The sequence below is a fragment of the Ancylobacter sp. Lp-2 genome (assembly GCF_020523795.1).
Lineage (GTDB): Bacteria > Pseudomonadota > Alphaproteobacteria > Rhizobiales > Xanthobacteraceae > Ancylobacter.
Window position 1 is genome coordinate 621,271 of record NZ_JAJALI010000001.1, and the last position, 56,447, is coordinate 677,717.

Consider the following 56,447-nt stretch of genomic DNA (forward strand, 5'->3'; position numbering starts at 1 on the left):
CGTCAACGCCTATTCGCCGGCCGGCGAGTTGGTCCGCAGCCTCGACGTGCCCGCCCGGCAGCCGAGCTGCCCGGTCTTCGTCGGCCGCGATTTCGACCGGCTGCTGGTCACCTCCGCCTTCGAGGGCATGGACGAGGCGGCGCGCGCCGGCGATCCCGGCCATGGCCGGACCTTCCTCTTCGATGTCGGCGCGCGCGGACGCGCCGAGCCGCGCGTGCGGCTGGGAGGCCTGTGATGCAGGCACCCGCTCAGACCCCCGCTCATGTCGTCGTCGACTGGGGCACGTCGAGCTTCCGCCTGTGGGCGCTGGATGCCGAGGGACAGGTGCTGGCCGAGCGCCGCAGCCCCCAGGGGCTCGCCGTCTCCGCCGCCGAAGGCTTCGAGGCGGTGCTGGAATCGCATCTCGCCGCGCTCGGCGTGCCGGCCGGCGTGCCGGTGATGATGTGCGGCATGGTCGGCTCGCGCTCGGGCTGGAAGGAGGCCGCCTATCTCGACGCGCCGGTGCGCCTCGACCGCCTCGCCGAGCTTGCGACCGAGGTGCCCGCCGCCCGCCGTCCCGTGCGCATCCTGCCCGGCATCGCCCAGCGCGATGTCGAGCACCCCGACGTGATGCGCGGTGAGGAAACCCAGCTGCTGGCGCTGGCCAGCGATGGGTATGACGGCCTTGCCTGCCTGCCCGGCACCCATTCCAAATGGGTGCGGATGGAGGCCGGTGCCGTCGCCGGTTTCGCCACCTTCATGACCGGCGAACTGTTCCAGCTGATCCGCACCGCCTCGGTGGTCGCACCGGCGGCAGAAGGGTCGGCGGTGGTCGATCCCGGTTCGCCGGCCTTTGCCGGCGGTGTTGCCGATGCGCTGGAGGCGCCGGCGGCGATCGGCAACCGGCTGTTCGAATTGCGCGCCGGCTGGCTGCTGGCCGATGCGCCGGCCGACGATACGCTGGCGCGGCTGTCGGGCCTGCTGATCGGGCTGGAGATCACCGGTGCCTATGCGCGCATGGGCGCGCTCGAGGGCACGGTTCTCGTCGCCTCGGGGGCTATTGCCGAGCTGTATGGCCGCGCCTTCGCCATTGCAGGCCTTGCCGGCATCGGCCTGTGCGATGCCGAGACCTGCGTGCGCGACGGACTGCACGAGGCAGCCCGCATCGCCTTCGCCTCGGCGTCCACCTCTGCCGGGGGAGGCGCGCGATGAGCGCCGCCCGCCCGCCGCGCTCACGGGGGAGCTTGCGCGCCTCGCGATGAGGCGCGGCTGACGTCACGCGCGGCGACGGACCCTGTGTCCGCTCGCCGCCAAGAACACGGCACGCGAAACGCGGCCATCCAATCCAAACGGGAGACCGAGATGAAACGCCTGACCACGACGCTTTCCGCCTTCGCCCTCGGGGCGCTGATGTTCGCCGGTGCCGCCTCCGCCCAGGAGAAGGCGACCGTCGGCATCGCCATGCCCACCAAGTCCTCCGCCCGCTGGATCGCCGATGGCGACAACATGGTGAAGGTGCTGAAGGAGCGCGGCTACAACACCGATCTGCAATATGCCGAGGACGACATCCCCAACCAGCTCTCGCAGATCGAGAACATGGTGACCAAGGGCGCCAAGGTGCTGGTGATCGCCTCCATCGACGGCACCACCCTGTCGGACGTGCTGAAGCAGGCCGCCGACAAGGGCATCAAGGTCATCGCCTATGACCGACTGATCCGCGAGACGCCGAATGTCGACTACTACGCGACCTTCGACAATTTCCAGGTCGGCGTGCTGCAGGCGCAGTCGCTGCTGAAGGGCCTCGGCTATCCCGAGAACAAGGGGCCGTTCAACATCGAATTGTTCGGCGGCTCGCCGGACGACAACAACGCCTATTTCTTCTACGACGGCGCCATGTCGGTGCTGAAGCCGCTGATCGACAACGGCACGCTGAAGGTGGCCTCCGGCCAGCTGGGCATGGACAAGGTGTCCACCCTGCGCTGGGACGGCGCCACCGCACAGGCGCGCATGGACAACCTCTTGAGCGCCTACTACTCGGACAAGAAGCTCGACGGCGTGCTCTCGCCCTATGACGGGCTGTCGATCGGCATCCTGTCCTCGGTCAAGGGCGTCGGCTACGGCTCGGGCGGCGTGAAGATGCCGGTCGTCACCGGGCAGGACGCCGAGGTGCCGTCGGTGAAGTCGATGCTGGCCGGCGAGCAGTATTCCTCGATCTTCAAGGACACCCGCGAGCTCGCCAAGGTGACCGCCGACATGGTCGACGCCTCGCTGTCGGGCAAGACGGTGACGGTGAACGACACCAAGACGTACAATAACGGCAAGAAGGTCGTGCCGTCCTACCTCTTGAAGCCGGTGGTGGTCGACAAGAGCAACTGGGAACCGGTGCTGGTCGGTTCGGGCTACTACAAGCAGAACCAGATCAACTGAGGCGATCCGGAAGCCTCCCGTCAACCCAGAGGCTCCCGCGCCGGCGGTTCGATCCCGTCCGGCGCGGGGCCTGTTCGAGAGGAAGCGGCTCATGAACGCCCTTCTGGAAATGCGCGGCATCAGCAAGAACTTCACCGGGGTGAAGGCGCTGAGCGGCGTGGATCTCACCGTCGAGCCCGGCGAGATCCATGCGCTGGTCGGCGAGAACGGCGCCGGCAAGTCGACCCTGATGAAGGTGCTGAGCGGGGTGCACCCGCACGGCTCCTATGAGGGCGCCATCCTGTTCGACGGCGAGGAGCGGCGTTTCCGCGACATCAACGATTCCGAGGCGCTCGGCATCATCATCATCCATCAGGAGCTCGCCCTGATCCCGCTGATGTCGATCGCCGAGAACATCTTCCTCACCGATCCGCCGTCGCGTTTCGGCGTCATCGACCGCGGCGCCGTGCATCGCCGGTCGAAGGAACTGCTCGCCAAGGTCGGTCTCGACGAGGCGCCGGACACGCTGATCACCAATATCGGCGTCGGCAAGCAGCAACTGGTGGAGATCGCCAAGGCGCTGTCGAAGAAGGTGCGCCTGCTCATCCTCGACGAGCCGACCGCCAGCCTGTCGGAGAAGGACAGCGCGGCGCTGCTCGACCTCCTCCTGGAGTTCAAGGCGCAGGGCATCGCCTCCATTCTGATCTCGCACAAGCTGAACGAGGTCTCCAAGGTCGCCGACCGCATCACCGTGCTGCGCGACGGGCGCACCGTCGACACCATGGACTGCTCCGAAGGCGCGGTGGAGGAGGACCGCATCATCCGCAAGATGGTCGATCGCGACCTTGAGCACCGCTACCCGAAGCGTGAGCCCAAAGCCTCCGATACGGCTATCGGCGACACCATCTTCCGCGTCAGCGACTGGTCGGTGTTCCATCCGCAGCATGCCGACCGGCAGATGATCCGCAATGTCGATTTCGAGGTGAAGCGCGGCGAGATCGTCGGCATTGCCGGGCTGATGGGTGCCGGGCGCACCGAATTCGCCATGAGCATCTTCGGGCGCAGCTATGGCCAGAAGATCACCGGCCGGGCCGAGATGGAGGGCCGCGCGGCGGACCTCTCCACCGTGCGCCGCGCCGTGGATGCGGGGCTCGCCTATGTCACCGAGGACCGCAAGCAGCTCGGCCTGGTGCTCGCCGACGACATCCGCAAGAACATCACCCTGGCGAACCTTGCCGCCGTCGCTTCGGCCAATGTGGTCGACGACGTGAAGGAGCTGAAGGTTGCCGCCGATTACCGCGCCCGCATGCGCATCCGCAGCCACAGCGTCTATCAGGAGACCGGCAAGCTCTCCGGCGGCAACCAGCAGAAGGTGGTGCTGTCGAAATGGCTGTTCACCGACCCGAAGGTGCTGATCCTCGACGAGCCGACGCGCGGCATCGATGTCGGCGCCAAGTATGAAATCTACTGCATCATCAACGAGCTGGCCGATGCCGGCAAAGGCGTGATCGTCATCTCCTCGGAGATGCCGGAACTGATCGGCATCTGCGACCGCATCTGCGTGATGAACGAGGGCGCCTTCGTCGGCGAGTTCCTGGGGTCCGAGGCCACGCAGGAGAAGATCATGCGTGCCATCATGCGCCAGACCGACAAGAGCCCAGTCTTCTCAAGCCCAGTCTTCTCGAGCCCCGCCCCCTCGAGCCCAGCCCTCTCGCGCGAAGGAGAACGTCCATGAGCGACGCCGCGCTGAAGGAAAAGCCGTCCCATGCCGGCTTCCTGAAGAACAATCTGCGCGAATACGGGATGATGCTCTCGCTGTTCGCCATCATGATCTTCTTCGAGGTGGTGACCAACGGCACGCTGCTGCGGCCGCTGAACCTCACCAACCTCGTGCTGCAGAACAGCTACATCGTCATCATGGCGCTGGGCATGCTCCTGGTCATCGTCACCGGGCATATCGACCTGTCGGTCGGTTCGGTGGCGGGCTTCGTCGGCGCGGTGGCGGCGGTGCTGATCGTCAAGCTGGGCGTGCCCTGGGTGCTGGCCACCCTCATCTGTCTTTTGCTCGGCGCGGCCATCGGCGCGGCGCAGGGCTATTGGGTGGCCTATTTCAAGATCCCGTCCTTCATCGTCACCCTGGCCGGCATGCTGGTGTTCAAGGGGCTGGCGCTCGCCATCCTCGCCGGCCAGTCGGTCGGTCCGTTCCCGGTCGAGTTCCAGAAGCTGTCCTCCGGCTTCATCCCCGAACTGGTCCCCGATGCCGGCACGCTCTACCCGACCTCGCTCGCCATCGGCGCGGTCCTGGCGCTGGCGCTGGTGTGGCAGAACTTCCGCGCCCGCGCCCGGCAGGAGAGCCACGGCATCGAGACCGAGCCCTATGGCTTCTTCCTGTTGAAGAACGCGGTGTTCTTCGCGGTGATCGTCTATTTCGCCTATCTCATCGCCTCGCATCGCGGCCTGCCCAATGTGCTGGTCATCATGACCGCCCTGGTGGCGCTCTACGGCTTCATGACTACCCGCACGGTGATCGGCCGGCAGATCTATGCGGTGGGCGGCAACGAGAAGGCGGCCAAGCTGTCCGGCATCAAGACCGAGCGGCTCACCTTCCTCACCTTCGTCAATATGGGCGTCTTGGCGGCGCTGGCCGGCCTGATCTTCGCCGCGCGGCTGAACACCGCGACGCCCAAGGCCGGCCTCGGTTTCGAGCTCGACGTCATCGCCGCCTGCTTCATCGGCGGCGCCTCGGCTTATGGCGGCGTCGGGCGGGTCGGCGGCGCGGTGATCGGCGCGCTGATCATGGGGGTGATGAACAACGGCATGTCGATCCTCGGCATCGGCATCGACTACCAGCAGGTCATCAAGGGCCTGGTGCTGCTCGGCGCCGTCTGCCTCGACGTCTACAACCAGAAGCGGGCGTGACAGGGGATCGGCACGGCACCGCCTGGCCGGTTTCTACAAAGTGCGCGGTGCCAGTGCCGCAGAAGCTTCCCGTCTAAACAGCGCGCGGCGCCAGTGCCGCGCGCCCGCGTGCCTTCAATTCGTCCACCGAGGTCAGCCCCATCAACGCGAGGGTGAGGCTCACCTCCTCGGCGAGATGGGCGAGGATGCGGGCGACGCCCGCTTCGCCGCCGGCGCCGAGCCCGTAGACATAGGCGCGGCCGAGCAGCACGCCGGAAACGCCGAGCGCCAGCGCCTTAACGATGTCCGCCCCTCGCCGCACGCCGCCGTCGAACAGCACCTCCATGGAGCCGTCGAGCGCGTCGGTGATCGCCGGCAGCGCCGCGATGGTGGAGGAGGTGCCGTCGAGCTGCCGCCCGCCATGGTTGGAGACGACGATGGCATCCGCCCCCGCCGCCCGCGCGGTCAGCGCGTCCTCCGGCGCGAGGATGCCCTTCAGCACCAGCCGACCCTTCCAGCGCCCGCGCAGCCAGTCGACATCCTTCCACGACAGGCCGGTGTCGATGCGCCGCGACAAGTTTCCGGCCTGCTCCAGCACCCCCCGGCCGAATTCCGCCCGGTGCTTCACCGCGCCGACCTCCGGCATGCCGGCGCTGAGCATGTCGAGGCACCAGCGCGGCCGGGTCGCCAGCCGCAGCCCGAGCGCCGGGGTGATCCGCGTCAGTGCCCGGAAGCCGTTGCGCACGTCGCGCTCGCGCACGCCGGTGATGGCGGTGTCGACGGTGAGATAAAGCGTGTCGACGCCGGCCGCCTCGGCCTGCGCCAGCAATTCGTCGCCGATGGCGCGGTCGCTCATCACATAGAGTTGGAAATGCAGCGGCCCGGAGGTGGCGGCGCGCAGCTCGCCCAGCGAGGCGATGGAGAAGGTGGAGAGGCACAGCGGCACGCCGGCCGCATGCGCCGCGCGCGCCGCCGCGATTTCGCCATGGCCGGCATAGAGGCCGAGGAAGCCCACCGGCCCCGGCATGAACGGCAGCTTATGCCGCGCGCCGAGGAAATCGGTCGAAAGGTCGCGCACCGAGATGTCGTTCAACACCCGCTGCACCAGCGTCCAGCGCTGGAAATCGGCGCGGTTGGCCCTGAGCGTGTCCTCGTTGAAGGAGCCGCCATCGACATAGTCGAAGAAGATTTTCGGCAACCGGCGCTTGGCCGCCGCGCGGGCATCCTCGACATTGACGATGGTCATTACTGTACTCCGGCGCTCGTTGCTGTGCGTTCCTATAGGCCGCCGGCGCCCGCTTTGTCGCGATGAACCAAGGGCGAAGCCGGCGGCTCAGCCCCGCACGGGATCGATGGCGTCGAGGAAGCGCGTCACCACATCCTCGCCGGCCACCGGCTCCGAGCCGACCATCACCGCCACCGACAGCCCGATCAGCGAGGAGACCGGTGTGTGCGAGCGGACCCCGGCGCGCAGATTCATCACCAGCGTCGGGCAGAGGAACAGGCCGAGCCGGATCACTTGGCGCCAGTCCGCCGGCAGCAGGCCGCGCGCCGCGAGGTCGGCGAGCAGCGGCCGCCAGACTTCTTGCGCCTTCACCTCCAGCAGCCCCTGCCGCACCGGCGACAGCGCCCAGTCGGTCTCGACGATGAGATGACCGGGCTCCAGCTGCACGGACGCCGAGAACCGCTCGCTGGCCAGCGCGGGGTCGTAGAGCCAGAACGGATGTGCGAACACATTGTGGAACGTCGCCTTCACCTCGGCGAGCAGCGTCGGCACATTGGCGCCGGCAAAGGCGGGGTCGAAGAAGGCGAGATGCGCCGTCTCTCCCGTGCGGGTGAACCAGACATTGGCGTTGTGCGCGTCGCCATGGGCGACCACCCCGCCGGCATCGGCGAGGCGTTCCGGCCGCAGCCGCGCCGCGGCGGCGTCGAACAGTTCGCCGAGCGAGCGGGCATAGGCGGTGCCGTTGATCACGAAGCGCCGCGCCGAGATGTCGGCCCAGTCCAGTTCGAGGCCGGGAAAGGCGAAGGACTCGCCGACATAATAGTCGGCGAAACGCCCGCCGGGATACCGCCGCCCACCCTCCCGCAGGCGGTCGATCAGTCGCTCGTGAAACAGCCGGTGGATCGGTTCGGCCGCCGCTTCGTCAGGGGTGATCGGGTGCAGGCTGGCGCGATAGGTGGCTATGAGCCGCCGCGACAGCCGGCGCTCCGCCTCGATCGCGAGCTTCCGCATTGCCGCGTCATCGGCGAGGTCGAGCGCGCGCACCACGTCGGAGAAGCGCGGCTCGTCGCGGCGGCGATAGACTAGGATCTGTTCGCCCGGCTCGGTCGAGACATGCACGGGCTGGTCGACCGGCAGGCCGGCGCGGGCGAGGATGTCGGCGCGGTAATACTCGCCGGCCATCGCCTCCTCTCCCTCTTCCTGATGGAACTTGAAGAAGAAGGCGCCGTCCTCGGTGTCGAAGAAGCCATTGAGCGAGTTGAGGCTGTACTGGTCGAGATTGATCCGCACATTCGTGGCCCGCAGCCCGAACAGGTCGGCCAGCAGGCGTGCCAGCGGCGCTTCCGCCGTCTTCGGGTCGCGCGCCGCCAGCGCCCGCAATTCCGCGGTACGGCTCATGTCGGCACCCCATCGGGGCGGATGATGGTCTTGAGCCCGGTCGCCTCCCCGCGGATCAGCCGCTGATAGGCGTCCGGCACCGCGTCGAGGTCGATCTGCCGGTCGACCAGCCGCACGAGGTCGGCTTCCAGCCCTGCCAGCTGCGCCACTGCCGCTGGCAGCTCGTCGGTGAAGGCGTGGCAGCCGATCATCGTCAGCTCGCGCTCGACCAGGAGGTTCGGGTCGATGTCGAGCGTGCCGTGGAAGATGCCGACCAGTGCTACCCGTCCGCCGCCCTCCAGCACGCCGACGAGATGCGACAGCGCGGCGGTGGAGCCGGTCGCCTCGATGGAAGCCACCGGCAGCATGCCGCCGAGCGCGGCGCGGATCTCGCCGGCATCGAGCACCACCGCCCGCGCGCCGGTCACCTCCGCCACCCGCGCGGCGCGGGCGGCGTTGCGGTCGGCGACCAGGATCGGCCCGTCATGGCGGCGCGCCAGCACCAGCGCGGCGAGGCCGCCGATCGGCCCGCAGCCGAGCACCAGCACCGGCTCGCCCGGCTGTGGCCTGAGCCGCTTCACCGCGTGGAGCGCCACCGCCAGTGGCTCGGCCATCGCCGCCACCGCCGGGTCGACCTCCGGCGCCACCGCCAGCAGGAGGCGCGCCGGCAGCACGATCTCCTGCGCGAAGCCGCCGTTGCAGGCCTCGCCGATAAATCCGAGCCTCTCGCACAGGTGATGCCGCCCGTCCCGGCAGGCGGCGCAGTCGCCGCACCAGAAGCGCGAATCCGCCACCACCGTGTCGCCGGTGGCAAAGCCGGTCACGCCGGCGCCGATCTCGGTCACTACCCCGGCCAGCTCATGCCCGGCGATGGAGGGCGCGCGGCTGATCCACTGCCCGGTGCGGAAATTATGGATGTCGGAGCCGCAAATGCCGGCCGCCGTCACCTTCAGCCGCACCCAGCCCGGCTCGGGCGCGCCGGGCGCCGGCACCTCCTCGACGCGCAGATCGCCGGCACCATGCAGCCGCACCGCTTTCATCGCCAAACCGCCTTCATCACTCGCCCTTCAGCAGCTGGTCGCGCAGCTCGGAGACGGCGTTCTCATGGCTGGAGAAGCCCTCATAGCGGGCGAGGCGGCGGGCATGGCCGGCGAATTCGGGATAGGCCGAGGCGGTGACGTAGCCGATGGAGGAGCGCTTGAGGAAATCCGTCACCGAGAGCGGCCCATAGGTGCGCGCCCAGCGGCTGGTCGGCAGCACGGCGTTCGGGCCGAGCACGAAATTGGCGATGGTCACCGGGGTGTGCGGCCCCATCAGCACCTCCGCCGCCTCGGTGATGCGGCCGAGATGCGCGAACGGATCGGTGGAGAGGATCTCCAGATGTTCCGGCGCATAGGCGTTGATGAAATCGATGCTCTCCTCGACCGAGGAGGTCAGCACGATGCCGCCGCTCTTGCCGGTCAGCACCGCCTTGGAGAAGGCTACCCGCTGCTCGGTCATCCCGGCCCAGTGCCCGGGCAGCGCCTTCAGCGCGGCTTCCGCCACCTCGCGCGAATGGGTGACGAGATAGGCCGAGGAGTCCGGCCCGTGCTCGGCCTCGATCAGGAGGTCGAGCGCCGCCACCGCGCCGTTCACCGTGCCGTCGGCGAAGATGATCGCCTCCGAGGGGCCGGCGGGAAGCCCGGTATCGATGATGCCGGACAACAGCCGCTTGGCTGCCACCAGCCAGGGCGAGCCCGGCCCGACGATCTTTAGCGCCTTGCCCACCGTCTGCGTGCCATAGGCGACCGCCGCCACCGCCTGGGCGCCGCCGCATTTGTACACCGTCTCCACCCCGGCGAGCTTTGCGGCCACCAGCGTCGCCGCATCGACTCCGCCATCGGCGGTCGGCGGCGTGATGATCGCGATGTTCGGCACCTTGGCGACGCTGGCCGGCACCGCCGTCATCATCGTCACCGAGGGAAAGGCGCCCTTGCCACGCGGCACATAGAGCGCGACGGACTGGATCGGCGTCCAGCGGTCGCCGGCGAAGGCGCCGGGGCGCACCTCCTTCAGCCACATCGGCTCGGGGGCCTGCTCCTCGTGGAAGGTGCGGATATTGGAGATGCCGAAACGGATGGATTCGATCACCTCCGGCTCCACCGCCTTGAAGGCGGCGTCGAACTCGGCCCCGGTCACCTTGATGCGGTCGGCGGTCAGCTCCGCCTTGTCGAGCTCGCGGCCGAAGCGGGCCAGCGCGTCGTCGCCCTCCAGCCGCACCGCCTCGATGATCGGGCGCACCTTGTCGATGAAGCCGGAGAGGTCGGTCTCCGAGCGCTTCAGCAGCGCCGCGCGGGCCTGTGCGTCGAGGGTGGCGAGTTCGTGGAGATTGCAGATGTCCGACATGGCCGTTCCTTCGGGATCACGCCTCATTTGGACGGAATATGTATAGCCATATTCGCGCGGCCGGGAGGCCAAACTTTTCGCGTCGCTGCCTGATTCCTGAGCGGTTCGGCGCCGGGGTCAGATCGAGGCGAGGTAGCCGCCATCCACCGGCAGGCACTGGCCGGTGACATAGGCGGAGGCCGGCGAGGCGAGGAAGATCGCGGCTCCGGCGAGGTCGCCGAGCTCGCCGAACCGCCCCTGTGGGATCTTGCCGAGCATCGCCGTCTGCCAGGCGTCATTGGCATAGAACACGTCGGTCATGTCGGTGCGGAAATAGCCGGGCGCGATGGCGTTGACGCGGATGCCGAGCCCCGCCCATTCCGCCGCCAGCGCCCGCGTCATGCCGAGCAGGCCGGATTTCGACGAGCCATAGGGCACGGCGGTGGGCACGCCCACCTCGGAGGTCAGCGAGCACAGATTGATGATGGCGCCGCCATGGTTGGCGGCCTTCATCGCCCGCGCCGCCGCCTGCGCGCAGAAGAACGCGCCCTTGAGGTTGGTGTCGAGGATGCGGTCCCAGAGTTCCTCCTCGACGTCCAGCGAGGGGCACACCTGTTCGATGCCGGCATTGTTGACGAGGATGTCGAGCCCGCCCAGCGCCTCGGCGGCTTCCGCCACGCCGGCGCGGCAGCACGCGGCATCGGTGACGTCGATCTCCACCGGCACGGCGCGCCGGCCTGTCGCCTCGATCTCGGCGGCGGTATCGGCGAGCCCGGCGTGCGAGCGGGCGGCGATGGCGACATCGGCGCCGGCGGAGGCGAGCGCCACGGCGAGCATCCGGCCGATGCCGCGGCTGGCGCCGGTCACCAGCGCCTTGCGGCCGGTCAGCTCGAACAGCGAAAGCCAGTTGGTCGCGGAGGCTGTCGTCGCGGGATTCGTCGGTGCGGGCGTCATCACAAAGGCTGCTCTTCGGCGACGGGCCTAATGCTCGTCGTCGTCCTTGATCTCGTTCTTCAGCAGTTCGAGGATGTGCCGCTTCACCGCGATGAATTCCGGGTCCATCACCATGTCGAGCGTGCGCGGGCGGGGTATGTCGACCACCACCTCTTCCTTGAGCCGGCCGGGGCGGGCGGTCATCACATAGATGCGGTCGCCGAGCAGGATCGCCTCGTCGATGTCGTGGGTGACGAACAGCACCGTCTTCTTGTGCTGTTCCCACACCCGTAGCAGCAGCTTCTGCATCGAGTGGCGCGTCTGGCTGTCCAGCGCGCCGAAGGGCTCGTCCATGAGCAGGATCTTCGGGTCGTTGGCGAGCGCGCGGGCGATGGCGACGCGCTGCATCATGCCGCCGGAAAGCTGCTTGGGATAGGCGTCGTGGAAGGCGGCGAGGCCGGTCTCGTTGAGGTAGCGGTTGACGATGTCGTCGCGCTCGGCGGCCGGCACCTTGCGGCGCTTCAGCCCGAATTCGACATTCTCGCGCACGGTGAGCCAGGGGAACAGCGTGTAGCTCTGGAACACCATGCCGCGGTCCGGCCCGGGCCCATCGACTTCCTCGTTGCCGAGCAGGATGCGTCCGGAGGTCGGCTCGTTCAGCCCGGCCACGAGATAGAGCAGGCTCGACTTGCCGCAGCCCGACGGGCCGACGATCACCGCGAACTGGTTGTCGGGCACGTCGATGGAGATGTTGTCGATGGCGACGACGGTCTTGCCCTGCCGCGTGGTGTATTCGAGCCGCACATCCTCGATGCGCAAACGCGGGGCAGTTGGCGTGGCCGGTATCGTGGCGGCGGAAACCTCGCGCAGGGCGGTGACGGCGGTCATGGTCGGTTCCTTCAGTTCGCCCACGCCACCAGCCGCATGCGCAGCAGCCGGAACACGAGGTCGGTGAGCAGGCCGAGAATGCCGATCACCGCGATGGCGAGGAAAATGACGTCGACCTGGAAGCCGCGCATCGCCTTCATGGAGATGTAGCCGAGGCCGGAGGAGGCGGCGACCAGTTCGGCGACGACGAGATAGGTCCAGGCCCAGCCCATGGTGACGCGCAGCGTGTCGAGCACGCCGGGCATGGCGGCGGGGGTCAAGACGTGCAGCAGCGCGTCGCGCCGGGTGGCGCCGAGCGTGTAGGAGGCGTTGATGAGGTCCTTCTGCACCCCGCGCGACACGTCGGCGATCATCACCAGCTGCTGGAAGAAGGTGCCGAAGAAGATCACCATGATCCGTTGCTCGATGCCGATGCCGATCCACAGGATGAACAGCGGCACGAAGGAGGTCACCGGCAGATAGCGGATGAAGTTCACCAGCGGCTCGAGGCCGGCCTGCACCACGCGGAAGGTGCCCATCAAGAGGCCGAGCGGCACGGCGATGACCGAGGAGATCACGAAGCCGATCACCACCACCTTCACGCTGGCCCAGATGTGCTGGCCGAGCGTGCCGTCCTCGAACAGCCGGAAGAAGGCGCCGATCACGGCGGAGGGCGAGGGCAGGAAGATGTCCTGCATGAAGCCGCCATAGGTGGCGATCGACCAGGCGCCGAGCACCAGCACCCACATCAGCGTCGAGACCGCGAAGCGCAGGCCGGTGGGAATCTCGGCTTTCGGCGTCAGGCAGAGATCGACGAGGGAGCGCTTGCGGGCCATGCGGTGTCACCGTCCGTAGAGGGACGGGACGCGGCGTCGGCCGCGTCCCGGAAGGTCAGGAAAGGCGCGTCACTGGGTAAAGGACGGGTCGATGATCTCGTCATAGGTGACCGGCTTCTTGATCTTGCCGAGGTCCGACCAGATCTCGTTGCCGAGCTTGACGACATCGGCGGCCGGGCCGGGCTTCGCCGCGGTGCCGAAATATTCGATGGTCATCGCCTTATCGTAGAACTTCACGCCGGAGGCGGCGTCGGCGAAGTCCTTCGGCTCCTTCAGGTAGCCGCCCACGCCCTTGGCCATGATCTCATAGGCCTTGTCGGGGTTGGTCTTGATGTAGTCGACGGCCTTCTGCAGCCCGGCGATGAAGCCCTTCACGTCGGCCGGACGGTCCTTCAGCACCGAGCAGGAGAACTCCAGCACGTCGATGATGACGCCCGGGGTGGCAGCGCTGTCGGTCAGCACCTTGCCGACATTCTTGGTCTTCACCAGGGTGAGGTTCGGCTCCCAGGTCACGGCGGCCGGCACCTGGCCGGCGATGAAGGCGGCGGCGGCGGCGTCGGCGCTCATGTTGAGCACCTCGACGTCCTTCAGCGGGATGCCAGCCTTCTTCATCAGGTAGGAGAACCAGAACTGCGAGGTCGAGCCCTCGTTCATCGCCACCGTCTTGCCCTTGAGGTCGGCGAGCGAGTTGATCTCCTTCAGCGAGACCATGCCGTCGCCGCCATGGCTCTCGTCGAACAGCGCCACCGCCTTGAAGCAGAAATCCGGCGAGCGGTACTTCAGGATCTCGTCCAGCGTGGTGGCGGTGCCGTCCAGCTTGCCGGCGGCCTGGGCGGCCATGGCGAGCGCCGAGTCGTCAACCACCTGGAAGTCGGCATCGACGCCGTTCTCCTTGAAGAAGCCGAGCTCCTTGGCGAGGTAGAGCGGGCCGTAGCCGACCCAGATCGTGTGGCCGATGGAGATCTTGCCGGCGGCGGCGGGCTGCGCCGCGGCGGCCGTCAGGACCGCCCCGGTGAGCGCGCCGGCAAGGCACCGGCGGAAGAGTTTGGTCATCATGCTGCGTCTCCCTGCGGTGCCGTCCGGGTCGGTCCGGCCCATCGTGCTGCGTGTCTTCGCCACGGCGCTTTTCGCGGGTCAAGCGCGGCGATCCGGGGCTGTGCCCCTCTGGAAAGTGTCTATTCTTAGTACCGCGAAACTGATTGTAAGACAGATAGTTAGAGTCGAGTGCCGACGATCTCGACGTCAGCCTCAGGCTTGAAAAACGCTATACAAATTCGAAATGTCAGGCACGCCTGTTTTTTGAGCAGGGCGCGCCTTTTTCTTGGAGCCCACCGGTGGCGGGCGAGAGCCCTGCCGGGCGCTGCCTTGCTTCACTTTTCCGCCCGCGTGCGCACCGCGCCGGTCGCGGGGGCGGACGTCGCATGCACGTATTCCGCGCAGCCCTTCGTGATGTACGCGCGGGGTGCCGTTCAGTAAGTCGCCGGGCCGCTCACGCCGCCGCCAGCGTCGCCAGCAAGACTGACAGGTCGCGGAACAGCACGCCGGCAGGCAGCAGGCGGCGGCGCTCGCCCTCGCCGATCAGCAGGGCCGGCACGCCGTCGGCGCCGAAAGCGCGCATCGACTGGCGCGCCGTGGCGATGCGGGTGCGCGTCGCCTCCAGCAGCGCGGCATCCGGCGCCGCCAGCCGATTGGCGGCCTCCGGGAAGCCGGCGGCGTCGAGAAGGGAGGCGAGCACCATGGGGTCGGTGATGTCGCGCCCTTCGACATAGCGGCCATGCTGAAGCGCCGCGAGCGCTACCCGCTCGCCCTCCGGCGCCGCGAGGTGCACGGCGGTGAGGGCCAGCGTCGCCGGTCCGGAATCGAAGGCGCGCCGGCGATCGGCGAGCACCTGATCGCGATAGGCCCTGCTGAAGCGCTGGCCGGTGAGTGCCTCGATGCGCTGGTCGTTCGCCCAGGCATGGGCGGCCAAGCCGTCATCCAGCGGGCGCGCGCCGGTGCCGGCGAACAATCCGGTCGGGGCCAGTTCGAGCGAGAAGACCGGATTGGCGGCCAGGGTGCCGAGTGCCGGCCCGGCGCCGTAACACCAGCCGCACAGCGGATCGAACAGATAGGTGATGCGCGTCCTGTCGGTCATGCCGGTCTCCTTGCCGCCTCTTGCCACGGAACCGTGCGATGTCGAAAGCCGGCTCGGCGGCCAATGGCGAGGTTCGGGCGACAAAGTTTTGTGAAGCCAGTAACTTAGAGGTAACTAACGGGCGCTCTCGTGCGTGGCGCCGCGTCCGGTGCGGGCCTTGCCGGCGACCGCCGCGGCCCTGTGCTTGCATGGGCGGGCCACATCGCCGGTCGGTCCGTCCGTCCCGGCGCCTTTCCGTCTGGAGTTCCCTCGCATGTCTGCCCTGTTCCACATGATCGCCGGTGGCCCGAAGCCGGTGGCACCGTTCAGCCACGCCGTCGAATGCGATGGCTTCGTCTTCGTCACCGGCCAGATGCCGGATACCCCGGCGGCCCCGGGCGTGCTGCCGGAAGGCATCGCGGCGCAGACCCGCAACGTCATGGAGAATCTGCGCCTCGTGCTCGCCGGGCTTGGCCTCGGCTTCGAGCATGTGGTCTGCGCCCGCGCCTTCCTCACCGAGTTCCACGAGGACTACGCCGTCTTCAACGAGACCTATCGCAGCTATTTCCCGGAAGGCCGGCTGCCGGCCCGCACCTGCGTCGGCGTCACCGGCCTTGCCTATGGCGCGCGGGTGGAGATCGATTTCGTCGCCCATCGCGGCGCCTGACCGTTCGATTTCAGCGAACGAAACGATCCAAACAATGTGTTGGATCGATTAATCCAGCTTTGCGATCAAAGGCCATCGCCGGATTGTCCGGCATCGGGGAGATCCGGTGATGGCCGCTCAGTCGCATGCCGCCCATCCTGCCGCCAACATGGCTGGGCTCGCCCGCGCCGCCGATCGTGCCGCGCCGGCGAGCCGGTCCGGTGCCGCCGTGCCGCTGCTCGCGCTGTGGCCGGGCCTTGCCCTCACCGCCGCCATCGCCGCCGCCGCCTTCGGGCTGCGCCAACTGCCCTATCTCAGCGGCCTCAGCCCGATGATCCTGGCCATCCTCATAGGCATGGTCCTGCACAATGCCCTCGGCACCCCGGCCCGCGCCCGGCCCGGCGTCACCTTCGCCATGCGACGCCTGCTGCGTGCGGCCATCGTGCTGCTCGGCCTCCAGCTCACCGCCGCCCAGGTGGCGGAGGTCGGCGGCACCGGCGTCGCGGTGATCGCCCTCACCTTGGTCGCCACCTTCGTCTTCACCACCTGGCTCGGCCGGCTGATCGGCGTCGAGCGCGGCCTCGCCGAGCTGATCGCCGCCGGCACCTCGATCTGCGGCGCCTCGGCGGTGATCGCCACCAACACCGTCACCCGTGCTCCGGACGAGGACGTCGCCTATGCGGTGGCCTGCGTCACCGTGTTCGGCTCGATCGCCATGCTCGGCTACCCGCTGCTGGTCGGCGTGCTCGATCTGTCGCCGCATGCCTATGGCCTGTGGGCCGGCGCCTCGATCCACGAGATCGCCCAGGTGGTCGCCGCCGCCTATCAGGACGGCGCCGCCGCCGGCGAGTTCGGCACCATCGCCAAGCTGTCGCGGGTGATGCTGCTGGCGCCGGTGGTGATCGCGCTCGGCCTCCTGGCCGCCCGTCGGGCACGTCATTTCGGCGGCGAGGCCGGCGGCGCCCGTCCGCCCGTGCCGTGGTTCGTGCTCGGCTTCCTCGGCATGGTGGTGCTGAACAGCCTGGTGACCCTCCCGGCGGAGCTGAAGTCACATCTCGTCGTCGCCACTTCCTTCCTGTTGTCGATGGCGCTGGCGGCGATGGGGCTGGAGACCAGCTTCGCCAAATTGAGGGCCAAGGGCATCCGGCCCTTCGCGCTCGGCTTTGCCGCCTTTGCCTTCATCGCCGGTTTCAGTCTTATGCTGGTGAAGATCACCGCATGAGCATCGGCGACGGACCGGAATGACCCTCGAACAGCTGCGCATCTTCGTCGCCGTCGCCGCGCGCCAGCATGTCACCAAGGGGGCGGCCGACCTCAACCTCACCCAGTCGGCCACCAGCGCCGCCATCGCGGCGCTGGAAGCGCGCTACGCCACCCGGCTGTTCGACCGTATCGGGCGGCGCATCGAGCTCACCGAGGCCGGCCGGCTGTTCCTCGTCGAGGCCAAGGCGGTGCTGGCGCAGGCGGCGGCGGCCGAGAAGGTGCTGGCCGATCTCTCCGGCCTCGTCCATGGCGCGCTCAGCCTTGCCGCCAGCCAGACCATCGCCGGCTACTGGCTGCCGCGGCAGGTCGAGCGGTTCCGCGTCCGCCATCCCGGCATCTCCGTGGCCATCGCGGTCGGCAACACCGATTTCGTCGCCGGGCAGGTGCGGCTCGGCGACGCCGATCTCGGCTTTGCCGAGGGCGAGCTCGACGATGCCGCGCTGGCGGTGCTGCCGGTGGCCGAGGACGAGATGGTGCTGGTGACGCCGGTCACCCATCCCTGGGCCTGGCGCCCGCCCAGCGCGCCGGAGCAGCTGCTCGCCGGCCCCTGGGTGCTGCGCGAGCCGGGCTCGGGCACCCGCGCGGTGCTGGAAGCCCATCTCGCCAGCCTGGGCCTGGCGGCGGAGCGGCTGAACGTCGCTCTGGAATATCCCTCCAACGAGGCGGTGCGGGCGGCGGTGGAGGCCGGCAGCGGCGTTACCGTACTGTCCCGCCGGGTAGCGGCCGCCGCCATCCGCGCCGGCACGCTCGCCGAGATCGCCTTCCCGCTGCCGCCGCGCCGCTTCCTCGCGCTGCGCCACAAGGAGCGCTACCGCACCCGGGCGGCGCAGGCCTTTCTCGACCTCGTCACGGAAGCCGACGGCGACTAGAGCGTTTTCGAGCGAAGTGGAATCCGGTTCGCGTGAAGAAAACGCGTCCGAACAAAACCCGCCGGCGTGGCCGGCTCACTCGCCGATCGGCAGCCCCTGCGCGTGCTTCACCTGGCCGAGCGCGAAGCTCGATTCGATCGAGGCGACGCCCTCCAGCCGGGTCAGCGTCCGCTTGAGGAAGGCCTCATAGGCCGGCAGATCCTTCACCACGATGCGCAGCAGGTAGTCGCGCTGCCCGGTCATCAGGTAGCACTCGACGATCTCCGGCCAGCGCATGATCGCCTTGGCGAAGCGGTCGAGCTCCTCCTCGCGCTGGCGCTCCAGCTTGATCGAGGCGAAGACGCTGATCGGCAGCCCGACCTTGTCCTGGTCGATCACCGCGACATAGCGCTTGATCACCCCGGCCGCCTCCAGCTGGCGCACCCGCCGGGCGCAGGGCGAGGGCGACAGCCCGACCAGCGCGCTCAGCTGCTCCATGGTGGCGTGCGCGTCCGCCTGCAGCGCGGCGAGGATTTTGCGATCGATGGCGTCGAGGGCGATCTCGGTCATATCCAGCCATATCAGGCAAAATAATTAGCGTATCCAGCCAATATGGCTCGCTTTCGCGCCCGAGAATAGCTGCAACCGTGCCGTGCGCGGGCGTACTGTCTTCCCTCGGCATGCCGGAGAGAGCACCGGAGAAGGAAGATGGCGGCGCAACGGGCGGAAGGCCGGGAGAACCCCCGGCAAGCGGCAGAAGCGGAACTCGCGGAGCTGGAGAAGAAGCTGCTCTGGCTGGCGACGTGGACCATCCACAACGCCAACCATGTCCGGCCGAACGTCGACGGGCTGAAAGTGGGCGGCCATCAGGCCTCCTCCGCCTCGCTCGCCACCATCATGGCGGCGCTCTATCTCAAGGCGCTGCGCCCGGAGGACCGGGTGGCGGTGAAGCCGCATGCCAGCCCGGTGTTCCACGCCATCCAGTATCTGTTCGGCCACCAGAGCTGCGAGAAGCTGGAGAATTTCCGTGGCTACAAGGGCGCGCAGTCCTATCCCTCGCGCACCAAGGACGTCGACGACGTCGATTTCTCCACCGGCTCGGTCGGCCTCGGCGTCGCCCAGACCTTGTTCGCCTCGCTGGTGCAGGACTTTTTGCGTGCCAAGGATCTCGGTCACGGCCCGGAGGGCAAGATGGTCGCCCTGGTCGGCGATGCCGAGATGGACGAAGGCAACATCTTCGAGGCCCTGCTCGAAGGCTGGAAGCACGGCCTGCGCAATTGCTGGTGGGTGGTCGACTATAACCGCCAGAGCCTCGACGCCGTGGTGCGCGAGGGGCTGTGGCAGCGGCTCGAGCAGATCTTCCGCAATTTCGGCTGGGACGTCGTCATCCTGAAATACGGGTCGCTGCAACAGGCCGCCTTCGCCGAGCCGGGCGGAGAGGCGCTGCGCCGCTTCATCGACACCTGCCCGAACCAGCTCTATTCCGCCCTCACCTTCCAGGGCGGCAAGGCCTGGCGCAAGCGCCTCCTCGATGAGATCGGCGACCAGGGGGCCGTCACCGCATTGATCGAGCGCCGCTCCGACGAGGAGCTGGCGCGGCTGATGACCAATCTCGGCGGCCACGACCTTGCTTCGCTCACCGCCGCCTTCGAGGCGGCGCGCCAGCATGACCGGCCAGTCTGCTTCATCGCCTACACCATCAAGGGCTACGGCCTGCCGCTCGCCGGCCACAAGGACAATCACGCGGGGCTGATGACCCCGGCGCAGATGGAGGATTTCCGCGCCCGCCATGCCATCCGGCCCGGCCATGAATGGGAGCCGTTCGAGGGCCTTGCCCTGCCCGCCGAACGGCTGAAGGCCTTCCTCGACGCCGCCCCGTTCAACGCCAAGGGCACGCGCCGCCACGAGGCGCCGACGCTGGCGCTGCCGGCGCGCCTCGACGTCGCCCTGCAGCCGACGATGTCGACGCAGCAGGGCTTCGGCCTGTTGATGCACGAGATCGCCAAGCGCGACGATGATTTCGCCGCCCGAATCGTCACCACCTCGCCGGATGTGACGGTGTCCACCAATCTCGGCGCCTTCGTGAACCGGCGCGGCCTGTTCGCCCGGGAATCCATGGCCGACACCTTCAAGCGGGAGCGCATTCCCTCGACCTTCAACTGGGAATTCTCGCCGAAGGGCCAGCACATGGAGCTCGGCATCGCCGAGATGAACCTGTTCCTCATGCTCTCGGCGCTCGGACTGTCGCATTCGCTGTTCGGCGAGCGGCTGCTGCCGGTGGGCACGCTCTATGATCCGTTCATCGAGCGCGGCCTCGATGCGCTCAACTATGCCTGCTACCAGGACGCCCGCTTCCTCATCGCCGCCACGCCGTCGGGTGTGACGCTGGCGCCGGAGGGCGGCGCGCACCAGTCGATCGCCACGCCGCTGATCGGCATGGCGCAGGACGGGCTCGCCAGCTTCGAGCCGGCCTTCGTCGACGAGCTCGCGGTGATCCTGCGCTTCGCCTTCGACTACATGCAGCGCTCCGGCTCCGCGACCACCGAGGCGAATGGCCTCGCCGACGCGCAGGGCGGCGCCGCCTATCTGCGCCTGTCCACCCGGACCATCGAGCAGCCGCGCCGCGCCATGGACGAGGTGCTGGCCGCCGACATCGTCGCCGGCGGCTACTGGCTGCGCCGGCCGGGGCCGAACGCCCAGGTCGTCGTCGCCTATGCCGGGGCGCTGGCGCCGGAGGCCATCGAGGCGGTCGGCCTGATCGCCGAGGACCGCCGCGACGTCGGGCTCTTGGCCGTCACCTCCGCCGACCGGCTGCATGCCGGCTGGACCGGCGCCCAGCGCCTGCGCGAGCGCGGCGAAGCGGGGGAGGCGCATGTCGAGCGGCTATTGGCCGACGTGCCCGGTCATTGCGCCCTCGTCACCGTCATCGACGGCCATCCGGCGACGCTCGGCTGGCTCGGCGCGGTGCATGGCCACCGGGTGCGGGCGCTCGGGGTGGAGCGCTTCGGCCAGACCGGCACGCTGGCCGATCTCTACCGCCATTACGGCATCGACGCCCAGGGCATCGTGCGCGCCACGCAGGCGATGACCCCCGGCCGGCCGATCCGGCATCTGCGCGCGGTGGGGTGAGGCTGTGGGGGCGGCTCAGCGCCGCCCGCTCAGCACGATGGCGATGCTGGCGAGCACGACGGCGAGGCCGGCGAGCGACACCGGCGCGATCTCCTCGCCCAGCATCAGCCAGCCGAGCAGCACGCCGACGATCGGGTTCACATAGGCGAAGGTGGTGGCGATCACCGGGCTGAAGGCACCGATCACCCTTATGTACGAGGTCAGCCCGATCACAGAGGCGAACACGATCAGGAAGCCGAAGGCCAGCCATTGGTGCAGGCTCGGCATGTCCGGCAGCGGCGCGTGCTCGCCGGCGGCGATCGTCGACAGCACCAGCGACGCGGCGAGGAATTGCGCCGTCGCTGCCCATTCCGGCCGCATCCGCTGCATCAGCGGCCGCTGCACGATGGTGCCGAGCGACCAGCTCAGCCCGGCGCCGACCAGCAGCAGCACGGTGAGGCCGGCATAGCCCGGCTCGATGATCGCCGCGCGCGTGCCGATCAGCGTCGGCGAGACCACCAGGAACAGCCCGCCGAGGCCGAGCGCCAGCCCCAGCAACGTCCGTCGCGCCGGCAGGGTGCGCGCGACGACCAGTTCCAGCAGGCAGCTCCACAGCGGGATGGCGCCCATCGACATGACGATGAAGCTGGAGGCGGCGTGCCGCGAGGCGAGGGTGGCGAGGCCGTTGCCGCCGACCCACATCAGGACGCCGCTGACCGTGCACAGCGCGATGTCGCGCCAGGTCAGACGCGGCACCCTCTTGGTCCGGGCGAGCGCCACCAGGCCGATCAGCAGCGTCGCGCCCCACATGCGCGTCGATTGCAGCTGCGGCACGGTGATCGCCGCCGGGCCGGAAATGCAGATCTTCACCGCCAGATAGGAGCCGCCCCAGACGAGGTAGATGGCGATGAGGTGGCCATAGGCGGAGAGCGGGATGCCGGGGCGGTCGGCGGGGGTGGAAGCCATGATGCGGAAGGAGCCTGTCGGTAGGTGACGCGTGCGGTCCGACGCCTGCGCGGCCTGCTTCTCCTTCGCTGCCTTTCCGCGCGGGTGGCGGAAGGGCCGGCACGGCAGGGCGCGGGAAGGCGCGGTGCGGTCGGCTGGTCGGCGACGGTGGCGCGGGCCGGACCGATGCCGGACGCGGCGGAGCCATCCCACAGCTTGGCGGGCGCGGCAAATGATAGCTGAGGATGACGCAAGGTCATTTTCGCGCCGGCTCCGGCCCGCCATGGCCGGATCGGCGGGGCGTGACGGGACACCTGGCCGGCCTTCGCGCCGGGCAGGGCGCCGTCCGCCGATCCATCTACTTTGCTGATGGCCGACCGGAAAATTATTCGTTTCTGTCGCCCACGACAGGGCTGTATTTCTGGCGTTCCCTCTGGTCGCCGGGATGATCGCATGTCCGCCTCCCCCATCTCCGCTTCAGGCATGGCGCGGCGCGCGCCGCTCATCATCGTGCTGTGTGGCTGCCTCATCGCCATGCTCACCTTCGGGCCGCGGGCGTCTTCCGGAATCTTCCTGCTGCCGATGACGCATGAATATGGCTGGGGGCGCGACACGTTCGGCCTCGCCATCGCCATCCAGAACCTGCTCTGGGGGCTGGGGACGCCCTTTGCCGGTGCCATCGCCGATCGCTACGGGGTCGCCCGCGTGCTGTGCGTCGGGGCACTGCTCTATGCCGCCGGTCTCGCGATGATGGCTTATGCCTCGACGCCGGGCCTGCTGCACCTTTCCGCCGGCGTCATCGTCGGCTTCGGCCTGTCGGGCTGCTCGTTCAACATCGTGCTGGCGGCCTTCGGCAAGATGCTGCCGGATCGCTGGCGGCCGATGGCGTTCGGCGCCGGCACCGCCGCCGGCTCGTTCGGCCAGTTCCTGTTCCCGCCGCTGGCCGCCGGCCTCATCGGCACCGTCGGCTGGCAGGAGACGCTGATCGTGTTCGGCGGCGCCATGCTGATGGTGATGCCGCTCGCCGTCGCGCTGATGAGCCCGCCGCGCGCCGCCGCCGTAACCACCGAGGAGCCGAAGCAGACCATCGGCGCCGCGCTTGGCCAGGCCTTCAGCCATCCGAGCTATGTGTTCCTGGTGCTCGGCTTCTTCACCTGCGGCTTCCAGCTGGCCTTCGTCACCACCCATCTGCCGGCCTATCTCACCGATCGCGGCCTCTCCATCACCATTGGCGGCTGGACGCTGGCGGTGATCGGCCTCGCCAACATGGTGGGCTCGCTCTCCTCGGGCTGGATGTCGGCGCGCTTCTCCCGCCGGCTGCTGCTCGCCTGGATCTATTTCGCCCGTGGCGTCGTCATCATCGCCTTCATCCTGCTGCCGGCCAGCCCGGTGACGTCCATCGGCTTCGGCATCGCCATCGGGCTGTTGTGGCTGTCCACCGTGCCGCCGACCTCCGGCCTGGTGATGCTGATGTTCGGTACCCGCTACCTCGCCATGCTCTACGGCTTCGCCTTCTTCAGCCACCAGGTCGGCGGCTTCCTCGGCGTGTGGCTGGGTGGCCTGCTCTACGAGAAGCTCGGCTCCTACGATCTGGTCTGGTGGCTGTCGGTGGCGCTGTCCTTCGCCTCGGCGGTGATCAACCTGCCGATCGTCGAGCGTCCGGTGGCCGAGCGCCGCCATCCCGCGGCCGCCTGAAACCCCGTCGTGACCGGCCCGGCAGGCCGCGTTGGCGGCCTGTTAACCATCCCGGGCGCATGCTGTGCGGCAAGGCGTCGGCACGGGGGCGGCCGTGGCGCGGCGTAGCATTCCTGCAACAGGTTTGTTGCCGCGTGCCCTGCTGCGGTGCCGGGTTCCGGCCCGGCCCTTGCGGGAGGCGGCCTTCGCGACGCATCGTGACCGGGCGGTTCTCCGGGGCTTGGGGGAGCGCTCCATCTGATGGAAGGGTTTCGGATGCGGATCACCACCGTTCTGCTGTCTGCAGCTGCGTTCACCGCTGGCGCGGCCGGGCTGTCGTCGGCCGCCTCGGCCGAGCAATTGACGCCGCAGGCGGCCGAGCGCTTCGTGATGGGGCGCACCTTCTCCTATAGCTGCTACGAGGGCACGGTCGGTTCCGGCCGCGTGCTGAAGGACGGTTCGGTGGCCGGCACCATCCAGGTGCGCGGCAAGGGCAATGCCCGCTATGTGGCCCTGCCCGCCGGTACGGTGCAGACCTCCTCGGAGAAGGTCTGCGCCAAGCTGAAGGGCGTCGCCTTCCAGCCCTGCTTCGAGCTGGAGAAGACCGCAGGGGATGCCTTCCGGGGCAATCTCGCCGGCTTCGACAAGATGTGGTGCGAGTTCAAGCGCGGCGGCAGCGGCCGCACCCGGCTGGTGGAACGGGGGAGGAAGACCTCCGACACCGGCACCAAGACCGCCCAGATCGACGGCGTTCACTGATCGAAGCCCTTCAACGATCGCAGCCCTGCAATGATCCAAGACGGGCCGATCCAGGACCGGTCTTGGCGCCGCCCCGCCGGAAGCATCCCGCCGCGGTATGCGTAGCCGCTCCGGACAGCCCGCCAGGCGCGGCCGGGCCGTCTTTCAGGCGGCAAGGGCTGTGCCGCTGGCCCCGGCGCGGGATGAGGCCTCCGCCCCGCCGGCGCCAACCCAATCCCTGCCGTCCGAAGGGCTCAAACGGTCATCAGACAGCTTTGAGGGGCAACGCCGCCGTTTCAGGTAGATGGCGCATCGGTCCGATATTGCAAATTAGCAATATCGGTTGAGATTTTCCGGCTATCGCGTGCTTTCATGCGATGGGTTACCTCTGGTGCACGGTTACTTCACCCCATCGCACCAGACACGGAACTCACCACCATGCTCGACACTCGCTCCGCCCCCTATGGCGTCTTCATCCTGCGCGTCGCCCTCGGCCTCATGTGGATCTCGCACGCGCTGATGAAGTATGTCGTCTTCACCGTCGCCGGTTTCGCTGGTTATCTCGACAGCCTCGGCATGCCCGGCGCGCTCGCCGGCCCGGTCATCCTCGCCGAGCTGATCGGCGGCGTGCTCATCGTCGCCGGTCTTTATGCCCGTCACGTCGCCCTGGTCATGATCCCGGTCATGGTCGGCGCCATGAGCGCGCATCTCGGCAATGGCTGGCTGTTCTCGGTCCCCGGCGGCGGCTGGGAATATCCCGCCTTCCTGATCGCCACTTCCTTCGCCCTGTGGCTGCTCGGCGACGGTGCCTTCGCGCTGCGCTCGCGCCCGCTGCTGTTCGCCCGCGCTGCCAACGCCTGAACACCCGACGCCTGAACACCGCTCAAACGCACATCGCCGGCCAGGTGACGCTACCTGGCCGGCGATGCTGTTTCACAGGAGGCCCGGAAGCCTCCGTTCCGTTCCGCCGCGTTCAGCCGCCCTGGCCGGCCGGCTTGTCGGCAGCCGGAGCAACGGCGGGCTTCTCGGCGGTGGCGTTGTTCTGCGCCGCTTCGGTCTTCTGCGCCTCGTCGAGGCCGACAGCGATCTTGCGCTCGATCTTGGCGAGGTCGGCCGGCTCGGGGTTGAGGTCGCGGGCATGGTTCCACTTGAACCGCGCCTCCAGGTGCCGCCCCACCTTCCAGTAGGCGTCGCCGAGATGGTCGTTGATGACCGCCTCGTTCGGCTTCAGCTCGACCGCCCGCTCCAGCTCGCGCACCGCGTCGTCATATTTGCCGATGCGGTAATAGGCCCAGCCGAGGCTGTCGATGAAATAGCCGTCATCCGGCCGGAGCGTCACCGCCTTGCGGATCATCTCCATGCCCTGGTCGAGATTGACGCCCTGGTCGATCCAGGAATAGCCGAGATAGTTCAGCACATGCGGCTGGTCGGGGCGCAGCTCCAGCGCCTTCTTCAGGTCGGCTTCCGACTTCGCCCACTGCTTGGTGCGCTCGTAGCCGATGCCGCGGAAGTAGAACAGCATCCAGTTCTGCGCCGTCGGGGTGCCGATCTGGTCGATCGCCCGCGTGTAGATCTCCACCGAGCGGTCGAACTGCTCGTTGGCGCGCAGCACGTCGCCCAGCGCCATCATGGCGCGCAGGTCCTTGGGGTTGCGGCCGAGCGCCTCTTCCAGAGTCTTCTCGGCCTCGTCCTTCTTGCCGGCAGCGTTGAGATTGATGCCGAGCTGGATATCGGCGTTCAGCTTCAGCGGCGAATCGGCGGGCACGGCGCGGAACAGCGCGATAGCCTCGTCATGCTTGTTCAGGCTCTCGAACAGGTCGGCGAGCGTCACCTCGATCAGCGGATGCGAGGGATCGAGCCAGCGGCCGAGCTGCAGATAGACCATGGCGAGGTCTTCGCCGCCCTGGCGGCCCAGCGCGGCACCGAGGCCGTACATCACCTCGGCGGCGCCTGCCTGCGGCGTGTCGATCAGCGGCGGCAGGGTCTTGCCGGCGTCGAGCTGCACCATGGCGCGCTCCACCAGCGGATCGTCCGGCGCCACCTTGTCATAGGCTTCGTAGGTCTCGACCGCGAGCTTCTTGTTGCCGCTGCGCGAGGCCCAGCGGGCATAGGCGTCGACCACCCGCAGCGAGCGCGGATCGACCTTGAGCGCCTGTTCCAGCCGCTGGCCGGCTTCCTTGCGCATGCCGGCGGCGTCGAGGATCAGCCCGGAATGCAGCGCCTTGAAGCCGGCATACCATTCCGGCCCCTGCAATTCGTCGATGGCGGCCACCGCCTGGCGGGCATTGCCGGAACCGAACTGCGCCCACGCGCCGAGCAGGGTCGAGTTCAGCTCGGCGATGGCGCCGTCGCCGGCGCGGCGCAGATTGGAGCGCGCGGTGACATATTGCTTGCCCTTGATCGCCTTCACGCCGAGCACCAGCCGGGCGAGCGAGTGCTCGGGGTCGATGCGCACGATGCGCTGGGCGAGTTCCACCGCCTCGTCGATCGAGCCGTCGGCGAGCAAGGTAAGGAAGGCGCGCTCCAGGATTTCGCCATTGCGCGGGAATACCCGCACCAGCGCCCGATAATAGGCGGCGGCGGCACCGGTGTCGCGCTCGGCGAGCGCCAGGCGGGCGGCGAGATAGTTGCCGGCGGGCGAGGAGCGGGCGATCAGCGCCGCCGACGGCGCCTCGGCCTTTGCCGTGCTCGCCCCGCCAAGGGCGGTGAGCAGGGCGAGTACGGCCACACCCGGCCGCAGCGACGAGCGTCGAAACGTCAAATCCAAAACCTCCAGCGGCGAAGCGTGGTCAGCCGCGACCGATCGGACAGCCGATAGCCAGATTGCCACTCAAATAGTTACCCAACTGGCTACGAGCCGAAGGGCCACCATCCGGGCGGCTGTTTCCTGGGCGACTGCCGAGACGGCCTCCCAATGCCAGCGGGCAGATTGTTCCTTTTTGCCCGCGCCCGCAAGAACGGGGCGGGCCTTGGAACAGCCTGAGTCGCGCACGAAGCCGAGAGTTTCAGATACGTCGGCCAAGAATAAGGCCGACAATCGCCGCAACCGCGGTAATCCCCACCACCGTCTGGGCAGCGAAGGGCGGCTCGGTGGGGCCTTCCGGCGAGCGAATCGGTGCCGCCCGCAGGCCGGCCAGCGGCAGTGCCTGCCGGCGGGCCGGCGATTTCAGCCGTGCATAGGCGATGATCAGCAGGACGACGCCGAGCACGAAGCACAGCGCCGCGATGAGCAGGGCCGCCACCAGCGGGTCATAGGCCTCCGCCAGCGCGATGAACAAGGCCGCCATCACGGCGATGAGCGCGCCGCCGAACAGCAGCGCGCCGAGCAGCAGCAGCAGCGCGGTCGTCGCGGTGCGGCGCAGCGCCAGATTGACCTCCGCGCCGACGAGACCGAGCAGCAGCTTCAGCATCACCGGCCCCGCGAGATCAGGCCGAAGACGAAGCCGATGCCGAGCGCCGCGACCACGGCGGCGAAGGGATTGCGCTCGATGGCGCCGCTGGCGTCGCGGCACAGCGCGGAAGCGCAGGCCTTGGCGTCCTCGACGGCAGCCGCGCCCTCGTCGAGCAGGCCGGCGGCGGTGGCCTCGGCCTGCGCCTTGCCGCTGCGCACCTTCTCCTTCACCGTCTCGGCGGCGGCGGCACTCTCTTGCTTGGCGAGCGCGGCCAGCGATTCGGCGAGCTTGGCGACGTCCTCGCGCAGGGCGGCGAGATCGGCGGTGAGCTTGGAGAAATCTTCCTGCGGATTCGGATCGGCCATGCTCGTCTCCTCTGCCATACCCCGGTGATGCCGGCGATAACGTTCCCGGCGCGCTGAGGTTCCACCTTATGCGGTAGTCAGATGCGGCGGAACTCGTAATAGCCCGGGGTGCGTCCCTCGCGCAGTGCCTTGGCCTCGTAGCGGGTGCCCGGCCAGCCGGCGAAGGGGCGGCGCCAATCGTCGGCGACGCGGGCGGTCCATTCGAAGCGGGCGTCGGCGATGAGGTGGCGCAGCGTCCAGGCGGCGTAGCCCTCGACATCGGTGGCGAAGCAGAAATGTCCACCCGGCGCCAGCAGGCGGGCGAAGCGGTCGATATTGTCCGGCCGCACGAAGCGGCGCTTCCAGTGCCGGCGCTTCGGCCAGGGGTCGGGATAGAGCAGGTCGATACGTTCCAGCGAGCCGGCGGGCAACGCATCGAGCAGCGGCACCACGTCGTCGCCATAGAGCCGCACATTGGCGAGCCCGGCCTCGACGATGCCGGTCGTCGCCTTGGCGACGCCGTTCACGAAGGCCTCGGCGCCGATATGGCCGATGCCGGGGTGCCGCGCCGCCTCGGCGAGCAGATGCTCGCCGCCGCCGAAGCCGATCTCCAGCCGCACCGCGCTGACCGGCACCGGGAACAGCGCCGCCAGCGGAGCCTCGCCGAGCGTGGCGAGGTCGATCTGCAGGCGCGGCAGATCCTGCTCGAGATGCTGGGCCTGGAGGGCGCGCAGCGGCTTGCCCTTGCGCCGGCCATAGAAGCCAGTGCCGGACGCCGCGGCGTCGTGGCCGTGTTCGTCGGTGCTGGTCTCGTCCGGGCTGGTCATGGTGGTCACCGAAAAACGAAGCGGGGCGGACCCGCAGATCCGCCCCGCATAAGATCAGGAATGAAAAGGCGCAAGCCGGGCCGACGGCCCGTCCGGCCTCGGCAGCTCAGCCCACCGCCGCGCGGATCGCCGCGGCGAGGTCGGTGCGCTCCCAGGAGAAGCCGCCATCCTCTTCCGGCGCCCGGCCGAAATGGCCATAGGCTGAGGTGCGGGCATAGATCGGCTTGTTGAGGTCGAGATGCTCGCGGATGCCGCGCGGGCGCAGGTTCATCACCTCGCGCAGCACCTTCTCCAGCTTGGCTTCCTCGACTTCGCCGGTGCCGTGCAGGTCGACATAGACCGCGAGCGGATCGGAGACGCCGATGGCGTAGGCGAGCTGGATGGTGCAGCGCTGGGCGAGTTCCGCCGCCACCACGTTCTTGGCGAGGTAGCGCGCCGCATAGGCGGCCGAGCGGTCGACCTTGGTCGGGTCCTTGCCGGAGAAGGCGCCACCGCCATGCGGGGCCGCGCCGCCATAGGTGTCGACGATGATCTTGCGGCCGGTGAGGCCGCAATCGCCGTCCGGGCCGCCGATGACGAACTTGCCGGTCGGGTTGACGTGCCAGACGGTGCCGGGAGTGATCCAGCCCTGCGGCAGCGCCTCGCGGATATAGGGCTCGACGATGTTGCGCACGTCATGCGACGACAGGTCGGCGTCGAGATGCTGGGTCGACAGCACGATCTGGGTAACCTCGACCGGCTTGCCGCCTTCGTAGCGCACGCTCACCTGGCTCTTGGCATCCGGGCCGAGCACCGAGCTCTCGCCGGAGTGGCGGGCATTGGCCAGCACCTTCAGGATGCGGTGGGCGTAGTAGATCGGCGCCGGCATCAGCTCCGGCGTCTCGCGGCAGGCATAGCCGAACATGATGCCCTGGTCGCCGGCGCCTTCATCCTTGTTGCCGGCCGAGTCCACGCCCTGGGCGATGTCGACCGACTGCGCGTGCAGCAGCACCTCGATGTCGGCGTCTTCCCAGTGGAAGCCGTCCTGCTCGTAGCCGATGTCCTTGATGGCGAGGCGGGCGATATGAGAAATGAAGTCGCGGGTGAGGGCGGCCGGGCCGCGGGTCTCGCCCGCGATCACCACGCGGTTGGTGGTGGCGAGGGTTTCGCAGGCGACGCGCAGATGGCTCGGGTCCCAGCCGAGCTTCGGGCCTTCGCGGAAAAAGGCATCGACCACTTCGTCGGAAATGCGGTCGCAGACCTTGTCGGGATGGCCCTCGGAAACGGATTCGCTCGTAAAGATATAGTCTTGTCGGGACACGCCTCGGCTCCTCAATCTCACCACCGGCGCGGCGAAGACGTCCGGTCGCCCCTTTTTGGCAACAGCGGTCCGGCAGGTCAAGTTTTCCGGACGGATTTGTTCGGAAGAACGAACGGTGAGGTCAGGCCGTACCTTCTTGGTCGGCGAGCGTCTCGACGAGGTCGACAATCCGCCGGCGCACCTTGGAGTCGGAGATGCGGGTAAAGGCGCGGGTCAGCGCCAGGCCTTCGGACGTGGCGAGGAAATCCGCCACATAGGCCGGCGAACTGTCCTCGGCGAAGCCGGGCGTGGCGGTGCCGGTGCTGGGCGCGCCTTCGAAAAAGAATGCAACCGACACGCCGAGCACGGTCGAAATATGCTGCAATCGACTGGCGCCGATGCGGTTGGTGCCCTTTTCGTATTTCTGAATTTGCTGAAAAGTAATTCCTAAGCTTTCTCCCAGCTTCTCCTGGCTCATGTTGATCATCATCCGGCGCATGCGCACCCGGCTACCAACATGCTTGTCAATTGGATTGGGAGACTTCTTGGTCATCGGCTTCCCCGATTCGGACAAAAAATTACCCTCCCCACCCGCTTCGGATAAGGAAAGCGCATCGATCAGGGCAGGCAGTCTAGGCAAACTACGTGCACACGTCGATCAATCTGTACGTGTATATCCTCGTTGCGATGCAAAGGCGAGTAGCAGGAACAAGACGAGGAGGCCATTGGATACAAGATTGCCAATATTGGCATAAATCGTTTGCGGAAGAGCTTGCGGCAATGCGCCATCAAGCACGCCACGCGCACCCAGCGGTAGCATGCCGGTCACGCGCCCCAGCGGATCGACAATGGCGGAGATGCCGTTATTCGTGGCACGGACCAGCGGCAATCCTTCTTCGATCGCTCGCATCCGGGCCTGTTCGAAATGTTGGAACGGGCCCGGAGTGTCACCGAACCAGGCATCATTACTGACGTTTAGTAACAGGCCCTGGCGAGGCTGATCATAAGATTTGCTTACCGATACAATTTCGGCAGGAAATATTGCTTCGTAACATATTAACGGCAAGGCGGGGGGTAATCCCGAAATTTCCATCGGTTTTCGGTCGCTCGCCGCCGAAAAACCACCACGCACACGTGTGAGTTGCTGGAGACCCAGCGCCTCCAGCGTTTCCTGGAACGGTAGGTATTCGCCGAACGGAACGAGGTGCACCTTGTCGGCGGTGGCGAGGGTGCGTCCCTGCGAATCGAGGGCGAGCAGGCTGTTATAGACGGCCGGGCGCTGGTTCGGCCGCTCCTGCAGCCGGCCGGCGCCGGTGATCAGCGTCGTGCCCGGCGGCAGCATGGCGCGCAGCCGCGCCAGCGCTTCGGGCTCGCGCTCGAGGAAGAACGGGAACGCTGATTCCGGCCAGAACAGATGGGTGATGCCCGCCAGGCCGCCGGCGCTCTCGCTGGTGGCGACGTAGAGGTCCATCACCTCGCGACGGGCCTCGTAGCGGAATTTCTGGTCCTGCGGCAGGTCGGGCTGCATCAGCCGCAGCTTGACGCCCGGCACCGTGCCGACCTCGACATGGGCGAGCCGCCAGGCGCCGCCGAGCCACATTCCCGCCAGCGCCAGGGCGGCGGCGAGCGGCGGGCCGAGCCGCGCCCACCGCGAGCGGGAGCCGTCGACCAGCGCCGCCGGCGTCGACAGGCAGGCGAGGGTGACGAGGCACAGCCCGGCAATGCCGAACACCGCGCTCGCCTGCGCGAAATTCAGGTCGTTGCCCAGCGCGTAGCCGAAATTGTTCCACGGAAAGCCGGTGAACAGCGTGCCGCGCAGCCACTCAGTGCCGGTCATCACCGCGGCGAAGCCGAGGAAGCGCGCCGGTCCGCGCGGCCACACCAGCATGCAGGCGCTGGCGCCGAGGCCGGTATAGAGCGCGAGATAGGCCGGCAGGCCGAGCACGGCGAACGGCATCAGCCAGGCGAAGTCGTCGGCCTGCACCAGGAAGGCGGCGCCGATCCACCACAGCCCGGCGACGAAATAGCCCATGCCGAAGCACCAGCCGAGCCCGAAGGCCGGTCCCAGTGCCGCGCGTATCCCGGCGCCGCGCTCCCGCACGGCGTCGAGCAGCAGCACCAGCACCGGCAGGGTCAGCGCCAGCAGCGGCCACAGCGCAAAGGGCGGCATGGCGAGGGCCGAGACGGCGCCGGCGGCAAGCGCGATCAGCACCCGTCGCCGATAGGAGCCGCCCCGCAGCCACGCGGTGAGGCGTGTCATCAGGCCGTCAGGCGGCCGATCGGCGAGCGAGCGGCCGCCTGACGGCCCGGCCGCGCCGGCCGGCAGGGTGTCACGCCGCATCGGGTCCGCGCAGTGCGGCGCGCGAGTCGGCGCTCGGTTGCTGCGCCGGCGGCGGCAGGCTGGCGCCCGGCGCCGGGTCGCCGGAGGCCCGCTCGCCGGTCTCGCGTCCCACATGCCCGTTGCCGCGGGCGGGCGAGATGCGCAGCCGCTTGACCCGCCGCGGATCGGCGTCCAGCACCTCGATCTCGAAGGTCCCCGGTCCGGCGACGATCTCGCCGCGCACCGGAACCCGCCCGGCCAGCGTCACCAGCAGGCCGCCCAGCGTGTCGACCTCCTCGGCTTCCTCGCCGGTGGCGAAGGCCGGGTCGACCATCTCGGCCACCTCGTCGAGCCCGGCGCGGGCATCGGCGATGTAGCTGCCATCCGCCTGGCGGGCGATCATCGGCGCCTCGTCGTCGTCGTGCTCGTCCTCGATGTCGCCGACGATTTCCTCGACCAGGTCCTCCATCGAGACGATGCCGTCGGTGCCGCCATATTCGTCGATGACCAAAGCGAGATGGATGCGGCTCGCCTGCATGCTGGCCAGCAGCTCGATGGAGGGCATGGAGGGCGGCACGAACAGCAGCCGGCGGATCAGCCGCGCCGCGCTCAGCGACGCCGACAGGTCGATCGCCTTGAGGTTGAAGGCCGGCGCCTGCTTGGCCTCGCTGCGGGCCTCGCCCGGGGCGGGCTTCGTGTCGCGCGGCCGGCCGAGGGCCGCTGGCGGACGCGAGGTCATGGCCCGCTGGGTCAGATAGGTGACGAGGTCGCGGATATGGACCATCCCCACCGGGTCGTCGAGCGTGTCGTCATAAACTACGAGGCGGGAATGGCCGGCATCGGCGAACACCGCGAGCAGTTCGCCGAGCGGGATGTCCTTTTGCACCGCGACGATATCGGCGCGGGGCACCATCAGGTCGCCCACCCGCCGCTCGCGCAGTTCGAGGATGCTTTTCAGCATCGCGCGCTCGGTCGCCGACAGGTCGGCGGTGAAATCGGCATTGGAGGCCAGCGCCTCGGCGAGATCGCTGCGCAGCGAACCGGTGGTCCGCCAGCCGCCGATCAGGTGGCGCAGCCGGTCGAGCAGTCCCCCCCGCCCCTCGCCGGCGCGCGGCTCGGTGGGGAGCGGGGTGGGACTTATACTTGGCCCTTCGCTGGGATCGGCGGGGGGCGGCGTCTTGGAGACGGGGTTGGAAACAGGGTCGGACATGGCCTTCTAGCGGGTTTGATGAACAGGTTCGGTCTCGGCATAGGGGTCGGCGATGCCGAGGCCGGACAGGATCCGCCGCTCCATCGCTTCCATTTCCTCGGCTTCGTCCGGCGTCTCGTGGTCGAAGCCGAGCAGGTGCAGCATGCCGTGAACGGCAAGATGCGTCAGGTGGTCGTCGAAGCTCTTCTCCTCGGCGGCCGCCTCGCGGGCGACGGTTTCATAGGCGATGGCGATGTCGCCCAGATGGGGCTCGCCCGCCTCCCGCGCTACCTGCGGCGTCGGGAATGATAGCACGTTTGTCGCCTTGTCCTTGGAACGCCAGTCGCGGTTGAGCGTGCGGATGCCAGCGTCGTCGGTGAGCATCACCGCCACCTCGCCGGCCTCGATGCCGAGATCGTACTCCTCCAGCGCCCCGGCATGGGCGGCGCGGATTGCCCGCGTCACCTGTCCGGCAGCCTCGGGGCGGTCCGGCCAGGGACCGGCCGTGACCAGCACGTCGACCTCGATGGCGGCGCTCTCGCTCACTGCGGCGGTTCCTCGAGGGGAGGCGCCTCGACGGCGGGCTCCTGGGCGAGCGGTTCGGTCGCGGCCACCTGAGCCGGCACCGGCGCTTGCGCCGGGGCGGGGGGCCGGCGGGCGGCGGCGGCCTTGCCGTCATAAGCGGCGACGATGCGGCCCACCAGCTCGTGGCGCACCACGTCGGCAGCGTTGAAGTGGCACACCTCGACGCCCTCGACATTCTCCAGCAGGCCCACCGCCTCGGCGAGACCGGAGGTCTGGCCCGGCGGCAGGTCGATCTGGCTGGGGTCGCCGGTGACGATCATGTGCGAGTTCTCGCCCAGGCGGGTGAGGAACATCTTCATCTGCATCGAGGTGGTGTTCTGCGCCTCGTCGAGGATGACGCAGGCATTGGCCAGCGTGCGCCCGCGCATGAAGGCCAGCGGCGCGATCTCGATCTCGCCGGAGGTCAGCGCCCGCTCGACATAGTTGCGGTCCATCAAATCGTGCAGCGCGTCGTAGATCGGCCGCAGATAGGGGTCGACCTTCTCCTTCATGTCGCCGGGCAGGAAGCCCAGCCGCTCGCCGGCCTCCACCGCAGGGCGCGACAGGATCAGCTTGTCGACGATCCGCCGCTCCAGGAGGTGCACCGCATAGGCCACCGCCAGCCAGGTCTTGCCGGTGCCGGCCGGGCCGACGCCGAACACCAGCGTCTGCCGCTTCAGCGCGCGGATATAGGCGTCCTGCGCCAGGGTGCGGGCGCGCACCGAGCGGCGGCGCAGCTGGATCTCGTCGAAGCTCTGCTTCTTGGTCGCCGGGTCGAAGTCGAACAGGAAACCCTGCGAGGCGGCCTCGCGCAGCACGCCCTCGACATCGCCGGCGGCGATCTCGCCGCCCTTCTTCAGGCGGGCATACAGGGTTTCCAGCACGTGCCGCGCCTGGTCGCAGGCCTCGCGCGGGCCTTCCAGCGTGACATGGTTGCCGCGCTGCTCGGCGACGATGTCGAGCCGTCGCTCGATGGCGGCGAGGTTCTGGCCGTAATGGCCGAACAGCAGGCTGGCCAGCCGGTTGTCGTCGAAGGCGAGCACAATCTGGTTGGAGGTGTCGGTGTCGGGGGTCAGCCAGCGGGCCGTCGAGGCCGCCGGCGCCGCCGTTCCGCTTCCGCTCCCGCGCCCGCTTGTGCGGGTCGCCACCAGCGTCCGATCCGTATCCGATCCCCCACGACGCACCATCACGCCTCCAGTTGTTCGCCCTGCCCCACTAAGCTCGCGCCGGACGGCACGCCTTCGGGCCAGAATTCGCCCGCGACGATGTCGCCGGAAAGACTCTTGGTGCTGACGTCGCGCACCACCACGCTGGCGAGCGTGCCGATCGCCTCGCGCGGGGCCAGCACCACCACGGATTGAAGATAGGGCGAGCGCCCGATCAGCTGGCCGGGCAGCCGGCCGGGCTTCTCGAGCAATATGTCGAAGCGCCGGCCGCGGCAGGCGGCGTCGAAGGCCGCCTTCTGCTTGTCGAGCAGCGCTTGGAGCGCATAGATGCGCTCATTCATCGCCGCCTCGGGCACCTGGGCGCCCAGGGTCGCCGCCGGGGTGCCGGGGCGCGGCGAATATTTGAACGAGAAGGCGCCGGCGAAGCCGACACGTCCCACCAGGTCCATCGTGTCGGCGAAGTCGGCGTCGGTCTCACCGGGGAAACCGACGATGAAGTCGGAGGAGAAGGCGATGTCCGGCCGCGCGGCGCGGACCTTCTCCACCAGCTCGAAATAGGCCTCGCGCCCGTGCTTGCGGTTCATGGCGTCGAGGATGCGGTCGGAGCCGGACTGCACCGGCAGGTGCAGATAGGGCATCAGCGCGGGCATGTCGCGATGGGCGGCGATCAGCTCGTCGTCCATGTCGCGCGGGTGGCTGGTGGTGTAGCGGATGCGGGCGATGCCCGGCACTTCGGCGACGCGCGCCATTAGCTCGGCGAGGTTGGCACTGCGGTCGCGCGCGTCGAGCCCGTGATAGGCGTTGACGTTCTGGCCGATCAGCGTCACCTCGCGCACCCCGCCCTCGGCGAGGCGCGTCACCTCGTCGAGGATCTTGGCGAGCGGGCGCGACACCTCGGCGCCGCGTGTATAGGGCACCACGCAGAAGGTGCAGAACTTGTCACAGCCTTCCTGCACGGTGACGAAGGCGGTGGGGCCGCGCTTGGCGATCGCCTGCTTGGTCGGCGGGGCGAGGAAGTCGAACTTGTCCTCGACCGGGAACTCGGTCTCGACGATACCCTTCTTGTGCTGGCCGTGCTTTTCCTGCGCCAGCGCCACCAACTCCGGCAGCTTGTGGTAGCTCTGCGGCCCGACGACGAGGTCGACCACGCGGGCGCGCTTGATGATCTCGGCGCCCTCGGCCTGGGCGACGCAGCCGGCCACCGCCACCATCGCCTTGCGGCCGGCCTCTTCCTGCGCCACGCGCAGCCGGCCGAGCTCGGAATACACCTTCTCCGCCGCCTTCTCGCGAATATGGCAGGTGTTGAGGATGATCAGGTCGGCGTCATCAGGCTTGTCGGTCTCGACATAGCCTTCCTTGGCCATGGTGTCCGTCATGCGCTGGGCGTCATAGACGTTCATCTGGCAACCGAAGGACCGGACGTAGATCTTGCGCGCAGCACCCGGCTCGCGCACCTCGTGCGGCGTCTGGGTTTCGCGCGCTTCCTGCGTTTCATTCATGGCGTATCGATCGACCCGCCCTGTCCGGCCGTACCGGCCACAGGGTCGCTGAAGGTTGAGGACACGGCGCGTACATCATGCCCCCGTGACAAGGCGCCTCCGCTTACCGCCGCTCGTTCCCTGGTCGAGATCGTCTACGTCTCCTCGGTCGACACCTGCCTTTTGTTTAGCGGGATTCCCGGCAAAAGGAAATGAGCCGCCCGGGGTTTTCAGCCTACTGCGCCGCGCTCACGCCGGCCGGGGATTGAGCGCCTCGGCGAGCATGGCGCGCACCGCCGTCTCAGCGTGGCCGGTCGCCGCCTTGCGGTCGGCCCCAAGGATCGGCTCGCCGAAGCGCAGCTCGACCTCGATGCCGCCGCGCCGCAGCACGTCCATGAGATGCGGGGCAAGGTCCATGTCGCCGTACCAGGCCACCAGCGGCCGGCGGGCGCGACCGAGCGACACGCCACCCTGCGCGACATAGGCGATGGCGAGCGGCTGGATGGCGGCGGGCGCGCCGGCGGTGCTCGGCCGCGCGGCGCCGACCAGGGCGGAGCGGAACGGCAGCACCCGATTGCCGTCGCTCGAGGTGCCCTCGGCGAACAGCACCACCGGGTCGCCGGCGCCGAGGCGGGCGGCGATCGCCTCGCTCACCCGCCCGGTAGCGGCCCGGGCCTGCCGGTCGACGAAGATGGTGCGCTGGAGCTTCGCCAACAGCCCGATGCCCGGCCAGCCGGCCACCTCGCTCTTGGCGACGAAGCACAGAGGGAAGCGCGAGCCGAGCACGCCGATGTCGAGCCAGGAGACGTGGTTGGCGAGGATCAGCAGCGGCCGCTCGGCGGCCGGGGCGCCGCTCACCCGCACCTTGACGCCCACCAGCCTCAGCACGGCCCGGTGGTACAGCACAGGGATCCACCGCCGGGCGTCGAGGTTCAGCTTCACCGCCAGCCACTGTGCGGGAATGCCGACGAGCGTGAGCAGCACGACGGGCACCAGCACGAGGACGGGGCGCATCGCCGGTCTCTTCCCGCCTATTTCTTCGGCTTGGGATCGAGCGGCACGCCGTAGAGCTCCAGCCGGTGTCCGACGAGGCGGAAGCCGAGCTTGCGGGCGATCTCCTCCTGGAGATGCTCGATCTCCTCGGAGCGGAATTCCACCACCGTGCCGTTGCGCAGGTCGATCAGGTGGTCGTGATGCTCGTCCGGCACCGGCTCGTAGCGCGAGCGGCCGTCGCGGAAGTCGTGGCGCTCGATGATACCGGCGTCCTCGAACAGCTTCACCGTGCGGTAGACGGTGGAGATCGAGATGCGGTCGTCCACCGCCACGGCGCGGCGATGCAGCTCTTCGACGTCGGGATGATCCTGCGCATCGGCGATGACGCGCGCGATCACCCGGCGCTGGTCCGTCATGCGCAGGCCCATCGTCACGCAGGCCTCCTCGATGGCGGTCGGCTTGTCGGTCATCCGCGCGTCGTCTCCCGAGCCTGTCCCGCCAAAAGCTGCCGGGCTTTTGCGACGAGAACAGGCCCAACTGGCAAGTTTCCCGCTGCTTATGGCGCAACCCGTCGGTGGAGGGCAACCGATTCCTCCGGCGCTATCCCCACGCGCGGGCCGGACGTCGCCTTACCTAAGGTCGCGCCGCATGGCGATCGCCGCCACCGGCTTGCCGCCGGCGTCGCGATAATAGCCGGGCCGGCGGCCGATCTCGCGGAATCCGGCCCTCTCATAGAGCGCGAGCGCCGGCCGGTTGCCTTCCTCGACCTCGAGGAACAGCGTGGCGAAGCCCTCGGCGGCGAGGCGGGCCATCGTCTTCTCCACCAGCGCCCGGCCGATGCCGCCACCACGATGCGTGCGCGCCACCGCGACCGAGAGGATCTCCATTTCCGGGGCGACGCCATGGGTGAGGATGAAGCCGGTCGGCCGCCCGCCCGGGCCGTCGGTCGCCACCAGCGCCCGGCTCAGCCGGTCGGCGAGCAGCCGCTCGAACTCCGCTGCCTCCCAGCCGATGCGGAAGCTGGCCGCATGCAGGCCCGCCAGCGCTTCGGCGTCGGCGGCGACCGCCGGGCGGAAGGCCGGAGGCGCCCGCCAGGCACGGGTGATGTCGGTGATCTTCCAGCTCATCGCCGCCGGCCCATTGGCGCGCCGCCCTCCCGCGCTCAGCGCCGGGCGATGCGGGCCGCGGTCTGCGGCTTGGCGTCGGCGTCGCGCAGATAGAGCGGACGCGGCTCGGATTTGGCGGGATCGGCTACCGCCGCGAGCCGGGCCAGCCAGACCGGGTCCGGCGTGGTGGTGGTGGCGACCTCGACCGGCGCCGGCGCGGCGTCCGGCCAGGCGGCGGCGATCAGCGGCGCGCCGGAGCCGACCAGCCGCACCGCGCCGCCGGCCACCGCCCGCACCGCTTCCTTTAGCGGCAGCTGGCGCGGCGACACCATCACCCGGCCGCCGGGGCCGATCATCTGCACATAGAGATTGTCGTGCCGCGCATCGATGGCGGCCACCACCGGCACGCCGTCGTCGAGGGCGAGCAGCGGCGCCGCCAGCGTGGCGAGCGTGGTGATGCCGATCACCGGCCGGCCCTGGGCGAGGCCGAAGCCGCGCGCCGCCGACAGCCCGACCCTGAGCCCGGTGAAGCTGCCCGGCCCGACGGTGACGGCGAACATGCCGATATCGGCGAAGACGCGGCCGGCCGCGACCATCACCTGGTCGACCATTGGCACCAGCGCCTCGGCATGGCCGCGGCTCATCTCCTGCGAGGCGCGCGCCAGCGTTTCGTCGCGGGCGACGTCGTGGAGGGCGACGGAGCAGGCCTCCAGCGCGGTATCGAGGGCGAGAATCAGCATGGCGCCTTTGTCCTTCGCCTCACCTTGCACATGGCCCGACGGCGAGGCAAAGCCCCGCCAGGTCCCCTCCACAAGCGGTCGGCTCTCCACAGTCGGCCCGCCAGCGGCGGCGGGCACCGCGGCCTCTCGAAACCCGCCGGAATGGCAGGGATGCGGCGGTTCAGACCGGCCGCACCTCGACGACATCAGGCACGAAATGCCGGAGCAGGTTCTCGATGCCGTTCTTCAGCGTCGCGGTGGAGGAGGGGCAGCCCGAGCAGGAGCCCTTCATGGCGAGGAACACCACGCCGTCCTTGTAGCCGCGGAAGGTGATGTCGCCGCCGTCATTGGCCACCGCCGGGCGCACGCGGGTGTCGATCAGCTCGCGGATGGTGTCGACGAGGCCGGCATCCTTCTCTTCCCAGAAGGCGTCGTCATCGGCGTGCTCATGCTCTTCGGGCAGCACCGGCTGTCCGGAGACGAAATGTTCCATGATGGCGCCGAGGATCGCCGGCTTCAGATGCGCCCACTCGGCGGTGTCCTTGGTCACGGTCACGAAATCGGAGCCGAAGAACACGCCGGTGACGCCGGGAATGTCGAACAGCTTGGCGGCGAGCGGCGAGCGGGCGGCCTCCTCGGCGTCGCGCGCCTCGAAGGTGCCGGCGCCGAGCACGTTGCGGCCGGGCAGGAACTTCAGCGTGGCGGGATTCGGGGTCGGCTCGGTCTGGATAAACATTTCATGCTCCTGGCCTACCGGGGTTCAAGGCCCCGGCGACATGGTTTGGTATCGTTATAGATAGGCGTTCACGACCGCCAAAGGAAGCCTCGCAGCCGTTCCCACCGTCCCGGAGGCGGGGCAGGCGGCGGTGGCGGCATCGGCTCCGCCAGTATCCGCCCGAGCGGCGAGGAGGGCGGCACGGCCGAGAGATCCAGCCGGTGCAGCAGCTCGTGATAGAGATGCAGGCATTGCGAGTTCGGCGTCACCAGGTCCTCGACGGTCAGTTCGGGGTCGAGCAGCCGGTGCACATGGTTGTAGTGCATCGGGTAGAAGCTCTCCGGCGGCAGCGCCTTGCCGTCGACGCTGCAATCCTTGGCCAGCCAGGTGATGGCGCGCGGGCCGAGCACGCCCCAGGGCATGTCCTGCACGCTGGTCGGCCGGCCCTGCCGGGCGTTCTCCCTGAGCTCGGCCTGCAATTCCTCCGGCAGCCAGGGTGGGATCGGCGTTGGGTCGGCGGCCACGTCGTTCAGCCGGCGCAGCAGCGGCGAATCCTTCGGCAGCCGCAGCACCGCGCCGTTGATGTGCACGTCGTCCTCCCAGGCGAACAGATAGTCCGCCCGTTCCACCGGCTTCAGGCAATAGACGTCGCAATCGACATAGAGGCAGTCGACGCGTTGCAGCAGCCGGTAGCGGAATACGTTGGCGAACAGCGCATAGCTGCCGGTCTCGCGGTGGCGGATGATCCGCTCCGGCGGCACCAGCTTGGCGGCGTCGGCGAAGGCGATGCCGGCCGGCAGATCGTGCGGGCGCTGGTAGCCGTGCAGCGTCACCGCATGGCCCATGCGCAGGAAGGAGGCGAGGCAGGCCCGCGCCATCGGCCCGAGCTCGGGGCCGATCCACAGGGCATGCACGGGCATCAGCGAACCGGACGGCATGACGCTCTCCTCGATACTCGAACGGTGGGCACGGCGCTGGGGAAGGGTCAGGCCAGGGCGTCGATCTCGCTGTCGGACAGCTGCCCGGGCACGATGGTGACGGGGATCGGCAGGCCGTTCAGCATCCCGCCGGCGAGCCCGGCGATCAGCGGTCCCGGCCCCTCGCTGCCGGTGCCGGCGGCCAGCACCAATATGGCGATGTCCTCGTCGGCCTCGATGAGCTTGAGGATCTCGCCGGCCACCTCGCCTTCATGCACCGCCTGTTCCGGCTCGACGCCGGACAGGTTGCGGATGCGGGCGGCGAAATGGTCGAGCTGCGAGCGTGCCTTGTCGGTGGCTTCCGCGCGCATCAGCTCGGCGACGCCGAGCCACTGGCTCTGCACGTCGGCGAGTTGCAGCACCGCCAGCATCACCACCCCGCCCTGGGTGCGGGCGGCGCGGCGGGCGGCGTAATAGACCGCGCGGTCGCATTCCGGCGTGTCGTCGATCACCACGAGAAATTTCCGGCGATGCCCCGGCTCGTGGCTCTGTCGCCTGCGCGGCATGGAATGGTCACTCCCCCCATGTCGGGACGCGCGGCGCCCAGACCGCCCTTTTCTACCACAGGTCGCGGCGGCGGGAAGCCGGGCGCCCCGTCGCTCCCGCCCCGTGCCGTTTGCGCCATGCCGCTTTTGCCATGCCGCTTGCGCCACTGAGGCTGCTGGGGAATGATACGGGCTTGAAACCGCCGCCGCACAGGGCCGTGCGCGGCAGAGGCATGGAAGCCTGGTCCCGAGCGTGCCGCTCGGGCCGGGCTTTTTTTGTGCCTGCCGCGCCGCCGCTTTCAGGAGCCAGCACATGGACGCCGACCCGCCGGGCCTCGACACTTTCCTCCTCGCGCAGGAGCCCTTCTACACGCCGGTCGGCAACGAGGTGGCGTTGTTCGAGGCGGCCTTCCAGGAGAAGGTGCCGCTGATGCTGAAGGGGCCGACCGGCTGCGGCAAGACCCGCTTCGTCGAGCATATGGCCTGGCGGCTGGGGCGGCCGCTGATCACCATCGCCTGCCACGAGGACATGACGGCGGCCGATCTCGTCGGGCGCTATCTGCTCGACGCCGAGGGCACGGTTTGGCGCGACGGGCCGCTCACCCAGGCGGTGCGCTTCGGCGCCATCTGCTATCTCGACGAGATCGTCGAGGCGCGGCAGGACACCACCGTGGTCATCCACCCGCTCACCGACGAGCGGCGGGTGCTGCCGCTCGACAAGCGCAACGAGGCGCTCATAGCCCATCCCGACTTCTTCCTGGTGATCTCCTACAACCCCGGCTACCAGAGCGCGGTCAAGGACCTGAAGGAATCCACCAAGCAGCGCTTTGCCGCCCTCGACTTCACCTATGCCGAGGCGGCGCGCGAGGCCGACATCGTCGCCCGCGAGGCCGGAGTGGCGCGCGAGGTCGCCGAGAAGCTGGTGCGCATCGCCGCCGCCTCGCGCAATCTCGGCCACCGCGTGCTGGAGGAGGGCGCCTCCACCCGCACGCTGATCCGTGCCGGCAAGCTGATCGCCCGCGGCATCGGCGCGGCGGAGGCCTGCGACATGGCCATCGTCGCCCCGCTCACCGACGACGCCGACACACGCGGCGCGCTGCGCTCGGTCGTGGCGGCCTGCCTGTGAGGGCGCTCGCCGCGTCCGAGGGTGAGGCAGGCCCCGATGATGCCGGGGCGGCGCTGGAACGGCTGCTGCGCGGCCGGCCGGCGCTGCATGCCGGCTTCCTCGCCGCGCGGGCGCATGTCGGCCGCCATCTCGGCGCCGCCGGGCTGGCCGGCTGGGCGGAGGACGTCGGTGCGCTCTACCACGCCAATGCCGGCCCGGCGGTGATCGAGGCGCTGTGGGACGTGGAGCGCCGGCTGCTGCCCGGCGCCGGGGCCGCCACGCTGGCGGAGCTCTGGCAGGCGGCGCGCGCGCTGTGCCGCCACGCCGGCAGCCGCACCACCCTCGCTCTGCTCGCCCCGCTCGGCGCCCGCCTCGTCTATGGCGATGACGGCCGCGAACTGGCGACGCGGCTCGCCGCGCTGGCCGGCCTCGCCGGGCGGGCGCCGGACGCGCTGGCGCCGCTCGCCGGCGTGCTCGCCCGGGTGATGGAGGCGCTGCCGCCGGAGGCGATGGCGCAGTGGTTCGCCGACGGCCTCGCCCGCCATCCCGCCGACCGGCGCCGGCGCGCCGCCTGGTTCCGGCTGGAGGACAAGCTGGCGCTGCGCCGCCTCGACGATCTCGCCGGCGGCCTGCGCTTCGCCCCGCATGAGGAGCGCCTGAAGCAGCTGGCACAGGCGCTGTTCGGCGCCGAGCCGGAGGTGCGCGTCCTCGCCGAGCCCGGCTTCGTGCGCCCCCGCCTCGCCGGAGGCCTCTTGCTGCTGCCGGCGCGCTTCCCGGATCTGCCGGCCGGCGACGCCGCCGGCTTCTTCGAGGCGGTGGTGACGCACGCCGCCTGCCACCGCGCCTTCACCCGCGAGTGCTTCGCGGTCGGGCGGATGAAGCCGGTGCAGCTCGCCCTCGTCGCGCTGTTCGAGGATGCCCGCGTCGAGCGGCTGGCGGCGCGGCGCTATCCCGGCCTCGGCCGGCTGTGGCGGCGCTTCCACACGGTGGAGGCCTCGCCGGCGCAGACGGTGGGCGCGCTGTTCGCCCGCCTCGCCCGCGCGCTCGCCGACCCGGCCTTCCACGACGGCGACGGTTGGATCGCCAAGGCGCGCGGCCTGTTCGAGCGCGGCTTTGCCGAAGATGCCGAACGGCAGGGCTTCGTGACCGAGATCGCCCGCATCGTCGGCCACGACCTCGGCCAGCTGCGCATCCCCTTCGACGCCAAGGCCTACCGCGTCGCCCCCGCCTATCGCGACGACGGCCTCGGCCTGTTCGACTGGGACGAGACCGATCCCGCCAATGACGACGTGCTGGAGCTGATGATCGAGGCGGCGCGGCTGCGGCAGGAGGAGGTCGACGCCGCCCCGCCCGACCCGTCGCCCCCGGAGCCGGCGGCGGGCGCCCGCCTGCGCGCCGCGCCGCCGCGCGAGGAGGGCACCGTCGCCGGCCTCTACCCGGAATGGGATCATCGCCTGCGCACCGAGCTCGCCGACCATGTGACGGTGCGGCTCTATCCGCCCGCCGCCGCCGGCAGCACGGCGCTGGCCGCGCGGCTCGACGCGGCGGGAGCGGTCGCCGCCCGTCTCGACGCCTTGATGCGCCGGGCGCGGCTCGACCGGCCGAGCCGGCTGCGCCGCCAGCTCGAGGGCGAGGAGATCGACCTCGAGGCGGCGCAGGAGGCGATGCTGGCCCGCCGCCTCGGCGAATTGCCCGATCCGCGCATCCACGCGCTGAAGCGCCGGCAGGGGCGCGACGTCTCGCTTCTGCTGCTGCTCGACGTCTCGCAATCCACCGCCGACCCGGTCGGGCGGTCGGGCGAGAGCGTGCTGTCGACCGCCGCGCTGGCGGTGGGCCTGCTCGGCGCGGCGCTGGACGGCGTCGGCGATCCGTTCGCGGCGCTGGCCTTCGCCTCCAATGGCCGCGAGGATGTGCGCGTCACCACGGTGAAGCGGTTCGCCGAGCGCTGGGATGCCGCGCTGCCGCGCCTCGCCGGGCTCGCGCCGGCCTATTCCACCCGGCTCGGCGCCGCCATCCGCCACGGTGCCGCCGAGCTCGCCCCGCAGCCGACGCATCGCCGGGTGCTGGTGGTCGTCACCGATGGCGAGCCGTCCGACGTGGATGTCGAGGACGGCGCCTATCTCGCCGAGGACGCCCGCCGCGCGGTGGCGGTGGCGCGCGGCCAGGGGCTCGACGTGTTCGGCGTGGCGCTCGGCCCGGCGGCGGACCGCGCCTGCGCCGATATTTTCGGCCGGCGCAACAGCTTCCCGGTGGCGCGGGTGGAGGAGCTGCCGGCCCGGCTGGCGGCGCTGTACTTCCAGCTCACCGTCCGCTGACCGGGCCGTCCGCCGGCCCCGCCCCGGCGTGCGATCCGGCAACAGCGGCGCCGAATGGACAAGCCGGGCCGGATCGGCCAGCCTAGAATAGCTCTATCCTTGGGTCGTTTGCCTGCGCCGGTGCGTCCGGCCGGGCCGCAGCATGGGAAGCGCTTTCATGGCTCAGTCGCCTCCGCCGACCTCCCGCGCGGCGATCGGCTCGCTGGTTCTCATTGCCGGCGTCGTCGCCGCCGCCGCCGGGGCGTTCGCCTATACCGGCGGTTTCCTGTCGCCGGAAAGGCTGACCCCGCCGAAGCTGGTCGGCGCGCTGGCGCCGCCGGGCGGCCCGGCGCTCGGCCACCGGCGCAACCACGCCAAGGGCATCTGCTTCACCGGCTCCTTCCAGTCGAACGGGCAGGGCGCGGCGCTGTCGAAGGCGCAGGTCTTCGCCAAGGGCGATTATCCGGTGGTCGGCCGCTTCAATCTCGGCACGCCGGATCCCAATGCACCGGACGCCACCGTGCGGGTGCGCGGCCTCGGCCTGCAGATCACCGCCGGCGGGCAGGTCTGGCGCGCGGCGATGATCGATCCGCCCTTCTTCCCGGTGGCGACGCCGGACGCCTTCTACGCCCTCCTGGAGGCGAGCCACAGCAAGGATCCCGACGCGATGAAAGGCTTCATCGCCGGTCATCCGGAATTCGCGACCTTCGCCGGCTGGGCCGGCAGCGCGCCGTTCATGGCGAGCTATGCGCAGGACGCGTTCAACAGCCTCAACGCCTTCCTGTTCACCGACGCCGCCGGCGCCACCCATGCGGTGCGCTGGTCGTACCGGCCGCAGGCGCAGCCCGAGCCGCTCAGCCCGGCCGATTTCGCCAAATTGGGGCCGAACCATCTGGAAACCGAGATCGCTGAGCGGGTGGCCGGTGCGCCGCAGCGCTGGACGCTGGTGCTGACCGTCGCCGATCCCGGCGACCCGACCGCCGATCCCAGCAAGGCCTGGCCGGAGGGCCGGCGCAGCGTCGAGGCCGGCACGCTGGTGGTCGACAAGGTCGAGGACGAGCGCGACGGCCCCTGCCGCGACATCAATTTCGACCCGACCCTGCTGCCGGACGGCATCGCCGTCTCCGACGACCCGTTCCCGGCCGCCCGCTCCGCCGCCTATGCGCGCTCCTACAATCTGCGCACCGCGGAATGGAAGGACTACCCCTACCAGGCGCCGGCCAGTCCCGCCGCCGGCTCGACCGTGCAGCCGTGAGGAGGAGACGATGAACGCTCAGTCGACCCGGTTCACCGTCCTCCAGCGCGCGCTGCACTGGCTGATGGCCGTTGGCATCCTCGCCATGCTGTTCATCGGCGTGGGCATGGTGTCGACGGTGATGCCGAAATACCTGCCGCTGCTCGAGGCCCACAAGACGCTCGGCATCGTCATCTTGCTGCTGGCGCTTCTCCGTCTGGCGGTGCGCTTCGTCTATGGCGCGCCGGCGCTGCCGGCCGCGATGCCGGCGCCGATGAAGCTCGCCGCGCATCTCTCGCATTACGGGCTCTACGCGCTGATGATCGGCATGCCGCTGCTCGGCTGGGCGATGCTGTCGGCCGGGGCTTATCCGGTGGTGCTCTATGGCGGCATCCGCCTGCCGTCGCTCCTGCCGCCGAATGCCGGGCTGCACGCGCTTCTCTGGCAGGCGCATGTCTGGCTGGCCTTCGCCTTCTTCGCGCTGATCCTGCTGCATCTGGCGGCCGGGCTGTTCCACGCCCTGATCCGCCGCGACGGCGTGTTCGAGAGCATGGCCCCGATCGCCGGCCCCCGCGAGGGCACGACGCCGGCGGAATGAGCGCGGGCCGGGGCTGGCCGGCATGTCCGGCGGGTCATTGCGCGCGGACTGGGGCGGGCCAGCGATGACTGGCGAGTTATGACGTGCGGCCGTGCCCGGTCGGCCTGTCCAATGGGCCACGGCTTGCGGGCTGAGGCCGGTCGGTTGTGACTGGCGAGTTATGGCTTGCGGCCGTGCCCAGGTCGGCCTGTCCGGCGAGCTAAGCTTGCTGGACCAGTCGAGTGGGGCGTGGCTTGCAGGCTTTTCTTCGGGCCGGCCGTGTCCCTTGAGGCCGGCCACCTGCCGCCCCTGATGGCTCGTGACAGCGGCTGGCACCGTTATTCCGCATCCGTTCCGATAGGAGTTGCCGGCGCGAACGCTTGCCGGATCTGTGGTAAACGGCGCGCCATTACCGACATCCGACTTGCCGTGATCCGCGGTTCGGCCCGTACGCTGGGCGCACGGCCGCCCCGGCCGAGCGACGGTGCGATGTACAAACCTCCCGTCCCGCGTGATGCGGCGGCGATACCGATCGCGACTGCGACGGGGCACGCTTCCCTCCGGCGCCCCGCTGATTGATGGCTCGCTCAGCTCGCGACACGTCCAGCTATCGGCGTCGCCGGCGATTAGCTGCGAGGAGCCGGGAGAGCGGCGCCACGCTTCGGGCATCTCGCCGGGCGGCGATCCGCGGTCTGCACTCGGTTCCCCACGATGCCAGCTCAGCCAACACGCAAGGTGTGCCGCCGCTCGTCCGCGCGATAGGTCATGCCCGCACGCCCCATTCCGCGCGATGCGGCGGCCGCGCTGAAGCTGCATGGACGGTCGCCGGGCGCCTCGCTGACGGATGGCCAGCTCAGCCCGCGCCCCGTTCAGCCTTCGGCATTCCCGGCTATTGGCGGCGCGTACCGGGAGGGCGGCGCCAGGCTTCCGGCATCTCGCCGGGGGCGTGACGCGACCCGCACCCTGTTTCCCCGAGGATTCGGTTGTGCCGGTACGTGGCACGCGCCGCTCCGGCCGAACGACGGGGATGTCGGACCATCCCCGCTGGTGCCGCCGCGACGACATGCGGCGTCAAAGGGGACCGCCGTCCCGGCCGAGCCATAGGCGACACCGGAATTCCCCGCTCCACCCAATGCGGCTGCGGTGCGGTCACGGCATCGAGGCGCCCATTCCCCATTGGGCAACGCCTCGACGGTTGCTTCCCTCGGCTATCGCTTCGCTCAAGCCTCCGGCTTGCCCAGCCATCGGCCGGGCACGCGGGGAGGGACAACGCCACACTCCCGAGCACTAGCGCGGCGCCCGCTCCGAGATACCGGCCTGCCGATACGTGGCGGGCGCCACTCCCCCAGCGACGGCGAAGTCTGGACACCCCTCTCCAGTCCGGTGCGGCAACGGCAGTGGCGCGGCATCACGGGGTGCGCGGTCGCCCCGGCCCAGCGATTGCGCCGCCGGCATGCCCTGTCCGGTCCGATGCGGCTGCAGCGCCATAACGGCATCGAGGAGCATGCGCTCCATCGGCGGATGCCTCGACGGATGCGTCCCTCGGCTATCGCCTCGCCAGCCAGCGACTCGTCCAGTCATCGGACGGGCGGACCGAGAGTGCCCGTGCCACATCCCCGGCACTCCGCCGTGCTCCGCTCCCGACATCATGCCGAGCGGCCGGACACTGCCCTCTCGTTCCCGCGAAACCAGCCGCCCGCTCCGCCCCCATATGGCCGCTACCGGACGGCTTCCCGCACCATGCCGCGCAAAAGAAAAGCCCGGCGCGAGGCCGGGCTTTCCGTGTCGTGTCGTAAAGCAGCGCGCTCAGGCGGCGGCTTCCTCGGTGTCGGTGTCTTCGACGTCCTCGGCCTCGGCTTCCTCGCCCTTGCCGAGCCGGCGCGGGCCCTTCTGCAAATTGGCCTCGATCGACTTGATCGCCTCGGTCTCGGTCAGGTTCTCCACCGCGGCGAGCTCGCGGGCCATGCGGTCGAGCGCGGCCTCGTAGAGCTGGCGCTCGCTATAGGACTGCTCGGGCTGGGCGTCGGAACGGTAGAGGTCGCGCACCACCTCGGAGATGGCGACGATGTCGCCGGAATTGATCTTGGCTTCATATTCCTGGGCGCGGCGGCTCCACATGGTGCGCTTCACCCGGGCGCGGCCCTTCAGGGTCTCCAGCGCCTTCTTCATCACCGCCGGCTCGGAAAGCTTGCGCATGCCCACCGAGGCGATCTTCGGCACCGGGACACGGAGCGTCATCTTGTCCTTCTCGAAGTGGATGACGAACAGTTCGAGCTTGAAGCCCGCCACTTCCTGCTCTTCGATCGACGTGATGCGCCCGACGCCATGCGACGGGTACACGATATGCTCGCCCGTCTTGAACCCCTGACGGACGTTGGTGGACGGCTTCTTCGTCGACATGCTGAGCCTGCTCCTGGGTCTCGGTTCTTCGGCACCCGGCCACCTCGGCCGACTTGCCATCCCGGATCGCTCCGGGCATAAGACACACCCGGCACCGGCGGATTACCGGAGCCGTACCATCAGCCGACGACGGAAAATCGGGGGGTCCCCGGCACGCGCCAAAGGCGTGTCAGACCAAGCCCTTCATCAATTCCGGGGGGATCGCTCCAAATCCGGAGCGTTGCGCCATGGCAAACCCAATCGACTGCTCGAAAAGGGTTATAGCACAATTCGGCACAGAATCAAAACACTGCCGCAACGCAGCGTGCGCGCGGACTCGCCGCCGCTGGCGAATCCTGCGCGTCGTGTGAGGTGACGTAGCGTGCGCGACGCACGCCGCACCGTCAGTCCTGCTTAGCGGGTTCCGGCGACAGATACTGTAGCTTGTCGGCTACACCATCCCATTCCTTGGCCTCGGGCAGCGGGTCGCGGCGCTCGGTGATGTTGGGCCAGACCTTGGCGTAGTCGGCGTTGATCTGCAGCCACTTCTCCAGCCCCGGCTCGGTGTCGGGCTTGATCGCCTCGGCCGGGCATTCCGGCTCGCACACGCCGCAGTCGATGCATTCGTCCGGGTGGATGACCAGGAAGTTCTCGCCCTCGTAGAAACAGTCGACGGGGCACACCGAGACGCAGTCGGTGTACTTGCACTTGATGCAATTGTCCGTCACGACGTAGGGCATTTATCTTATCTCCGTACGGGACGCGTGATTTACCCGCGGCCCTTACCTAGCGCATGTTCCGCAAAAACCGAAACGCCTTTTGCGAGGAGAACATGCTCCCGATCGTCCCACCGAGAGCGCCTTGGCGGGCCGGATCTCTCACCCGGCCGCAAAGCGCTCTAGCGCACCGCCTGCCGCCGCGCAACCGGGCATGGACGGTTCGGGCTACCGCTGCCCCGCCCGGCGCGAGGAGCTGATCCGCCCCGGACGCAGAGCTACTCCGGGCTCTCCTGCACGTCCGGGCCGTCTCGCGGCGGCTCGCTGAGATCCAGATAGGTCTCGCGGGCCGCCTGCGCATCCCCCCGGCGCTCGGAAAATCCGGTCACCTTCATCAGCCGCACCCGGCCGGTGAGGGCGATGGTGAGCACGTCGCCGAGCCGCACCGGCTGCGCCGGCGCGCTTACCCGCGCGCCGTTGAGCCGCACATGGCCGGCACGGACCAGCTCGGCCGCCACGCTGCGGGTGCGCACGCAGCGTGCGTGCCACAGCCAGACGTCGAGGCGATGCCGCTCGCCGCTCAAGGCCGCCCTCCCGGAAGCCCGAGGGGCTTCCTACTTGCCGTCCTACTTGCCGTCCTTCTCGGCTTCCATCTTCGCCTTCAGCGCCAGCAGCTTGGCGAAGGGCGAATCCGGATCCACCGGCTTGTCGCGGCGCGGCGCCTCGTTGCGCGGCGCGTTGCGGTGATCCGGGCGCTGGTCGTGGCGCGGGCCGTCGCGGAACTCGTTGCGGCGCTCGCCGCCGCGACGCTCGCCGCGCTCCTCGCGCCCGCCGCCGGTGCGCTCGCCGCGCTCGGGACGCGGACCGCGATCCGGCCGCTCGCCGCGCTCCGGGCGCGGACGGCGGTCGTCACGGCGATTCTCGTCGCGCCGGCCATCGGCGCGGGCGGCCTCGCCCTCGGGGCGCGGCTGGCCCTCACGGGGCTGGCCGTCACGCGGCTGACCCTCGCGAGCCGGGCCGCGCTCGAAGCGGCGTCCGCCCTCGCTGCCCTCGCCCGAACCCTGGCCCTGGCGCGCACCGCCGCGCGGCGCCCCGCGCTGGCCGCCGCGATGATGCGGCTGGCCGGCCGGACGACCCGGACGCCACACCTCGATCATCGCCGGCTCGGCAGGAACGGCCTCGCTGGCAATGGCTTCGGCAGCAGTGGTCTCGGCAGCACTGGCCTCGACAGTCGTGGCTTCGGCAGGAGCTGCCTCGGCAGTCTCCGTCTCCGTCTCGACCGACGCGTCCGCGGGCGCTTCCACCGGAGCGGCCTCGCCGATCTCGGTCGCCTCTGCCGCCTCGGCGGCTACTTCCAGCGCCGGCTCTTCTGCCGGCTCAGCCACCTCGACGCTGGCCTCGGGGGCGTCGGCCGCCGGCGCTTCTTCAGCCACCGCGTCCTCGGCCACCGCTTCCACGGCCGGCTCGACGACGGGTTCCACCGGCGCCTCGGCCGCGACCTCGACGACGGCTTCCGTCGTCGCGGCGTCCGTCACGTCCTCGGCCGTCACGGTCTCGGAGGCCGGGGCTTCCGCCACCGGCTCCACCGGCGCCGGGCGGTGCTCCATGCGGTAGCCGAGCGAGCGCAGGATGGAGGCGAAGTCCTCGCCCGCGCAGCCCGCCAGCGAGGTCATGGCGACGGTGGCGGTGAAGCCGCCGCCGTCAAAGGCGCCCGCCGGCTTCTCGCCGGTCGCGCCGGGGCGCCAGGCCAGCGCCGGGCGGATCAGGTCGGCGAGGCGCTCGAGAATGTCGACGCGCACCGCCCGCTCGCCGGCGACGCGGAAGCCCACGGCGCGGTAGAGGCCCTTCTGGATTTCCGGGTCGACCGCGATCGAGGTGCGGCCGGAGGCGGCGAGGTGCGGCAGCTCGTCGAGGCCCTTCTGCTGCAGCCCGCCATGCTTGAGCGCCCAGAACTGGGCGGCGAGCGCGCGCGGCGCCGGCTTCAGCAGCGCCGGCAGGTAGATGTGATGGGCGCCGAAGCGCACGCCATGGGCGCGCAGCACCGCGCGCTGCTCCTGCGGCAGCGTCTTCATCTCCTCGGCGACCTTCTGGCGCTCCAGCACGCCGAGCGATTCGACCAGCTGGAAGGCGATGCCGCGGGCGATGCCGGCGACGTCCTCGGCGCGGCCGAGCGCCAGCAGCGGGCCAAGCAGCTTCTCGGTATGCGCCTTCAGCCACAACTCGATCCGCGCCTGCACCGCGTCGCGGGCGGTGCCGGTCAGGTGCTCGTCGGCGATGATCTTGAGGCGCGGGGTCAGCACCTCCTCGCCGGGGATCAATTTGGCGACGGGGTCGCCGATCCAGCGCAGCGTGCCGTCGGCGGAGAGCACGAAGGCATCGTCCCCGGCTTCCGAGAGCCGCGTGGCGCGGGCCTCGATCTCGCCGGCCAGCGCTTTCTGGGCGGTGGCGCGCAGGGCCTTGGCTTCCGGGCCGCCGGCGGATGCGTCCGCCGCGAACTGGAAGCCGAGCAGGTGGCCGATCACATGGCCTTCAACGACGACGTCGCCGGTCTTGGTGATTTCTGTATCGAGCATTGCGTTTTCCCGCAGGCGCCGCATCAGGACGCTCGTCCGTCGGTCGACGAAACGGTTTGCCAGTCTCTCATGAAGCGCGTCGGAGAGTCGGTCCTCCACGCGCCGTGTTATCCCCTGCCAGTGCTCCGGGTCGTCGAGCCAGTCGGGACGATTGGCCGCGAAGGTCCACGTGCGGATCTGCGCGATACGTCCCGACAGCGTGTCTATGTCACCTTCCGTCCGGTCCGCCAAGGCCACTTGTTTGGCGAACCAGTCGGTTTCGAGCCGACCGAGCCGCATCAGGTGGTCGTAGACGGTGCCGACGAGGTCGCGATGCGAGGCCGGGGAGACCTTGCGATAGTCCGGCAGGCCGCAGGCTTCCCACAGCCGTTCCACCCCGGCGCGGCTGCCGGTGAAGCGGCGCACCTCCGGGTCCGGCGCCAGCGTCTCCAGCACTTCCACGTCGGCGGCGGTGGGCGCGCGGGTCAGGCCCTCCTCGCGCGGCGGCTCGGCGAGGCTGCGCTTCAGCGTCTCGATCGTGGCGAAGTCCAGCGCGGTGTTGCGCCATTGCAGCACGCGATGGGCATCGAAGGCGTGGCTCTCCAGCCGCTCGACCAGCTCGGCGTCGAAGGGCGGGCAGCGCCCGGTGGTGCCGAAGGTGCCGTCGCGCTGGGCGCGGCCGGCGCGGCCGGCGATCTGGGCGAGCTCGCCGGGGTTGAGCCGGCGGTACTGCCAGCCGTCGAACTTCACGTCGGCGGCGAAGGCGACATGGTCGACGTCGAGATTGAGGCCCATGCCGATGGCGTCGGTGGCGATGAGGTAATCCACATCGCCATTCTGGTACATCGCGACCTGCGCGTTGCGGGTGCGCGGGGAGAGCGCACCGAGCACCACCGCCGCGCCGCCGCGCTGGCGGCGCACCAGCTCGGCGATGGCGTAGACCTCGTCGGCCGAGAAGGCGACGATGGCGGAGCGGCGCGGCAGCCGGGTGATCTTCTTCTCGCCGGCGAAGGTGAGCTGCGACAGGCGCGGGCGCACCAGGATATTGGCGCCGGGGATCAGCTTCTCGATCAGCGGCCGCATGGTGGCGGCGCCGAGCAGCAGCGTCTCCTCGCGGCCGCGCCGGTTGAGCAGCCGGTCGGTGAAGACGTGGCCGCGGTCGAGGTCGGCGGCGATCTGGATCTCGTCCAGCGCCACGAAGGCGACGTCGAGGTCGCGCGGCATCGCCTCCACCGTCGCCACCCAGTAGCGGGCATGCGGCGGCTTGATGCGCTCCTCGCCGGTGACGAGGGCCACCTGGTCGGCGCCGGCGCGCTCGACGAGGCGCTGATAGACCTCGCGGGCGAGCAGGCGCAGCGGCAGGCCGATCAGCCCGGAGGAATGGCCGAGCATGCGCTCGATGGCGAGATGGGTCTTGCCGGTATTGGTCGGCCCGAGCACGGCGGTGACGCCGCGCGCGCGCAGGCGGGGCGGCAGCGGATTCAGCGAGGCGGCGTTGGCGGCGCGGGCAATGTCCGGCGGGGCGGCAATGTTCATAAGGCGACGTTCACCAGGTAACGCTCATTCGGCGACCGTTCCGTCGAGCCGGAAGGGCCGCCGTTCTAGCATGGGAGGCGCGCCATCGGCGAATCGGCGCGTGGAACGGGCGGCGAAGGCCATCCCGGCGGGACATCATCAGGGATCATCTCATGGATGCATCGTCGAAACAGGGCTTCCGCTCCGCGCTGGCCGCCACCGGTCTCCTGCGCCGTCTCGCGGCCTTCGATCCGCAGGTGGTCGGCACGCCGCCGCTCGGGCTCGACCTTGCCGGCAGCGACATAGACATCGCCTGCCATGCGCCCGAGCCGGACGCCGCCGCCCGTGTCATGTGGGATCATTTTCGCGACGAGCAACATTTTTCGCTGCGCCGATGGCGGACCGGCGAGCGTCCGGTCGTCGCCTCCTTCACCGCCGCCGGCTGGCCGTTCGAGGTGTTTGCCGCGCCGCGCCCCGTCCTCGACCAGGCCGGCTGGCGGCATTTCCGTGTCGAGCAGCGCCTGCTGGCGCTCGGCGGCGAGGGTCTCCGCGCGGCGGTGATGATGCAGCGGCGGGCCGGGCTGAAGACCGAGCCGGCCTTCGCCGCCGTGCTGGGCCTGCCCGGCGATCCCTATGCGGCGATGCTGGGGCTGTTCGGGGTGGACGACGAGGAACTGCGTAGGCTGCTCGGGCGCGCCGGATTCAGCGGGTAGGGGGCTGTCGGGGCCGTTGGGATTGGGCTCCCCTTCCTGTGTGTCGCCTCCCTCTCCCCGTCAGGGGGAAGGTTGGGGTGAGGGGCCTTCTTTGCTTCCCGATGTCGTCCCCCTCACCGCCGCCGCGCGGGCCACCTCTCCGTCGAAACGGGCTGTTACCGGGTTCGACCTTGCCGGAACCGAACCCGGCAACAGCCGGGTTCGGGGAGAGGGAAGTGAAGGGAGCCGGCGTCGACGTCCTGTCGAATGGGAACTCTCGACCCCCTGCCATCCCGGCCGCAGCGCAGAGCCGGGATCGCGTGCCGTTCTGGATGCGCGCCCGGATCGACCCGTGGCCGTCCGGGATGACGTCGCGAGGAGAACCGGCAAGGAGAACCGGCAAGGGAAAACCGATATGAGGGGCGGGATGATCGCGGGTGGAACGAACGGCCGAGGTCGACGGTCGCCACCGCCCCTACGGCGTCGCCGCCTTGGCCGGCGAGGCGCCGGCGCCCTTGGCGACCATCGGCTCGGTCTGGAACGACACTGCCTCGATCTGCGCCACGCCGATGGCGGTCGCCACCGAGGCGCGGAACGGGGCGAGCACGCGCGTGCCGGCGACCGGCGCCAGCCACACATACATCTCCTTGTTCCGCATCATGAACTTGACGCTGGTGCGGTTGGGGCGATGCCCGGCCACCGGCTTGTAGGAAATGCGGCACACCAGCGCCGGGCCGGCATAGCCCTTCTCAGCCTTCACCTGGTCGACCCGCTCGAAGCTGAGGTCGAGGTCGTAGCGCTGGCGGCCGTCGAACACCGGCAGCAGCCGCTCGCAATTCTTCGGCGCCATCAGGTCGCCCGAGCCCGGCGCCAGGAACAGCGCCGCCGTCATCGGGTCGAGCACGCCGCGCTTGTCCTTGTCGGCCATCGGCACGCGGTCGTCGGCGGGCGGCACCGGCGGTTCCACCTTGGCGTCGGTGACGTTGCCGCCGGCGAGCGACAGGCGGATCGCCTCGGCCTTCTTCTCGGTTTCCGCTTCCATGGCGAAGGAGCGTGGCACCAGCGCGCCGGGCTGCACCGTGCCGCGCGCGCCGGCCGAGCCCTTGCCGGAGGAGATCGCCTGCACCACGCCGGTGAGGCGGGCGCTGCCGGAGGCGGTATAGGAATTGTCGTCCACTTCGAGCAGGAAGGCGGCGCGGCCGAGTTCCAGCCCGGCCAGCGACAGCTTGTAGCGCGCTTCCAACTTGCCGTCGGCGAGGGCGGGAGCCGCGCCGGCCAGCAATGTACCGGCGAGGGTCGCGGTACAGGCGCCGGCGAGCGCCAGCAGGCGCGAAGGCGACAAAGGGCGCGGCACGGGACGCGGCATGAAGGGCAGGCTCCGGCGGCCTCGCGAGGCGGGCCGTGAATCACATTGGCGAATCAGTCTATTATGATTCCCGATGGCGGTCGAAGCCGGCGGAACTGTGACGCCTGTCTGCCCCGCGCATCACCTGTGCGCGAGGCGCTCCGCGCGGGCGATCGGCGCCCATGCGCGCGGCGGACCCCGGCCGCCGGCGGGGCCGTCGCTGTGTCACGGCTCTGTCTTGAGCCTTGACGGGCGCTGGCCGCT

Annotated in this window: 51 protein-coding genes (1 of these 51 running past the window's edge); 17 read left to right on the forward strand and 34 right to left on the reverse strand. The window is 69.6% G+C overall.

Going from position 1 to position 56,447, the window contains the following annotated elements; genetic code table 11:
* From LGR54_RS02935 to mmsB, 5 genes are all read left to right on the forward strand, one after another.
* Positions 1–235: the final stretch of an SMP-30/gluconolactonase/LRE family protein gene (locus tag LGR54_RS02935; protein WP_230360459.1), read on the forward strand. Its footprint begins 689 nt before the window's first position; only the last 235 of its 924 coding nucleotides appear in the window; its start codon lies beyond the left edge, outside the window; its stop codon occupies positions 233–235.
* Positions 235–1,191: a 2-dehydro-3-deoxygalactonokinase gene (locus tag LGR54_RS02940; protein WP_230360460.1), complete on the forward strand. Its 957-nt coding sequence runs from the start codon at positions 235–237 to the stop codon at positions 1,189–1,191. The genes LGR54_RS02935 and LGR54_RS02940 overlap by 1 nt, the downstream gene beginning before the upstream one ends.
* 150 nt (positions 1,192–1,341) lie before the next feature.
* Positions 1,342–2,406: a multiple monosaccharide ABC transporter substrate-binding protein gene (gene chvE / locus LGR54_RS02945; RefSeq protein WP_230360461.1), complete on the forward strand. Its 1,065-nt coding sequence runs from the start codon at positions 1,342–1,344 to the stop codon at positions 2,404–2,406.
* Positions 2,407–2,497: 91 nt separating this feature from the next.
* The gene (mmsA, locus tag LGR54_RS02950; RefSeq protein WP_230360462.1) at positions 2,498–4,120 is read left to right on the forward strand and encodes a multiple monosaccharide ABC transporter ATP-binding protein; all 1,623 of its coding nucleotides are present in this window, start codon (positions 2,498–2,500) and stop codon (positions 4,118–4,120) included.
* On the forward strand, positions 4,117–5,304 hold the full coding sequence (gene mmsB / locus LGR54_RS02955) for a multiple monosaccharide ABC transporter permease (RefSeq protein WP_230360463.1): 1,188 nt from the start codon (positions 4,117–4,119) through the stop codon (positions 5,302–5,304). Before mmsA ends, mmsB begins: the two co-directional genes overlap by 4 nt.
* A gap of 73 nt (positions 5,305–5,377) precedes the next feature.
* Here the strand turns inward: mmsB and LGR54_RS02960 are convergent, their stop codons facing one another.
* The 9 genes from LGR54_RS02960 to LGR54_RS03000 form a co-directional block, all read right to left on the reverse strand.
* A complete protein-coding gene (locus LGR54_RS02960; protein WP_230360464.1) occupies positions 5,378–6,529 on the reverse strand; it encodes an alpha-hydroxy acid oxidase in 1,152 nt (383 codons plus the stop codon).
* An 87-nt stretch (positions 6,530–6,616) separates the two neighbouring features.
* The gene (locus LGR54_RS02965) at positions 6,617–7,906 is read right to left on the reverse strand and encodes a hypothetical protein (protein ID WP_230360465.1); all 1,290 of its coding nucleotides are present in this window, start codon (positions 7,904–7,906) and stop codon (positions 6,617–6,619) included.
* On the reverse strand, positions 7,903–8,925 hold the full coding sequence (locus tag LGR54_RS02970) for a zinc-binding dehydrogenase (protein WP_230360791.1): 1,023 nt from the start codon (positions 8,923–8,925) through the stop codon (positions 7,903–7,905). The genes LGR54_RS02965 and LGR54_RS02970 overlap by 4 nt, the downstream gene beginning before the upstream one ends.
* A 16-nt stretch (positions 8,926–8,941) precedes the next feature.
* The gene (gene hisD / locus LGR54_RS02975) at positions 8,942–10,270 is read right to left on the reverse strand and encodes a histidinol dehydrogenase (protein ID WP_230360466.1); all 1,329 of its coding nucleotides are present in this window, start codon (positions 10,268–10,270) and stop codon (positions 8,942–8,944) included.
* A 117-nt stretch (positions 10,271–10,387) separates the two neighbouring features.
* Positions 10,388–11,203 (reverse strand): SDR family NAD(P)-dependent oxidoreductase, encoded by an 816-nt coding sequence (locus LGR54_RS02980; RefSeq protein WP_230360467.1) that lies wholly within the window; start codon positions 11,201–11,203, stop codon positions 10,388–10,390.
* A gap of 27 nt (positions 11,204–11,230) precedes the next feature.
* The gene (locus LGR54_RS02985; protein ID WP_230360468.1) at positions 11,231–12,070 is read right to left on the reverse strand and encodes an ABC transporter ATP-binding protein; all 840 of its coding nucleotides are present in this window, start codon (positions 12,068–12,070) and stop codon (positions 11,231–11,233) included.
* An 11-nt stretch (positions 12,071–12,081) separates the two neighbouring features.
* Positions 12,082–12,885, reverse strand: a complete 804-nt coding sequence (locus tag LGR54_RS02990) for an ABC transporter permease (protein ID WP_230360469.1) — start codon at positions 12,883–12,885, stop codon at positions 12,082–12,084.
* A gap of 69 nt (positions 12,886–12,954) precedes the next feature.
* Positions 12,955–13,941, reverse strand: coding sequence for an ABC transporter substrate-binding protein (locus tag LGR54_RS02995; protein WP_230360470.1), 987 nt, complete (start codon positions 13,939–13,941; stop codon positions 12,955–12,957).
* Between the two features lie 433 nt (positions 13,942–14,374).
* Positions 14,375–15,019 carry a DsbA family protein gene (locus LGR54_RS03000; RefSeq protein WP_230360471.1) on the reverse strand — a complete coding sequence of 215 codons (645 nt, stop codon included), beginning with the start codon at positions 15,017–15,019 and terminating at the stop codon, positions 14,375–14,377.
* Positions 15,020–15,272: 253 nt separating this feature from the next.
* On the opposite strand from LGR54_RS03000, the gene LGR54_RS03005 reads away from it, so the two are divergent.
* The 3 genes from LGR54_RS03005 to LGR54_RS03015 all read left to right on the forward strand — a co-directional run bounded on the left by LGR54_RS03005 (position 15,273) and on the right by LGR54_RS03015 (position 17,776).
* Positions 15,273–15,665 (forward strand): RidA family protein, encoded by a 393-nt coding sequence (locus tag LGR54_RS03005; RefSeq protein WP_230360472.1) that lies wholly within the window; start codon positions 15,273–15,275, stop codon positions 15,663–15,665.
* Positions 15,666–15,774: 109 nt separating this feature from the next.
* Positions 15,775–16,866, forward strand: coding sequence for a YeiH family protein (locus LGR54_RS03010; RefSeq protein ID WP_370638114.1), 1,092 nt, complete (start codon positions 15,775–15,777; stop codon positions 16,864–16,866).
* A gap of 19 nt (positions 16,867–16,885) precedes the next feature.
* Positions 16,886–17,776, forward strand: coding sequence for a LysR family transcriptional regulator (locus LGR54_RS03015; protein WP_230360473.1), 891 nt, complete (start codon positions 16,886–16,888; stop codon positions 17,774–17,776).
* A 75-nt stretch (positions 17,777–17,851) separates the two neighbouring features.
* Here the strand turns inward: LGR54_RS03015 and LGR54_RS03020 are convergent, their stop codons facing one another.
* The gene (locus tag LGR54_RS03020) at positions 17,852–18,325 is read right to left on the reverse strand and encodes an Lrp/AsnC family transcriptional regulator (RefSeq protein ID WP_230360474.1); all 474 of its coding nucleotides are present in this window, start codon (positions 18,323–18,325) and stop codon (positions 17,852–17,854) included.
* Positions 18,326–18,463: 138 nt separating this feature from the next.
* Between LGR54_RS03020 and LGR54_RS03025 the strand changes: the two genes are divergently transcribed.
* Positions 18,464–20,884, forward strand: a complete 2,421-nt coding sequence (locus tag LGR54_RS03025) for a transketolase (protein WP_230360475.1) — start codon at positions 18,464–18,466, stop codon at positions 20,882–20,884.
* Positions 20,885–20,899: 15 nt separating this feature from the next.
* Here the strand turns inward: LGR54_RS03025 and LGR54_RS03030 are convergent, their stop codons facing one another.
* On the reverse strand, positions 20,900–21,829 hold the full coding sequence (locus LGR54_RS03030; protein ID WP_230360476.1) for a DMT family transporter: 930 nt from the start codon (positions 21,827–21,829) through the stop codon (positions 20,900–20,902).
* Positions 21,830–22,261: 432 nt separating this feature from the next.
* Between LGR54_RS03030 and LGR54_RS03035 the strand changes: the two genes are divergently transcribed.
* The 3 genes from LGR54_RS03035 (at position 22,262) to LGR54_RS03045 (ending at position 25,081) form a co-directional block, all read left to right on the forward strand.
* Positions 22,262–23,503, forward strand: a complete 1,242-nt coding sequence (locus tag LGR54_RS03035; RefSeq protein WP_230360477.1) for an MFS transporter — start codon at positions 22,262–22,264, stop codon at positions 23,501–23,503.
* A 240-nt stretch (positions 23,504–23,743) separates the two neighbouring features.
* Positions 23,744–24,241, forward strand: coding sequence for a hypothetical protein (locus tag LGR54_RS03040; RefSeq protein WP_230360478.1), 498 nt, complete (start codon positions 23,744–23,746; stop codon positions 24,239–24,241).
* A gap of 417 nt (positions 24,242–24,658) precedes the next feature.
* Positions 24,659–25,081, forward strand: coding sequence for a DoxX family protein (locus LGR54_RS03045; RefSeq protein WP_230360479.1), 423 nt, complete (start codon positions 24,659–24,661; stop codon positions 25,079–25,081).
* Positions 25,082–25,193: 112 nt separating this feature from the next.
* Here the strand turns inward: LGR54_RS03045 and LGR54_RS03050 are convergent, their stop codons facing one another.
* The 18 genes from LGR54_RS03050 to LGR54_RS03135 form a co-directional block, all read right to left on the reverse strand.
* Positions 25,194–26,981 (reverse strand): tetratricopeptide repeat protein, encoded by a 1,788-nt coding sequence (locus LGR54_RS03050; protein WP_230360480.1) that lies wholly within the window; start codon positions 26,979–26,981, stop codon positions 25,194–25,196.
* 244 nt (positions 26,982–27,225) lie between these two features.
* Positions 27,226–27,630 (reverse strand): phage holin family protein, encoded by a 405-nt coding sequence (locus LGR54_RS03055; RefSeq protein WP_230360481.1) that lies wholly within the window; start codon positions 27,628–27,630, stop codon positions 27,226–27,228.
* Complete coding sequence (locus tag LGR54_RS03060) at positions 27,630–27,977, reverse strand: hypothetical protein (protein ID WP_230360482.1); 348 nt, start codon at positions 27,975–27,977, stop codon at positions 27,630–27,632. The genes LGR54_RS03055 and LGR54_RS03060 overlap by 1 nt, the downstream gene beginning before the upstream one ends.
* A gap of 77 nt (positions 27,978–28,054) precedes the next feature.
* Positions 28,055–28,783, reverse strand: a complete 729-nt coding sequence (locus LGR54_RS03065) for a tRNA (guanosine(46)-N(7))-methyltransferase TrmB (protein WP_230360483.1) — start codon at positions 28,781–28,783, stop codon at positions 28,055–28,057.
* Positions 28,784–28,889: 106 nt separating this feature from the next.
* The gene (metK, locus tag LGR54_RS03070) at positions 28,890–30,083 is read right to left on the reverse strand and encodes a methionine adenosyltransferase (RefSeq protein ID WP_230360484.1); all 1,194 of its coding nucleotides are present in this window, start codon (positions 30,081–30,083) and stop codon (positions 28,890–28,892) included.
* Between the two features lie 121 nt (positions 30,084–30,204).
* A complete protein-coding gene (locus LGR54_RS03075) occupies positions 30,205–30,615 on the reverse strand; it encodes a helix-turn-helix domain-containing protein (protein WP_230360485.1) in 411 nt (136 codons plus the stop codon).
* Between the two features lie 105 nt (positions 30,616–30,720).
* Positions 30,721–32,322 carry an apolipoprotein N-acyltransferase gene (lnt, locus tag LGR54_RS03080; RefSeq protein WP_230360486.1) on the reverse strand — a complete coding sequence of 534 codons (1,602 nt, stop codon included), beginning with the start codon at positions 32,320–32,322 and terminating at the stop codon, positions 30,721–30,723.
* 70 nt (positions 32,323–32,392) lie between these two features.
* Positions 32,393–33,592: a hemolysin family protein gene (locus tag LGR54_RS03085; protein WP_230360487.1), complete on the reverse strand. Its 1,200-nt coding sequence runs from the start codon at positions 33,590–33,592 to the stop codon at positions 32,393–32,395.
* Positions 33,593–33,598: 6 nt separating this feature from the next.
* Positions 33,599–34,117 (reverse strand): rRNA maturation RNase YbeY, encoded by a 519-nt coding sequence (gene ybeY, locus LGR54_RS03090; RefSeq protein WP_230360488.1) that lies wholly within the window; start codon positions 34,115–34,117, stop codon positions 33,599–33,601.
* Positions 34,114–35,283 (reverse strand): PhoH family protein, encoded by a 1,170-nt coding sequence (locus tag LGR54_RS03095; protein WP_370638115.1) that lies wholly within the window; start codon positions 35,281–35,283, stop codon positions 34,114–34,116. Before LGR54_RS03095 ends, ybeY begins: the two co-directional genes overlap by 4 nt.
* 38 nt (positions 35,284–35,321) lie before the next feature.
* A complete protein-coding gene (miaB, locus tag LGR54_RS03100) occupies positions 35,322–36,800 on the reverse strand; it encodes a tRNA (N6-isopentenyl adenosine(37)-C2)-methylthiotransferase MiaB (protein WP_255607167.1) in 1,479 nt (492 codons plus the stop codon).
* A 228-nt stretch (positions 36,801–37,028) separates the two neighbouring features.
* A complete protein-coding gene (locus LGR54_RS03105) occupies positions 37,029–37,793 on the reverse strand; it encodes a 1-acyl-sn-glycerol-3-phosphate acyltransferase (RefSeq protein ID WP_230360489.1) in 765 nt (254 codons plus the stop codon).
* Between the two features lie 17 nt (positions 37,794–37,810).
* The gene (locus tag LGR54_RS03110) at positions 37,811–38,242 is read right to left on the reverse strand and encodes a Fur family transcriptional regulator (protein WP_230360490.1); all 432 of its coding nucleotides are present in this window, start codon (positions 38,240–38,242) and stop codon (positions 37,811–37,813) included.
* A 159-nt stretch (positions 38,243–38,401) separates the two neighbouring features.
* Positions 38,402–38,899, reverse strand: a complete 498-nt coding sequence (locus tag LGR54_RS03115) for a GNAT family N-acetyltransferase (protein ID WP_230360491.1) — start codon at positions 38,897–38,899, stop codon at positions 38,402–38,404.
* Between the two features lie 35 nt (positions 38,900–38,934).
* Positions 38,935–39,618 carry a tRNA (adenosine(37)-N6)-threonylcarbamoyltransferase complex dimerization subunit type 1 TsaB gene (tsaB, locus tag LGR54_RS03120; protein ID WP_230360492.1) on the reverse strand — a complete coding sequence of 228 codons (684 nt, stop codon included), beginning with the start codon at positions 39,616–39,618 and terminating at the stop codon, positions 38,935–38,937.
* Between the two features lie 160 nt (positions 39,619–39,778).
* The gene (locus tag LGR54_RS03125) at positions 39,779–40,333 is read right to left on the reverse strand and encodes a NifU family protein (RefSeq protein WP_230360493.1); all 555 of its coding nucleotides are present in this window, start codon (positions 40,331–40,333) and stop codon (positions 39,779–39,781) included.
* A gap of 68 nt (positions 40,334–40,401) precedes the next feature.
* Entirely contained in the window at positions 40,402–41,250 is an 849-nt protein-coding gene (locus LGR54_RS03130) for a hypothetical protein (RefSeq protein ID WP_230360494.1), read from the reverse strand.
* Positions 41,251–41,297: 47 nt separating this feature from the next.
* Positions 41,298–41,795: a universal stress protein gene (locus LGR54_RS03135; RefSeq protein ID WP_230360495.1), complete on the reverse strand. Its 498-nt coding sequence runs from the start codon at positions 41,793–41,795 to the stop codon at positions 41,298–41,300.
* 292 nt (positions 41,796–42,087) lie between these two features.
* Between LGR54_RS03135 and LGR54_RS03140 the strand changes: the two genes are divergently transcribed.
* From LGR54_RS03140 to LGR54_RS03155, 4 genes are all read left to right on the forward strand, one after another.
* Positions 42,088–42,900 carry a CbbQ/NirQ/NorQ/GpvN family protein gene (locus LGR54_RS03140; RefSeq protein ID WP_230360496.1) on the forward strand — a complete coding sequence of 271 codons (813 nt, stop codon included), beginning with the start codon at positions 42,088–42,090 and terminating at the stop codon, positions 42,898–42,900.
* Complete coding sequence (locus tag LGR54_RS25940; RefSeq protein ID WP_230360497.1) at positions 42,897–45,194, forward strand: VWA domain-containing protein; 2,298 nt, start codon at positions 42,897–42,899, stop codon at positions 45,192–45,194. Before LGR54_RS03140 ends, LGR54_RS25940 begins: the two co-directional genes overlap by 4 nt.
* A 157-nt stretch (positions 45,195–45,351) precedes the next feature.
* Entirely contained in the window at positions 45,352–46,428 is a 1,077-nt protein-coding gene (locus LGR54_RS03150) for a catalase family peroxidase (protein ID WP_230360498.1), read from the forward strand.
* Between the two features lie 10 nt (positions 46,429–46,438).
* Positions 46,439–47,005 (forward strand): cytochrome b, encoded by a 567-nt coding sequence (locus LGR54_RS03155; protein WP_230360499.1) that lies wholly within the window; start codon positions 46,439–46,441, stop codon positions 47,003–47,005.
* A gap of 1,785 nt (positions 47,006–48,790) precedes the next feature.
* Here LGR54_RS03155 and LGR54_RS03160 read toward each other — a convergent pair.
* The 4 genes from LGR54_RS03160 to LGR54_RS03175 all read right to left on the reverse strand — a co-directional run bounded on the left by LGR54_RS03160 (position 48,791) and on the right by LGR54_RS03175 (position 54,167).
* Positions 48,791–49,384 carry a CarD family transcriptional regulator gene (locus tag LGR54_RS03160; RefSeq protein ID WP_230360500.1) on the reverse strand — a complete coding sequence of 198 codons (594 nt, stop codon included), beginning with the start codon at positions 49,382–49,384 and terminating at the stop codon, positions 48,791–48,793.
* 383 nt (positions 49,385–49,767) lie between these two features.
* Positions 49,768–50,103 carry a ferredoxin FdxA gene (gene fdxA / locus LGR54_RS03165; RefSeq protein WP_230360501.1) on the reverse strand — a complete coding sequence of 112 codons (336 nt, stop codon included), beginning with the start codon at positions 50,101–50,103 and terminating at the stop codon, positions 49,768–49,770.
* Positions 50,104–50,357: 254 nt separating this feature from the next.
* Positions 50,358–50,663: an RNA-binding S4 domain-containing protein gene (locus tag LGR54_RS03170; protein WP_230360502.1), complete on the reverse strand. Its 306-nt coding sequence runs from the start codon at positions 50,661–50,663 to the stop codon at positions 50,358–50,360.
* 42 nt (positions 50,664–50,705) lie between these two features.
* On the reverse strand, positions 50,706–54,167 hold the full coding sequence (locus tag LGR54_RS03175; RefSeq protein WP_230360503.1) for a helicase-related protein: 3,462 nt from the start codon (positions 54,165–54,167) through the stop codon (positions 50,706–50,708).
* Between the two features lie 152 nt (positions 54,168–54,319).
* On the opposite strand from LGR54_RS03175, the gene LGR54_RS03180 reads away from it, so the two are divergent.
* Positions 54,320–54,859 carry a DUF4269 domain-containing protein gene (locus LGR54_RS03180; RefSeq protein WP_230360504.1) on the forward strand — a complete coding sequence of 180 codons (540 nt, stop codon included), beginning with the start codon at positions 54,320–54,322 and terminating at the stop codon, positions 54,857–54,859.
* A gap of 454 nt (positions 54,860–55,313) precedes the next feature.
* Here the strand turns inward: LGR54_RS03180 and LGR54_RS03185 are convergent, their stop codons facing one another.
* A complete protein-coding gene (locus LGR54_RS03185) occupies positions 55,314–56,204 on the reverse strand; it encodes a DUF3108 domain-containing protein (RefSeq protein WP_230360505.1) in 891 nt (296 codons plus the stop codon).
* Between the last annotated feature and the right edge of the window lie 243 nt (positions 56,205–56,447).

Bases quoted from the DNA above. Each gene is read 5' to 3' on its own strand.
- LGR54_RS02940 (WP_230360460.1), top strand. From the start codon at position 235: ATGCAGGCACCCGCTCAGACCCCCGCTCATGTCGTCGTCGACTGGGGC.
- chvE (WP_230360461.1), top strand. From the start codon at position 1,342: ATGAAACGCCTGACCACGACGCTTTCCGCCTTCGCCCTCGGGGCGCTG.
- mmsA (WP_230360462.1), top strand. From the start codon at position 2,498: ATGAACGCCCTTCTGGAAATGCGCGGCATCAGCAAGAACTTCACCGGG.
- mmsB (WP_230360463.1), top strand. From the start codon at position 4,117: ATGAGCGACGCCGCGCTGAAGGAAAAGCCGTCCCATGCCGGCTTCCTG.
- LGR54_RS02960 (WP_230360464.1), bottom strand. From the start codon at position 6,529: ATGACCATCGTCAATGTCGAGGATGCCCGCGCGGCGGCCAAGCGCCGG.
- LGR54_RS02965 (WP_230360465.1), bottom strand. From the start codon at position 7,906: ATGAGCCGTACCGCGGAATTGCGGGCGCTGGCGGCGCGCGACCCGAAG.
- LGR54_RS02970 (WP_230360791.1), bottom strand. From the start codon at position 8,925: ATGAAAGCGGTGCGGCTGCATGGTGCCGGCGATCTGCGCGTCGAGGAG.
- hisD (WP_230360466.1), bottom strand. From the start codon at position 10,270: ATGTCGGACATCTGCAATCTCCACGAACTCGCCACCCTCGACGCACAG.
- LGR54_RS02980 (WP_230360467.1), bottom strand. From the start codon at position 11,203: ATGACGCCCGCACCGACGAATCCCGCGACGACAGCCTCCGCGACCAAC.
- LGR54_RS02985 (WP_230360468.1), bottom strand. From the start codon at position 12,070: ATGACCGCCGTCACCGCCCTGCGCGAGGTTTCCGCCGCCACGATACCG.
- LGR54_RS02990 (WP_230360469.1), bottom strand. From the start codon at position 12,885: ATGGCCCGCAAGCGCTCCCTCGTCGATCTCTGCCTGACGCCGAAAGCC.
- LGR54_RS02995 (WP_230360470.1), bottom strand. From the start codon at position 13,941: ATGATGACCAAACTCTTCCGCCGGTGCCTTGCCGGCGCGCTCACCGGG.
- LGR54_RS03000 (WP_230360471.1), bottom strand. From the start codon at position 15,019: ATGACCGACAGGACGCGCATCACCTATCTGTTCGATCCGCTGTGCGGC.
- LGR54_RS03005 (WP_230360472.1), top strand. From the start codon at position 15,273: ATGTCTGCCCTGTTCCACATGATCGCCGGTGGCCCGAAGCCGGTGGCA.
- LGR54_RS03010 (WP_370638114.1), top strand. From the start codon at position 15,775: ATGGCCGCTCAGTCGCATGCCGCCCATCCTGCCGCCAACATGGCTGGG.
- LGR54_RS03015 (WP_230360473.1), top strand. From the start codon at position 16,886: ATGACCCTCGAACAGCTGCGCATCTTCGTCGCCGTCGCCGCGCGCCAG.
- LGR54_RS03020 (WP_230360474.1), bottom strand. From the start codon at position 18,325: ATGACCGAGATCGCCCTCGACGCCATCGATCGCAAAATCCTCGCCGCG.
- LGR54_RS03025 (WP_230360475.1), top strand. From the start codon at position 18,464: ATGGCGGCGCAACGGGCGGAAGGCCGGGAGAACCCCCGGCAAGCGGCA.
- LGR54_RS03030 (WP_230360476.1), bottom strand. From the start codon at position 21,829: ATGGCTTCCACCCCCGCCGACCGCCCCGGCATCCCGCTCTCCGCCTAT.
- LGR54_RS03035 (WP_230360477.1), top strand. From the start codon at position 22,262: ATGTCCGCCTCCCCCATCTCCGCTTCAGGCATGGCGCGGCGCGCGCCG.
- LGR54_RS03040 (WP_230360478.1), top strand. From the start codon at position 23,744: ATGGAAGGGTTTCGGATGCGGATCACCACCGTTCTGCTGTCTGCAGCT.
- LGR54_RS03045 (WP_230360479.1), top strand. From the start codon at position 24,659: ATGCTCGACACTCGCTCCGCCCCCTATGGCGTCTTCATCCTGCGCGTC.
- LGR54_RS03055 (WP_230360481.1), bottom strand. From the start codon at position 27,630: ATGCTGAAGCTGCTGCTCGGTCTCGTCGGCGCGGAGGTCAATCTGGCG.
- LGR54_RS03060 (WP_230360482.1), bottom strand. From the start codon at position 27,977: ATGGCCGATCCGAATCCGCAGGAAGATTTCTCCAAGCTCACCGCCGAT.
- LGR54_RS03065 (WP_230360483.1), bottom strand. From the start codon at position 28,783: ATGACCAGCCCGGACGAGACCAGCACCGACGAACACGGCCACGACGCC.
- LGR54_RS03075 (WP_230360485.1), bottom strand. From the start codon at position 30,615: ATGACCAAGAAGTCTCCCAATCCAATTGACAAGCATGTTGGTAGCCGG.
- lnt (WP_230360486.1), bottom strand. From the start codon at position 32,322: ATGACACGCCTCACCGCGTGGCTGCGGGGCGGCTCCTATCGGCGACGG.
- LGR54_RS03085 (WP_230360487.1), bottom strand. From the start codon at position 33,592: ATGTCCGACCCTGTTTCCAACCCCGTCTCCAAGACGCCGCCCCCCGCC.
- miaB (WP_255607167.1), bottom strand. From the start codon at position 36,800: ATGAATGAAACGCAGGAAGCGCGCGAAACCCAGACGCCGCACGAGGTG.
- LGR54_RS03105 (WP_230360489.1), bottom strand. From the start codon at position 37,793: ATGCGCCCCGTCCTCGTGCTGGTGCCCGTCGTGCTGCTCACGCTCGTC.
- LGR54_RS03110 (WP_230360490.1), bottom strand. From the start codon at position 38,242: ATGACCGACAAGCCGACCGCCATCGAGGAGGCCTGCGTGACGATGGGC.
- LGR54_RS03115 (WP_230360491.1), bottom strand. From the start codon at position 38,899: ATGAGCTGGAAGATCACCGACATCACCCGTGCCTGGCGGGCGCCTCCG.
- tsaB (WP_230360492.1), bottom strand. From the start codon at position 39,618: ATGCTGATTCTCGCCCTCGATACCGCGCTGGAGGCCTGCTCCGTCGCC.
- LGR54_RS03125 (WP_230360493.1), bottom strand. From the start codon at position 40,333: ATGTTTATCCAGACCGAGCCGACCCCGAATCCCGCCACGCTGAAGTTC.
- LGR54_RS03130 (WP_230360494.1), bottom strand. From the start codon at position 41,250: ATGCCGTCCGGTTCGCTGATGCCCGTGCATGCCCTGTGGATCGGCCCC.
- LGR54_RS03135 (WP_230360495.1), bottom strand. From the start codon at position 41,795: ATGCCGCGCAGGCGACAGAGCCACGAGCCGGGGCATCGCCGGAAATTT.
- LGR54_RS03140 (WP_230360496.1), top strand. From the start codon at position 42,088: ATGGACGCCGACCCGCCGGGCCTCGACACTTTCCTCCTCGCGCAGGAG.
- LGR54_RS03150 (WP_230360498.1), top strand. From the start codon at position 45,352: ATGGCTCAGTCGCCTCCGCCGACCTCCCGCGCGGCGATCGGCTCGCTG.
- LGR54_RS03155 (WP_230360499.1), top strand. From the start codon at position 46,439: ATGAACGCTCAGTCGACCCGGTTCACCGTCCTCCAGCGCGCGCTGCAC.
- LGR54_RS03160 (WP_230360500.1), bottom strand. From the start codon at position 49,384: ATGTCGACGAAGAAGCCGTCCACCAACGTCCGTCAGGGGTTCAAGACG.
- fdxA (WP_230360501.1), bottom strand. From the start codon at position 50,103: ATGCCCTACGTCGTGACGGACAATTGCATCAAGTGCAAGTACACCGAC.
- LGR54_RS03175 (WP_230360503.1), bottom strand. From the start codon at position 54,167: ATGAACATTGCCGCCCCGCCGGACATTGCCCGCGCCGCCAACGCCGCC.
- LGR54_RS03180 (WP_230360504.1), top strand. From the start codon at position 54,320: ATGGATGCATCGTCGAAACAGGGCTTCCGCTCCGCGCTGGCCGCCACC.
- LGR54_RS03185 (WP_230360505.1), bottom strand. From the start codon at position 56,204: ATGCCGCGTCCCGTGCCGCGCCCTTTGTCGCCTTCGCGCCTGCTGGCG.